Annotated in this window: 44 protein-coding genes, 1 tRNA gene and 1 rRNA gene; all 46 read right to left on the reverse strand. The window is 50.0% G+C overall.

Annotation, left to right across the window (positions count from 1 at the left end; all coding sequences use genetic code 11):
* Positions 1-82, reverse strand: a 16S ribosomal RNA gene (locus ACZYR9_RS22075); the annotation flags it as partial.
* Between the two features lie 346 nt (positions 83-428).
* Entirely contained in the window at positions 429-1,925 is a 1,497-nt protein-coding gene (gene lysS, locus ACZYR9_RS22080) for a lysine--tRNA ligase (protein WP_488980597.1), read from the reverse strand.
* Between the two features lie 88 nt (positions 1,926-2,013).
* On the reverse strand, positions 2,014-2,490 hold the full coding sequence (gene greA / locus ACZYR9_RS22085; protein ID WP_488980598.1) for a transcription elongation factor GreA: 477 nt from the start codon (positions 2,488-2,490) through the stop codon (positions 2,014-2,016).
* Positions 2,491-2,697: 207 nt separating this feature from the next.
* The gene (gene dusB, locus ACZYR9_RS22090; protein ID WP_488980599.1) at positions 2,698-3,690 is read right to left on the reverse strand and encodes a tRNA dihydrouridine synthase DusB; all 993 of its coding nucleotides are present in this window, start codon (positions 3,688-3,690) and stop codon (positions 2,698-2,700) included.
* Between the two features lie 24 nt (positions 3,691-3,714).
* Positions 3,715-3,942 (reverse strand): helix-turn-helix domain-containing protein, encoded by a 228-nt coding sequence (locus ACZYR9_RS22095; protein WP_488980600.1) that lies wholly within the window; start codon positions 3,940-3,942, stop codon positions 3,715-3,717.
* Positions 3,924-4,448 (reverse strand): 2-amino-4-hydroxy-6-hydroxymethyldihydropteridine diphosphokinase, encoded by a 525-nt coding sequence (folK, locus tag ACZYR9_RS22100; RefSeq protein ID WP_488980601.1) that lies wholly within the window; start codon positions 4,446-4,448, stop codon positions 3,924-3,926. The genes ACZYR9_RS22095 and folK overlap by 19 nt, the downstream gene beginning before the upstream one ends.
* On the reverse strand, positions 4,445-4,819 hold the full coding sequence (gene folB, locus ACZYR9_RS22105; protein ID WP_488980602.1) for a dihydroneopterin aldolase: 375 nt from the start codon (positions 4,817-4,819) through the stop codon (positions 4,445-4,447). Before folB ends, folK begins: the two co-directional genes overlap by 4 nt.
* Before the next feature lie 44 nt (positions 4,820-4,863).
* Complete coding sequence (gene folP, locus ACZYR9_RS22110; RefSeq protein ID WP_488980603.1) at positions 4,864-5,694, reverse strand: dihydropteroate synthase; 831 nt, start codon at positions 5,692-5,694, stop codon at positions 4,864-4,866.
* A complete protein-coding gene (gene pabC, locus ACZYR9_RS22115; RefSeq protein WP_488980604.1) occupies positions 5,687-6,574 on the reverse strand; it encodes an aminodeoxychorismate lyase in 888 nt (295 codons plus the stop codon). Before pabC ends, folP begins: the two co-directional genes overlap by 8 nt.
* On the reverse strand, positions 6,571-7,152 hold the full coding sequence (gene pabA, locus ACZYR9_RS22120) for an aminodeoxychorismate/anthranilate synthase component II (RefSeq protein ID WP_488980605.1): 582 nt from the start codon (positions 7,150-7,152) through the stop codon (positions 6,571-6,573). Before pabA ends, pabC begins: the two co-directional genes overlap by 4 nt.
* Positions 7,149-8,711, reverse strand: coding sequence for an anthranilate synthase component I family protein (locus ACZYR9_RS22125; protein ID WP_488980638.1), 1,563 nt, complete (start codon positions 8,709-8,711; stop codon positions 7,149-7,151). The genes pabA and ACZYR9_RS22125 overlap by 4 nt, the downstream gene beginning before the upstream one ends.
* Positions 8,712-8,848: 137 nt before the next feature.
* A complete protein-coding gene (locus ACZYR9_RS22130) occupies positions 8,849-9,973 on the reverse strand; it encodes a type I phosphomannose isomerase catalytic subunit (RefSeq protein ID WP_488980606.1) in 1,125 nt (374 codons plus the stop codon).
* Positions 9,974-9,981: 8 nt separating this feature from the next.
* Positions 9,982-11,331, reverse strand: coding sequence for a glycosyl hydrolase (locus tag ACZYR9_RS22135; RefSeq protein ID WP_488980607.1), 1,350 nt, complete (start codon positions 11,329-11,331; stop codon positions 9,982-9,984).
* A 41-nt stretch (positions 11,332-11,372) separates the two neighbouring features.
* Positions 11,373-12,149 (reverse strand): enoyl-CoA hydratase/isomerase family protein, encoded by a 777-nt coding sequence (locus ACZYR9_RS22140; protein ID WP_488980608.1) that lies wholly within the window; start codon positions 12,147-12,149, stop codon positions 11,373-11,375.
* Entirely contained in the window at positions 12,146-13,711 is a 1,566-nt protein-coding gene (locus ACZYR9_RS22145; RefSeq protein WP_488980609.1) for an acyl CoA:acetate/3-ketoacid CoA transferase, read from the reverse strand. Before ACZYR9_RS22145 ends, ACZYR9_RS22140 begins: the two co-directional genes overlap by 4 nt.
* Positions 13,712-13,821: 110 nt before the next feature.
* On the reverse strand, positions 13,822-15,126 hold the full coding sequence (locus ACZYR9_RS22150; protein ID WP_488980610.1) for an ABC transporter substrate-binding protein: 1,305 nt from the start codon (positions 15,124-15,126) through the stop codon (positions 13,822-13,824).
* A 37-nt stretch (positions 15,127-15,163) separates the two neighbouring features.
* Positions 15,164-15,982, reverse strand: coding sequence for a carbohydrate ABC transporter permease (locus ACZYR9_RS22155; RefSeq protein WP_488980611.1), 819 nt, complete (start codon positions 15,980-15,982; stop codon positions 15,164-15,166).
* An 11-nt stretch (positions 15,983-15,993) separates the two neighbouring features.
* The gene (locus tag ACZYR9_RS22160) at positions 15,994-16,911 is read right to left on the reverse strand and encodes a carbohydrate ABC transporter permease (protein ID WP_488980612.1); all 918 of its coding nucleotides are present in this window, start codon (positions 16,909-16,911) and stop codon (positions 15,994-15,996) included.
* Positions 16,912-16,946: 35 nt separating this feature from the next.
* Positions 16,947-17,495 (reverse strand): 6-phospho-3-hexuloisomerase, encoded by a 549-nt coding sequence (hxlB, locus tag ACZYR9_RS22165; protein ID WP_488980613.1) that lies wholly within the window; start codon positions 17,493-17,495, stop codon positions 16,947-16,949.
* A 37-nt stretch (positions 17,496-17,532) separates the two neighbouring features.
* Entirely contained in the window at positions 17,533-17,730 is a 198-nt protein-coding gene (locus tag ACZYR9_RS22170) for an orotidine 5'-phosphate decarboxylase / HUMPS family protein (RefSeq protein ID WP_488980614.1), read from the reverse strand.
* Positions 17,731-17,736: 6 nt separating this feature from the next.
* Entirely contained in the window at positions 17,737-18,690 is a 954-nt protein-coding gene (locus tag ACZYR9_RS22175) for a sugar kinase (protein WP_488980615.1), read from the reverse strand.
* A gap of 35 nt (positions 18,691-18,725) precedes the next feature.
* Positions 18,726-19,496, reverse strand: a complete 771-nt coding sequence (locus ACZYR9_RS22180; protein ID WP_488980616.1) for a sugar phosphate isomerase/epimerase family protein — start codon at positions 19,494-19,496, stop codon at positions 18,726-18,728.
* 157 nt (positions 19,497-19,653) lie between these two features.
* Positions 19,654-20,703 carry a LacI family DNA-binding transcriptional regulator gene (locus tag ACZYR9_RS22185; RefSeq protein WP_488980617.1) on the reverse strand — a complete coding sequence of 350 codons (1,050 nt, stop codon included), beginning with the start codon at positions 20,701-20,703 and terminating at the stop codon, positions 19,654-19,656.
* 118 nt (positions 20,704-20,821) lie between these two features.
* Positions 20,822-22,876, reverse strand: a complete 2,055-nt coding sequence (locus ACZYR9_RS22190; protein ID WP_488980618.1) for a (Fe-S)-binding protein — start codon at positions 22,874-22,876, stop codon at positions 20,822-20,824.
* 41 nt (positions 22,877-22,917) lie between these two features.
* Positions 22,918-23,895, reverse strand: a complete 978-nt coding sequence (locus tag ACZYR9_RS22195) for an electron transfer flavoprotein subunit alpha/FixB family protein (protein ID WP_488980619.1) — start codon at positions 23,893-23,895, stop codon at positions 22,918-22,920.
* An 18-nt stretch (positions 23,896-23,913) separates the two neighbouring features.
* Positions 23,914-24,681 (reverse strand): electron transfer flavoprotein subunit beta/FixA family protein, encoded by a 768-nt coding sequence (locus ACZYR9_RS22200; RefSeq protein ID WP_488980620.1) that lies wholly within the window; start codon positions 24,679-24,681, stop codon positions 23,914-23,916.
* A gap of 53 nt (positions 24,682-24,734) precedes the next feature.
* A complete protein-coding gene (locus tag ACZYR9_RS22205) occupies positions 24,735-25,889 on the reverse strand; it encodes an acyl-CoA dehydrogenase family protein (protein WP_488980621.1) in 1,155 nt (384 codons plus the stop codon).
* A 192-nt stretch (positions 25,890-26,081) separates the two neighbouring features.
* Complete coding sequence (locus tag ACZYR9_RS22210; RefSeq protein WP_488980622.1) at positions 26,082-27,098, reverse strand: LacI family DNA-binding transcriptional regulator; 1,017 nt, start codon at positions 27,096-27,098, stop codon at positions 26,082-26,084.
* 165 nt (positions 27,099-27,263) lie between these two features.
* Positions 27,264-28,202 (reverse strand): cysteine synthase A, encoded by a 939-nt coding sequence (gene cysK / locus ACZYR9_RS22215; protein WP_488980623.1) that lies wholly within the window; start codon positions 28,200-28,202, stop codon positions 27,264-27,266.
* 116 nt (positions 28,203-28,318) lie between these two features.
* Positions 28,319-29,257 carry a peptidyl-prolyl cis-trans isomerase gene (locus ACZYR9_RS22220; RefSeq protein ID WP_488980624.1) on the reverse strand — a complete coding sequence of 313 codons (939 nt, stop codon included), beginning with the start codon at positions 29,255-29,257 and terminating at the stop codon, positions 28,319-28,321.
* Positions 29,258-29,326: 69 nt separating this feature from the next.
* Positions 29,327-30,199, reverse strand: coding sequence for an Hsp33 family molecular chaperone HslO (hslO, locus tag ACZYR9_RS22225; RefSeq protein ID WP_488980625.1), 873 nt, complete (start codon positions 30,197-30,199; stop codon positions 29,327-29,329).
* A gap of 48 nt (positions 30,200-30,247) precedes the next feature.
* A complete protein-coding gene (locus ACZYR9_RS22230; protein ID WP_488980626.1) occupies positions 30,248-31,015 on the reverse strand; it encodes a type III pantothenate kinase in 768 nt (255 codons plus the stop codon).
* Positions 31,012-31,893 (reverse strand): carboxylating nicotinate-nucleotide diphosphorylase, encoded by an 882-nt coding sequence (gene nadC, locus ACZYR9_RS22235; protein ID WP_488980627.1) that lies wholly within the window; start codon positions 31,891-31,893, stop codon positions 31,012-31,014. The genes ACZYR9_RS22230 and nadC overlap by 4 nt, the downstream gene beginning before the upstream one ends.
* Positions 31,883-33,496 (reverse strand): L-aspartate oxidase, encoded by a 1,614-nt coding sequence (gene nadB, locus ACZYR9_RS22240; RefSeq protein WP_488980628.1) that lies wholly within the window; start codon positions 33,494-33,496, stop codon positions 31,883-31,885. Before nadB ends, nadC begins: the two co-directional genes overlap by 11 nt.
* Before the next feature lie 41 nt (positions 33,497-33,537).
* Positions 33,538-34,476: a quinolinate synthase NadA gene (gene nadA, locus ACZYR9_RS22245; RefSeq protein WP_488980629.1), complete on the reverse strand. Its 939-nt coding sequence runs from the start codon at positions 34,474-34,476 to the stop codon at positions 33,538-33,540.
* A gap of 292 nt (positions 34,477-34,768) precedes the next feature.
* A complete protein-coding gene (gene ftsH, locus ACZYR9_RS22250; protein ID WP_488980630.1) occupies positions 34,769-36,757 on the reverse strand; it encodes an ATP-dependent zinc metalloprotease FtsH in 1,989 nt (662 codons plus the stop codon).
* A gap of 72 nt (positions 36,758-36,829) precedes the next feature.
* On the reverse strand, positions 36,830-37,369 hold the full coding sequence (gene hpt, locus ACZYR9_RS22255; protein ID WP_488980631.1) for a hypoxanthine phosphoribosyltransferase: 540 nt from the start codon (positions 37,367-37,369) through the stop codon (positions 36,830-36,832).
* A gap of 18 nt (positions 37,370-37,387) precedes the next feature.
* The gene (gene tilS / locus ACZYR9_RS22260) at positions 37,388-38,818 is read right to left on the reverse strand and encodes a tRNA lysidine(34) synthetase TilS (RefSeq protein WP_488980639.1); all 1,431 of its coding nucleotides are present in this window, start codon (positions 38,816-38,818) and stop codon (positions 37,388-37,390) included.
* Positions 38,819-38,878: 60 nt separating this feature from the next.
* Positions 38,879-39,790, reverse strand: coding sequence for a serine/threonine protein kinase (locus tag ACZYR9_RS22265; protein ID WP_488980632.1), 912 nt, complete (start codon positions 39,788-39,790; stop codon positions 38,879-38,881).
* Positions 39,774-40,550, reverse strand: a complete 777-nt coding sequence (locus ACZYR9_RS22270) for a vWA domain-containing protein (RefSeq protein ID WP_488980633.1) — start codon at positions 40,548-40,550, stop codon at positions 39,774-39,776. Before ACZYR9_RS22270 ends, ACZYR9_RS22265 begins: the two co-directional genes overlap by 17 nt.
* Positions 40,551-40,698: 148 nt before the next feature.
* Positions 40,699-43,194 carry a stage II sporulation protein E gene (gene spoIIE / locus ACZYR9_RS22275; protein WP_488980634.1) on the reverse strand — a complete coding sequence of 832 codons (2,496 nt, stop codon included), beginning with the start codon at positions 43,192-43,194 and terminating at the stop codon, positions 40,699-40,701.
* A 350-nt stretch (positions 43,195-43,544) separates the two neighbouring features.
* A tRNA-Met gene (locus ACZYR9_RS22280) sits at positions 43,545-43,618 on the reverse strand.
* A 124-nt stretch (positions 43,619-43,742) separates the two neighbouring features.
* On the reverse strand, positions 43,743-44,219 hold the full coding sequence (locus ACZYR9_RS22285) for a S1 domain-containing RNA-binding protein (RefSeq protein WP_488980635.1): 477 nt from the start codon (positions 44,217-44,219) through the stop codon (positions 43,743-43,745).
* A 123-nt stretch (positions 44,220-44,342) separates the two neighbouring features.
* Positions 44,343-44,672: an FtsB family cell division protein gene (locus ACZYR9_RS22290; RefSeq protein WP_488980636.1), complete on the reverse strand. Its 330-nt coding sequence runs from the start codon at positions 44,670-44,672 to the stop codon at positions 44,343-44,345.
* A gap of 39 nt (positions 44,673-44,711) precedes the next feature.
* On the reverse strand, positions 44,712-45,293 hold the full coding sequence (gene yabQ / locus ACZYR9_RS22295; protein WP_488980637.1) for a spore cortex biosynthesis protein YabQ: 582 nt from the start codon (positions 45,291-45,293) through the stop codon (positions 44,712-44,714).
* Positions 45,290-45,565, reverse strand: coding sequence for a sporulation protein YabP (gene yabP / locus ACZYR9_RS22300; RefSeq protein WP_488980640.1), 276 nt, complete (start codon positions 45,563-45,565; stop codon positions 45,290-45,292). The genes yabQ and yabP overlap by 4 nt, the downstream gene beginning before the upstream one ends.
* Positions 45,566-45,791: the final 226 nt, after the last annotated feature.

A 45,791-nucleotide genomic window follows, 5' to 3' on the forward strand; every position in this document is an offset into this window, starting at 1 on the left:
CCGAAGGATAAGTCCGCTCGACTTGCATGTATTAGGCACGCCGCCAGCGTTCGTCCTGAGCCAGGATCAAACTCTCCATTAAAGTTGAGTCGATATAGCTCAAAATTTAAAACTGGCGAGAATCATATGATTCTCTATTTAAAGCACTCACTCGTTGTTCAGTTTTCAAAGGACAATTTCAGTTGCCGTTTCGACTTCGTCTTCTTAACACCGTCAAAAGCGACTTGATTAATATATCATATCTGTCTATCTGAATGCAAGCTTTTTTTATTACATTCCTTTGCCTGCCAATTCGATCAACTTCAACAGCCTAAGCCGTAAAAGCGACAGGGAATAATATATCAAATCGCCTGATAAGATGCAACTGGTATATTTGACCATAAAAGATATGCCTCTGCAGTGCACTGCAGAGGCATATCTTCAGTCTTTTATTCGCCTTGACGCTCCCGCATCAGAGGGAACAGCAGTACGTCGCGAATGGATGGCGCATCCGTCAGCAGCATGACCAGACGATCGATGCCGATACCGAGACCGCCTGTAGGCGGCATGCCATATTCCAGCGCGCGGACAAAATCCTCATCCATCTCATGCGCTTCGTCGTTGCCTTGCTCCCGCTCCAACAGCTGCGCTTCAAAGCGCTCCCGCTGATCGATCGGATCGTTGAGCTCGGTGAATGCATTAGCGTGCTCGCGAGCAACAATGAACAGCTCGAAGCGGTCAGTAAATCTCGGATCCTGATCATTCTTCTTAGCCAGCGGAGAAATCGCCACCGGATGGCCTGTGATAAACGTAGGCTGAATTAAGGTTTGCTCTACGAACGTTTCGAAAAACTGATTGACGATATGGCCAAAGGTCATCATCGGCTCTACCGGCACCTTATGCTCTTTTGCCAGTCTATGGGCTTCTTCATCGCTTATATCCGCGCTGAAATCAACGCCTACGACTTCTTTAATGGCATCCACCATGGAGATGCGTCTCCAAGGCGGCGACAAATCAATCTCCTGACCCTGGTACGTAATTTTGGTTGTGCCCAATACTTCCTGAGCGATATGCGCAATCATTTCTTCCGTCAGCTTCATGATGTCTTTATAGTCTGCGTAAGCCTCATACAGCTCGATCATTGTAAATTCGGGGTTATGTCTTGTAGAAATCCCCTCATTACGGTATACGCGTCCGATTTCGTACACCTTCTCCATACCGCCTACGATTAACCGCTTCAAATGAAGCTCAATCGCAATCCGCATGTAAAGCTGCATATCCAGCGCATTGTGGTGAGTAATGAAAGGCCGGGCAGCCGCGCCCCCTGCAATGGCATGCAATGTTGGCGTCTCCACTTCCAAATAACCGCGGGAATCCAAATAACGTCGCATTGATTGAATGATTTTGGACCGGGCTATGAACGTTTGCTGTACATCCTGATTCATAATCAGATCGACATAGCGTTGACGGTAACGAAGCTCAACATCCTTCAGTCCGTGATATTTTTCCGGAAGGGGCAGCAGCGACTTGGAAAGGACCTCCAACGATTTGGCTTTAACAGACAGCTCTCCGGTCTTGGTCTTGAATACCGTACCGCGTATACCGATCAAATCACCGATATCCAGCAAATCGTAAGCACGGTATTTGGTTTCGCCGACCGCATCGGCACGGACATAAATTTGGATTTTTCCCGTAATGTCCTGCAAATGCGCGAAGCCCGCTTTTCCCATTTCCCGCTTCTGCATAATCCGTCCGGCAATGCTCACTTCGGCAGACAGCGCTTCAAGCTCTTCCTTTGTCTTATCCTCATACGCTTTGAGAATGTCACCCGCATGATGCGTTCTTTCGTATTTTTGACCGAACGGGTCGATTCCCATGCCGCGCAGCTCGTCCAACTTATTGCGGCGGATTTGCAGCAGCTCATTCAATTCCAATTCCACAGTCATGTTTCCAACTCCTTGATTCATGAAATAAACGTATATTCCCACCCGATAGGAAAAAAAGCTTCCCAAGGAAGCTTTTTTCTATCCCACATTACTTCTTAATATCTACAATTTCATATTGGATGACGCCGGCTGGTACGTTAACGTCTACAATAGACCCTTTGCGCTTGCCAAGGATGGCTTTGCCCACAGGGCTTTCATTAGATATTTTGTTCTGAAAGGGATCGGATTCGGCCGTACCTACAATGGAATACTCCACAATATCGCCAAATTCGAGATCCTTCAAAATGACGATGGATCCGACGTTCACCGCATCGGTATCGACTTCATCATTGTTAATGATGCGCGCGTTGCGCAGCATTTTCTCCAACGTAATGATCCGGCCCTCTACAAAAGCCTGCTCATTCTTGGCATCCTCATATTCAGAGTTTTCGCTGATATCGCCGTAACCGATCGCAACTTTAATCCGTTCGGCCACCTCGCGGCGCTTAACGGATTTCAGATGCTCCAGCTCTTCCTCGAGCTTTTTCAAACCTTCCTGCGTGAGAATGACTTCCTTTTCGGCCATTGCTACTTATCTCCCGTCGTGTGAAAGATTTTCATAATTCGAGCTCCATCGAGTATGAATTCACTTCTATAATTAATATATGAACGCGCTGACACTTCATGTCCTTGATGCCTTGCCATCACAACTATTGACTGATTATATTTCAACCCTAATCAAATGTCAATGTAAGCCAAGCATCCCGTTATCGTCCATTTTCACTTTTCTTTTTTAGTGGGCCAATGCCGTCCGATCCTCCAGAGAAGCCACGTAATCCTCCAAAAGCAGCACCATGGCATCCCGCTTCGTTTGCTCCATAATGGCATCTTTAATGCGTGCCCCGCCATGAAGACCCTTAAGATACCATGCCAAATGCTTGCGCATTTCTTTGACCGCCACCGCTTCTCCCTTTAAGGCGGTCAAACGATCTAAATGCAGAATGGCAATACGGATTTTTTCCTGTGGACCGGGTTCATCGGGAAGCTCTCCGTTTGTGAGGTATTGGATCGTACGATACAGCATCCAGGGGTTACCCAAGGCCGCCCGGCCGATCATAACGCCGTCCACACCGGTGTGATCCAGCATGCGCTTGGCATCCTCCGGGGTAAAGACATCCCCGTTGCCGATGACAGGAATCGACACCGCCTCTTTCACCTCTTTAATGATATCCCAGTTCGCGTGACCCGTATACATCTGCACCCGGGTCCTGCCATGCACGGACACCGCAGCACCTCCGCCGTTCTCTACGGCCTTGGCATTCTGAACGGCATAGATATGATCGTCATCCCAACCAATGCGCATTTTTACCGTCAGAGGTTTGCTGACAGCCTTCGATACGGTGGATACCATTTGCTCGATTTTACCGGGATCCAGCAGCCATCGCGCCCCTGCGTCACACTTTGTGATTTTTGGAACGGGACAGCCCATGTTGATATCGATAATATCGGCGTTTGTGTTTTGATCGACAAACTTCGCGGCCTCCACCAAGGTTTCGGTATCTCCGCCAAAAATTTGCAAGCTGAGCGGTTTTTCCCGGTCATCGACATAAAGCATCTCCAGTGTACGGTGATTGCCGTGCAGGATTGCCTTGTCGCTCACCATTTCGGCACAAACCAATCCGGTGCCGAATTCCTTGGCAATCAAGCGAAAGGCCGGATTGCACACTCCTGCCATGGGCGCCAATACCACTTTGTTCGGTGCAGTAACATTACCTATGGTTAGCATTAGTCTAACTCCTTTCCCATTGGATTACGAATAATTTGTTTTCACGCCAGCGGATGAAGACAGCTCTTCCGGTTCTATACCAAGCGCATCGGATATTTTGCGTATCATCTTCAGATCGGCCTTGCGGGTACCCCGCTCGATCGAACCGAGTACCGCAATGGATACTTCAAGCTTCTGCGCCAATTCATTTTGCGTATATCCCTTTAATTTACGAAAAGCGCGAATGCGCTGAGCTAATGCGTTTTTTTCCACAATCTGACGCCTTCCTTTCCTTCCAGCCGATCAAGCCGCCTGCTCCATTGTTCCGCCCGCACCGGATCCCGAACCGACATCACCTCAACGAGCGGCACAAGCACAAAGGCACGTTCCATCATGCGCGGATGCGGCAGAATCAAATCCGGATGGTCTTGCGACCGCTCTCCGAACAGCAGCAGGTCCAAATCGATCGTTCGAGGCCCCCATCGGATATCCCGTTTGCGGTTTAGACGCTGTTCGATATCCAGCATGAAATGAAACAAACGTTCGGGCTCCTGCGTCGTGCTGACCTCGACCACCTGATTCAAAAAAAGGGCCTGATCTACATACCCAACAGGATCCGTTTCATATAATCCTGATTCCCCGGTTACTTGTACTTCCGGGCATTCCTGCAAAAGCCGTACGGCATCCCGCAAAAACCGCTCCCGGTCTCCCATATTGGAGCCAAGTCCGATATAGGCGAATACGGAAGGTCCAGATGTGCCGGTATTCTGTGCATTCATACAATAGAAGCCCGCTTTCTATGAATTTCAACGGTTACGCCGTCAAACACAATCGCAAAAGGCGGGTGAGGCTTCACCACGCGAACGGTAATTTCATTTATACTAGTATAAGTTTGCAGAAGTTCAGATGCAATATCTTCGGCCAAAGCCTCGATCAGCTTGAAGGTCTTCTGTTCGACAATCCCTTTGATGAATTCGTATATTTCGGCATAATTCACCGTATCTTCAAGCTGATCGGAACGCCCGGCCTTCTCAAGCGGAAAGATCAGCTCCGCATCTACATAAAAACGTTGACCCAGCTTGTTTTCTTCAGGAAAAACACCATGATGCCCATAAAAGGACATCCCTTTTAAAATCAACTTGTCTTTCATTCCCCGCGCCTCCTCCTATCCCGTCCGGCAAAGCCCATGATCCTTTAACGCTGACGCACAATCGCGTCGGTCATCTCCGTCACCCGTTTCATGGCCAGTACGTCATGGACCCGCACGATGCGGCATCCCTGAGCGATACCCAGCGCAACGGTTGCCGCCGTGCCTTCAACCACATCGTCCGGGGGAAGATTCAGCGTATGACGGATCATGCTCTTGCGGGATGTACCAAGCAGCACCGGATAGCCTAAAGCTGCGATTCGATCCAAATAATTCATCAATTGCAAATTTTGTTCAAGCGACTTGGCAAAACCGATGCCCGGATCAAGGATGATTTGCTCGTCACGGATTCCCGCCGCTTGCGCTTTTTGGACCGTTAGCCGCAAGTCATCGATGACATCTTGGATAAAGTTAGAATACACCGCTTCGGTACGATTATGCATCAGGATGATCGGGCAGCCGTATTGAACGGCCACTTCAGCCATCGCAGCATCCTTTTGCAGTCCCCAAATATCATTAATGATGCTGGCCCCCGCTTCCAGGGCCTGTCTGGCCGTTTCCGCTTTGTACGTATCGATGGAAATCGGTGCGGTAATACCCGCCTGCCTTATCGCCTTAATTACCGGAATGACCCGGCGCAGCTCCTCTTCCAGCGGCACGGGCGCAAACCCGGGCCGCGTGGATTCCCCTCCAATGTCAAGGATGTCCGCGCCTTCCTGAAGCATAAGCGCTGCGCGGGCCACCGCCGCGGACGGGTCGATGTAGCGACCGCCGTCCGAGAATGAATCGGGAGTGACGTTCAATATCCCCATAATCAACGTACGGTCGTTTCGACCACCATAGAGGCCACCGCCATATGTTCCATCGTTGCTAAGCATTCTCATTCCTCCTTGCCGCCGCTTCCCTATAAGCTTGAAGCAGCCGTTGTGTTATCGGTCCGGCCGATCCCAAGCCCACACGATAAGCCGCTCCGGTTTCGTCGAACAATGTCGTCATGGGAACGAGCTCTTGTATGGAATTCGTCACGAACACCTCATCGGCTTCCAGCAGATCCGCCCAAGCGTACAGACCTTCCGATACGTCCATTCCTTCCCGCTTTGCGATACTCATGACCATTCGTCTCGTGACTCCAGACAGCAGGCCGGTATCCAGCGAAGGGGTGTGCAGTACACCGCGACGTACGAAAAATACATTGCTCACGATGCCTTCACACAAACGGCCATCCTCATCCAGAAATAACCCTTCCGCACCGGCCGCCCAAGGATAGCGTTTCATTTCTTTTTTAGCTAAAATGTTATTCATATAATGAAGCGACTTGAGCCTGACCGTTCCTTCGGGCGTACTGCGTCGCAGCCGGAGCAGCTGCAGCGCTTTCCCCTCATCATAAATGGATGGATTCACAGGAGGCAGAGGCTTCACATAAAGCACTTCCTGCGGCTTCTCATAGGAGCCCGCCGGCAATCCAAGTACATCCGTCCCGGCGGTAACCGTTAAACGAAAATAAGCATCGGTAAGCCGATTGACCTCCAAAAGCCTGAAAATTCTCCGTCTCCAAGCTTCCGGCTCCGGTTCATAGTCGATCTCAAGCTCTCTGCAGCCTGAGGCCAAACGCTCCAAGTGCCATTCCAATAAAAAGGGATGCCCTCCGTACGTTCGAAACGTCTCGAACAAGCCCATACCGTAAAGAAAGCCGTGATCGTATACGGAGACCACAGCCTGGCTTTCCTCTATGCAATTGCCGTTCACATCGATAATCACGCCTGACCCACTGCCGTTTCTTTCAAGAAATTGCGCAGCATTTGGTGCCCGTGATCCGTAATAATCGATTCCGGATGAAACTGTACTCCTTCAATCGGGTATTCTTTATGACGGAGGCCCATAATTTCACCTTCCGCCGTCTGGGCACTGATCTCCAGGCAATCCGGAAGTGTCTCCTTCTTGACGATCAACGAATGATAGCGCGTTGCGGTAAAAGGAGACGGAAGGCCCTGGAATACGCCTTTACCGTCATGGTAGATCGCTGACGTTTTGCCGTGCATCAGCCGTTCTGCACGAATGACATCGCCGCCGAACACTTGTCCGATCGACTGATGACCGAGGCAAACGCCCAGTATCGGAATTTTCCCTTTGAAATGCTCGATCAGACTGAGACTGATTCCCGCTTCATTCGGCGTGCAAGGTCCCGGAGAAATGAGAATATGATCCGGCTTCAGCGCCTCTATACCCGCAAGATCGATCTCGTCGTTGCGGCGCACTGTTACCTGCTCTCCCAGCTCGCCTAAGTATTGCACCAGATTGTACGTAAACGAATCATAATTATCGATAACCAATATCATGGTTTTACCCTCCCTTGGTATGATGGTTTCCGTTCGCTGTATTGAATCGCCTTCCACATGGCCTTCGCTTTATTGATCGATTCCGTATACTCTTTCTCCGGAACAGAGTCGATCACAATCCCGGCGCCGGCCTGTACGTAGCCGACGCCTCCTGCTGCCACCAACGTGCGTATAACGATATTGAATTCCATATCGCCGTTATAGCTAATCCAGCCGATCGAACCGGTATAGGGACCTCGGCGTACAGGTTCAAGCTCTTCTATAATTTCCATCGTTCGGATTTTCGGCGCGCCGGTAATCGTTCCTCCCGGGAAGGTTGCGGCAATGACATCGTAAGCGTCGCGCCCCTCCGCCAGCTGTCCCTCTACTTGAGATACGATGTGCATGACATGGGAGTAATATTCGATCACCATAAAATCTTTCACGCGCACGGTACCGAAAGTGGATATTCGCCCTACGTCGTTGCGCTCCAAATCAACCAGCATGATATGCTCCGCCCGTTCCTTCTCGTTGTGAATCAGTTCATCCGCGAGACGGCGGTCTTCCTCCGCGGTAGCCCCCCTTGGACGGGTTCCCGCTATGGGCCGGGTGCGAACCGTCCCCCGCTCCAGCTGTACCAGCAGCTCCGGCGAGCCGGAAACAAGATGAAAATCGCCAAAACGAAGCATTCCCATATAGGGAGAGGGATTCACAAGCCGAAGCCATTCGTAAATTTCCTCCGGCTCCGCTTCCAGCGCTTTGTGCTGGCGCACAGACAAATTGACCTGGAAGACATCTCCCGCTCCGATATAATCACGAATTCGGCGAACCGCACGGATATAATCTTCTTTGGGAAAGTCGGCTTTAAGCCCGTTAATGGCGTCTACATCCACCTGAAGATTGTCCTCTTCCATCGCACGGCGCCGCTCTTCAAGCCTTTCCAGCGCCTCCGGGCTGGAGCTTACGGAAATAATCCGGTCCCATATCCGTTTCATTCTATCCACTGCTTGCTCCGCCTCAAGATAGCGGCTGTGAAGCCAATCGATCTTACCCTTATGCTCAACTGGACAATGTGTATTAACGGAGCAGTACAGCCTATTCTCCTCATGATCGATAACCCACAGCTCGTCCACCCGCATAAAGGCGTAATCGGGAACCGGCAGATCCGCTTTAGCCTGCACCGGTAGCCGTTCAATCGTGCGCACAACGTCGTACCCCCAGAAGCCGAGACAGCCGCCTACCCATTTGGGGGCGCCTTCCACGACAGGCGAGTGAAATGGAGCCATCCATCGCTTCACAAGCTCAAGCGGAGCACCGGTCCATCGCGTTTCGCTCCCGTCTTCCCCAATCACCGTCGCAGCGCTCTCCGTTCCACGGATGGAAGAAGCCGGCTTCAGGCCGAAAAAGCTGTACCGGCCCCCTTTGCCGCTCTCCAGCACAAAGGATTCCGGCCCCGCCTGCTCCCAGGCCTGCATCCAGGATAAGGGCCTCGTTTCATTTAAAGAAAAGCTTCGGATATAAGGAAGCACGGTGTGGCCGCCAGCCCACTGCCGCCACTGCTCAAATGAAGTCAAAATCATCGCCATCCGCCCCCCTTTGCATTGCGTTCAATAAGATATTGGGATTAGTATACTTGAAAAAGCAAATGAAAAAAAGGGGGAGCTATTTCCCCCTCGAAAAGAGATATCCTGTTCTTAATCCGATTTCCTGCTGCCGGTCAGGCCGTCGGTTGCGGAGCGTAGCATAGGACAACCTGCAGCTTAACGTCTGCAGGACCGTCATTTACCCATCGGATCTCCTCTATGCCCGCAGGCAGGAACCATTCCTCGGATTTACGTACTTTCCATTCATTCCTGCCGTATACCATTCTTCCGACGCCTCCCGTGATAATGGCAATACAGAAACGGTCGGGCTTTGACACAACGGAATCACCGGAAACCGTTAGCCGGGACATGCTGAAGCGCTCCGTATCCTTCACGCCGATCAAACACTGCTCGGTACCTCCTGTCGATCCCTGAACGCCGGAAGGACTCTTCTTCCAACGTTTCAGCGTTTCCTCATAGCTGAAGCCGTCGTAATGAAAGCAATCCAGCATTCGTTCAAAGCCAAGCCCTTGATGGCAAGCCTGATCAGGCACTTGAACTCCGCTAGGCGTCGTTCTCTCCGTCCGGAGCGTCAAATCGGTCGGCTCCTGCACCTCAATCAAAAAACAACCGCTGCCGATCGCATGGGGAACGCCGCCCTCAACTAAGAAGACATCACCTTCCCGAACGGGAATTTTGTGCAGCGCTTCGATCATTCCTTGAATATCCTGGTTATCGAAGTATTTTCGCCATAATTCTTTGGTGACATGGGGTTTAAATCCCAATAATACGTATGGCTCTTCACCATTGATTGTTCTTCCTCCGACGACATACCAGGATTCCGTTTTGCCGAACCGTGATCGAAAATGCTTCATCGCAAACTCCGGGTCAGGGTGGACCTGAATCGTCAAGCGTTCACCGGCATCAAGCAGCTTCACAAGTACAGCCGGATTCGCCCCAAAAGTCTTGGCATGTGCAAAGCCGAGAAAAGCGGACGGGTCGGATTCGATCACCTCTTTTAAGGTAACTGCTCGCCCATTCTGATCCTCAATGACGCTCAATCCTTCAACGATATGCTCCCGACCGACGTTTTTGGCCTGTACGGTGGAGGCCACCCATTGTTCCGGGCTATCTCCATCCTGAGGGGACGGCTTCCCTTTCCATTTTTCCAAATACCGGCCCCCGGTATAAGTACGCCAGACCCGATTGTCCGCCAGTTTGATCGGTGCTCGGCTTAAGCCCGCGTAAGGGTTGCTCATGCGCGCCGTTACTCCCCTTCATGCAGTCTTTTCAAATATAACGCCAGCTCTATCGCATGATAATCTCCCCACATAGCGGATTCCCCGCACGGTACCTTTGCGCCTTCCGGAACGTAGTCCCAACCGTTGGGACGATGGTACACCGTATGGAGCAAAAGCCCCTGATGATCATCGGATTCGGAAAGATAAGGAGCTTGAAACAGCGTCCGTGCTGCCGTTAAGCCGGCTTGAACATACGAGCTTCCGTTCCGGTTTCCCTCTTGCTCCAAGTAGCGTCCGATGCGGATCAGTCCCTGAGCGGCGATGGCTGCGGCGGAACTATCGACAGGTTCATAGTTGTTGTAAGGATCAGACGGTCTTTCTTTCCACTCTCCGAGAGAGGCAATGCCAGGCGCACCGGTATCCCAATAAGGAATACCATCGGAGGAGGTATTTTCGATAAAGAAGTCCGCCGTCGCCAAAGCCGCTTTCTTGACATACGACAAAACCTGCTCCGAACCGCCAAAAGGTGCCAGCTCCTGCTCGGAAAGGCTTAAGAAAAATTCCAGCAGCTCGGCATAACCGAGAACCCCCCAAGCCAGCCCGCGCGTCCATGTGGAGAACGGCGAATACCCTTGCTGCGAATTCGGACAGCGGTACACTCCGCTGTTTAAATTGAATATCGCTTCATGCGCAACTCTTCCACGCACATCGTACGAATCACGGCCTTCACCGTAATAAACATTATACTTAGCCGTTACCATGGCATGGTGTACGATTCTTTGCAGCAGCGAAATCGGCGCATCCCCTTCTCCCATAAATACATGTCCAAGACGGTAAGAAGCCATAAGCGACCGTAAAGAACGAATCGTATCGATGAACAGCGAATGGGGACCGTTAAATGAATAGATATAACCGGTACCGTCGGCCAGCGTAGTCCATCTTGCCGCTTGTACCGCGCCGGATAGCTTCAGAGCCAGTTCATAGAACTGAAGTTCCCATTCGTTATGTGAAATTTTGGCCTCAAGCATAAGACGCCTCAAATTTCCGTACGTGGAAATGTTATTGAATCCATGATCGTGTACGCCGATATGACTGACATGAGGGGCCATGTATTTCAGCACACCTTCACGCCCTTGGGTCAGAAAGCTTTCGTCCCCGGTCGCATCAAACTGCAAAATAGACCATCCGAATAAAAAACCTTGCGTCCATTCTGTCCAGCCTTGTGCCGTATACTTTCCCGCAGCGGTAAACACGGGAGTCCCGTTCTCCGGTTTCCACGTATGGAAGATGGAATTCAATTTTTTTCCCGATAAATCAAACACATTCGAAACCGGTTTCTGCAGATCGCTTAATGTTACGTTGGTATCAATTTTCAATTTCATTACCTCCCTGTTGGACTATATGCAGCCGTATACTCTTAATTCCCCGAAAATCGCGCTTTGCGTTTTTCCAAAAACGCCGACACGCCTTCAGACTTATCTTTAGTGGAAAACAACAATGCCTGCGATATATTTTCAAGCAGTTGTCCAACCTCCAGCGGCACTTCCGAGCTGCGTTGAACGGCCATTTTGGACATTTGCAGCGCAAGCGGCGCTTTATCCAATATTTTCCCGGCCATTTCCGCCGCTTCGGCCTCCAAATGCTCGATCGGCACCACTTTGCTTACAAACCCAAGCTTGCGCGCTTCATCCGCATCCATAAAATCGCCAAGGTAAATCAGCTCTTTCACCTTCGCTTCCCCCAAAAGGCGGACAAGGCGATGGGTGCCTCCGGCACCGGGCATGATCCCCAATTTACATTCGGGAAGCCCGAATACAGCGTTCTCTCCGGAGATCCGCAAATCGCAAGCGGCAGCCAGCTCCATACCGCCTCCAAGCGTATAACCATGAATGGCGGCAATCGTAGGCTTTGAAAAGTGATAGATACGGTCGTACAACCCTTGCATGCTGGGGAACAAGGCCTCGAGCGGGGTCATTTTTTGCAAATCGGCAATATCCGCTCCGGCAGCAAAGTTTTTCCCGTTGCCTTTAAAAATGACAACTCTCGTTTCGGTATCATATTGATAGTATTGAAGAGCGTCTTGGATCTCTGCCATCACCGTCTCGTCAAACGAATTGTATTTATCAGGCCGGTTCAAATAAATCCAGCCAATGCCTTCCGACGTACGGCACTCGATGGTTTCATACGCACTCATTGGAGCGCCCCCTGCTCCATCGGCTTGCCCATCATCTCTTGAAACAGCTGTACATCCATAAGCCTCAGGTTATCGGAAATTTGCGGCGGAACGGGCATATGGGCCAAAATATCGTTCTGCATATCCATGCCTGGGGCTATTTCTTCGAGAACCAGTCCCTCTTTCCCAAGAGAAAACACCGCTCTTTCGGTCACATAAAGAACATTCTGGCCTCTTTCTCTTGCATAGTCGCCGGAAAATGTAATCTGGTCGACCTTGTTTACGAATTTATTATGCCTGCCCTCCTGTAAGATCTTCAGTTGTCCGTCGGCCACCTGCACCTGTAGGCCGCCTGCAGAGAAGGTGCCGCAAAACACGAGCTGTTTGGCGTTTTGAGCGATGTTAATAAAGCCTCCGCAGCCGAAAATACGATTTCCCAGTTTGCTGACATTCACATTCCCGCTCATATCGACCTCAGCCATCCCCAAGCAGGCCAGCTCTAAACCTCCTCCGTCAAAAAAATCGAACTGCGCGGAGCTGTCGATAATGGCAATCGGATTGGATGATGCGCCAAACTCGATGCCGCTGGCAGGTACTCCTCCGATAACCCCCTGTTCGACAACAAAAACGAAATCCGGCGAAAGACCCATTTCTTTGGCTGCAAGCCCAACGGAAGCGGAAATGCCTACTCCCAAATTTACTACCTTCTTGCCGGGTATTTCTTTAGCGGCACGCATGGCGATAATTTTTCGTTCGTTAAACGGCAAGGGCGGAATCTCTGCAAGCGGAATGCGAACCTCTCCGGAAAATGCAGGGTTATAAAAGCTGCTAACCGTTTGCTTTTGACCCGGGCTGAGAATGATGCCGTCGACCAGAATGCCTGGAATCCGGACCATTTTCGGATGAATGCTGCCCCGCTGGACAAGCCGCTTTACTTGAACGAATACTTTACCCCCGTTGTTATGAACCGCTTGCGCGATCGCCAGGTTATCCAGCAGCGCCGCTTCTTCTTCCATAGAGACATTGCCGTCTTCGTCGGCAGTCGTTCCCCTAAGAAAGGCCGCATTGCATGGTATAGAAGGGTAAAACAGCTTCTCCTGACCTTCAAAGTGAACAACCTTCACGAGTTCTTCTTTGGTGATTTCATTCAGCTTGCCGCCCTCGATCCGCGGATCGACAAACGTTCTTAGGCCTACATGGGTCAATAAACCCGGACGGCCCGCAGCGCTTTCTCTAAATAGTTGGGACAATACGCCTTGCGGCAGATTATACGCCTCGATCTTATTGTCACCGGCAAGCTTCGCTATTTTCGGAATGTAATCATAATGTCCGCCGATATTTCGTTTCAGCAGACCTTCGTAAGCCAGATGGCACAAGCCGCCGTCTTCACGATCGCCCAATCCGGTAACGTGGACAAACGTCAACCCGCGAGGACTTGACGTCTCCAGAAACCGTTCTTCCAATCCGATCATCAAATCGGTCGGTTCCGCAATGCCCCCTCCCGAACCTCCGATCGCCAACGTGTCCCCATCCTTCAAGTGAAACGCTGCTTCTTTTGCCGTCATGACTTTGGATGTCCTCATGGTTGCACTCTCCCTATCCTTAAAAACTGGGAGAGGAAATGGAAGACCTGCTGTCCTCCGCTTCCACTCCTCACATTTTGGTTTCTAAATGATGCTGGTCCGCATAACGTTTATTTTTTGTAATAGCCTCTGGACTCAAGCAGCTCGGCAATGCCTTTATTGGCGTCGTTCAGCGCATCCTGAGGCGATTTTTCGCCGGCCAGCGCTTTGGTGATCGCTTCCGTAATAAACTCGTGAATACGCGGCCATTCCGGAAGGTTCGGCTCTGATTTCGCTTTTAGAAGCGTTTTTTGAATTTCCGGGAATTCGGGACGGACTTTTACGATTTCCGGATCTTCGAGAATGGACGGCAGCGGAGGAATTCCACCGGCAAGTGTATAATATTTAGCGCCTTCCTTCGGATCAGTGATCCAATTCATAAACTTGAATGCCGCTTCTTTATTCTTCGAGTTGGCGTTCATAGCAAGCGTCCAATTGTGCGTATACGGCATGCCGCCCGGCACTTCGGCAATCGCAAATTTATCGAAGATTTTCGGTGATTTGGTTTGATCCATCATCGTTGGATAAGCTGTGTTCCACTCGATAGCCATCGCCGTTTTTTCGTTTTGGAACGCGGACAACACTTCCGGGAACTCATAGGTTGTAATATCCGGGGGAACCATTTTTTCCTTACGGAAGTTATCTACTACATAAGCCAGCGCTTTCACACCGGCTTCGCTGTTTAACTGCGGCTTCATCTGTCCATCCAGTAATTCTCCGCCCATCGCCCAGAAATATTGGTACCATTCTTTGGGCTGAGTTTCACCGCGTTTGCCCTGGAATGTCGTGCCGAATTCGGTCGGTGAACCCGGGTTAATGCTTTTTGTAAATTGCCTCGCCATTTCTCTATACTCGTCCCATGTCTTTGGAGGGGTCGGAATCAGATCCTTGCGGTATACGAGAAACATGGTGCTGACATCAAGCGGCAGGGCATAGACTTTATTTTGGTATTTAACGGCCTCCTGAGAAACCGGCAGGAAGCGATCCATGGAGGCATTGCTTTTTTCAATATAGGAGTCGAGTTGTTCAAACTGACCGCCTGCACCGAATTGACCGATATAGTTGTTGAGCATCAGTACAATATCTACACTGTCCGTTTGCCCAAGGAGCTGGGTCGATACCTTTTGCAAGTAGCCGTCGCGTCCGACCTCTTGAACGTTAACTTTAATGCCGGTTGCTTTTTCAAATTCAGGTGCCGCTTTGGCGATATTATTGTAATAAGTGCCGGCGCGCGCTACGACAGTAATTGCCCCGCCCTGTCCTCCGGATGGCGCCGCAGCATTCCCCGCAGCGCTTGGCTGCTGCTGTCCGTCGGGTGCGCAAGCGGTTAGGGTCAGCGATAAAGCGACAGCGCTTACAAAAGCTTTTTTCTTCATTGGTGTACGACCTCCTAATACATTGTTTTTTTATGGTTTACTTCACGGCGCCGACCGCAAGACCTGTGACGATATGCTTTTGGATAAGCAGCGTGAAGATAAACATCGGAATCATTAACATCGTACCTGTTGCCGTAACCGGCCCCCACAGGATTGCTTCTTGCGTTACAAAGTTACCTGCCATAACAGGCAGCGTTTTCGCTTTTACGCTTGTTAAGCTCATAGCAAACAAAAACTCATTCCAGGAATTCATAGCGGCAAAAATGGAAGATACGGCCAACCCCGGCTTTGCCAGAGGCAATATGATTCTCCACATCGCTCCAAAACGGGATGACCCGTCAATGAGCGCCGCTTCTTCCAAGCTATCGGGCAGCTCCTTTAAAAAGCCCCACATCAGCCAGGTGACAAAAGGCAGGTTGAACGACGTGTAGGAGATAATGAGAGAGAATAACGTATCTGTACCTCCAAATTGCCGAAATAAAACGAAAAACGGAACGACAAGGACGATGGGCGGAAACATTTTGGTGAAAAAGACCGAAAAACTGATCCATTTTTGGCCTTTAATGTTGAATCGGGCCAAACTGTATCCGGCCAGTGTGCCCACCGCTACGGATAATGCGGTGGAAACCACCGTAACGATAAACGAGTTCAAGAAGTAATAGATGAACGGCTGCGTCTTGAATACCTCTTGATAATTCTCCAGCGTCGGTTGAAAAATCCAGACCGGCGGAATCTGAAACGCTTGGACGGGCGTTTTGACGGACGTAAACATAACCCAAAAGATGGGGAACAAAAATCCAAATAATGCGACGAGAACGTAACCGTATAGAAACGGGCTGTTTTTTTTACGGACCATGGTACTGCCCCCTATTTATCCGAATACAATGCGCGAATGGCAAACCAGCAAAGGATGCCGACGATGATCGTCAGCACAATTGCCAAGGCTGCCGAATAGCCAAAATCAAATTCGACAAAAGCTTTCTGATGAAGCAAGAGAGAGATCGTTTCCGTCGCCGTTCCGGGGCCGCCGCCGGTTAATACGTAAATTTGGTCAAACACTTTGACAGAGCCTGCAATACGCATTACCAGGGATACGATGATGACCGATTTGAGCAGCGGCAGGGTCACATTCCAAAGGGTTTGCCACGCGTTGGCTCCATCCATTTCAGCGGCCTCGTACGGCTCGCTGGGAAGAGACTTGATTCCCGCCAACAGCACAATAAACATAAACGGCGTCCACTGCCAGGTATCTACGGCAATCGTGGCAGCAAGCGCGAATGCGCTTGAATTCAAAACCGCAATTTTCTCAAGACCGATCAAGGTGAGCGCGTAATTGAAAATCCCAAAGTTATAATCAAAAATAAACTTCCAAATCAACCCTACAACCACCGGAGTAACCATCATAGGAAAAACGAACAAGGTTGTCAGTATGCCATGCCCCCGCTTTATCCGATTAACGGCAAGAGCCAATGTAAATCCGAGAACGAATTGTATGGCGACTCCGGAGCCGACATAGATGCCGGACCGGACTAACGAGCTGTAAAACTCAGCATCTTTTAAAACATGGGAAATATGCTTCAGCCCGATAAAGGGAGGATCCTGCATGGTAAAAAAGGTCCAATCATGGATACTCAAATAAAGCGTGTACAAGACCGGGTAAATAAAGACCGCACACATGAGTAAGAGAGCGGGCATCAGCAGGAGAAATTGAATTTTTGAATCCATCCACTGTATAAAGCTTTTTTTCCCTGGCACCCCAACTGGGTTTGTCGGTTGAGTAAGCATAACGACACTCCTTTTCTGTTAACATTAGCCGGTAGCTATTCCAAATTGCTATGGTTGGCAAATGCGGCATCGTTTTTCACTTCCTTAAGCTGAGCCACTTTCATGCATACCGCATCGAACCATACGTGAGTACATTGGTCAAACAAAGAACCAAGCGGTTGACTGGTAGGCGTCTCGCCGCCGAGCCGGTGCTTCGTTGCAGCAGGGATCCGCACGATATGATCGGCGACCTGGGCCAAATCTGAAGTCTCGTCGCACGTAACCGCAATGACCCGGCTTCCCAGCTCCCGTGCTTTACGGGCAATGGAAACCACGCTACGGGTCGTTCCCGATCCGGAGACCGCCACAATCAGATCACCTTTTTGCAAGGAAGGGGTTATGGTTTCGCCTACGACATACACCACCGTACCTAAATGCATGAGGCGCATCGCAAAGGATTTGCCCATCAAACCGGAACGGCCTTCACCGTAAACAAAAATGCGCGGACTTTGTTGAATGTCCAGAGCTGCATTCTGCACGGCATCGGGATCGACTTTGTCCAATACCAGCGACATCTCTTGTAAAATCAATCGCGTTTCATTCATATGGCGACCCCATTTCTATACGAATTTGTTGGCCGTTTCATAGATGCGTCGAGCGGCTTTTTCGGGATGTTCCGCTTTCCGGAAACGCCTTTCTTAAGGCTCTGACGCTTTCCATTCCGAACTCTTTAATCAATGAAGTGCCTACCTCCATCCAATGAACATACGCTTCGGTTCGCTTGCCCACTTCAATAGCCTGTTCAATGGACATCCGGTCAAGCGCAAGCTGAATATTCATGACTGATCACGCCCTGTTTAAATTCATATAAGCATCCAGTTGATCCCTTGTAGGCAATCCGTCAGAATCTCCCGGCATCATGACGACAAGCGAACCGATCGCATTGCCGCGTTTAACCGCATCTTTTAGCTCCAATCCTTCCACTAATCCGCTGATCACGCCGACGGCAAAGCCATCTCCGGCGCCGACGGTATCGACCACTTTGAATACCGGATATCCAGGCACCTCATACTCTTCCTCCCCCATTCGGCAGTATGCTCCCTCCGGTCCCAGCTTGACAACGACGAGCTTAGCGCCCAGCTCGAGATAAAAAGCGGCGATATCGCGGGGCTTGCTGTAGCCGGTCAATATTTCGCCTTCGGCGATACCGGGAAAAATCCAATCCGCTTTGCCGGCAAAGCTATTGACCACCTGGATCATACGCTCTTCGCTGCTCCACAACGCGGGACGTAAATTCGGATCAAACGAAACGGTTCGTCCGGCCTCTTTCATGCGCTCGGCAGCCAAAGCTGCAAAATGTCGCGCAGAATCCGATATCGCTGGCGGAATCCCTGTCATATGAAGATGCCTTGCGGTTTGAAAATAATCGGCATCTAAATCTTCCGGAGAAATCGTGCTTGCAGCAGACCCCTTTCGAAAATAATGAACCGCAGGGTCTCCGGAATCGACCTTCGATTTTAATTGAAATCCTGTAGGATAGCGTCCATCCACTTGAACGCAGCCGACATCCAGACCTTCTCGCTTAAGCGCTTCGGTTATGTATTTGCCAAAAGGATCATCGCCTACTTTGCTTACCCAGCCAACTTTAAGGCCGAGGCGGGCTAAGCCGATGGCAACGTTCGTCTCCGCGCCGGCCAACCCCCGGCTGAAACGTTCGACCCGTTCCAGCTCCCCAACGTCATCGGCTATAAAAAGTGTCATCGCTTCCCCAAAAGTGACAACATCCAAAGAAGATTTCATGCCATACCTGCCTTTCTTAAGATTTAGCTTGCCATTCAAGCGCTGCCTAATAGCTGAACATAATGGCTTGTAACCTGTCTCACATCGGCTCCCTGTAGTGGAAACTCAATACAACGCGGAAGCTCATGAGAGAACATGGACAATACATCCCTCCACTCCGCTTTTGATTCTTGAGTAAGCGATACGGTTCTCGGATGTCCGCCTTCTTTCCGGTCAACCTGCTTGCAGTGAATATAACGTGTGTATTTCGCAAGCTTGACTGCGGCTTCTAACGGGCTTTGACCGACCCAATGCCAATTCCCTATATCAAACGTCATGCCGATGGGAACTGCTGCTGCTGAACACTCTTCAAAAAATCGCTTAATGGGGCAGACATGACCGGAGTATGGGTTCTGGTCATTTTCCACCGTGAATTCACATGGTGGTCCGTCCCATTGCATTTGCAGCAGTAGAGATTTGAGCTCTGCCAATGGAGATACTCCCGGAAGGTAGGCACCCAACGTCACCTTTATGATCCGCGCTCCCAGTTCCTTAGCCTCTTGAAGAGCTTCAACCAGCTTAGGCTTGTTGAGCGACCCGTCTTCCCTCCATAGTTCAACCGGAGTCGAATAAGTCGAATCGATACCGTACCGTTCTATCTCCGACCGTATCATATGTAACTGCAGATTCCCTTCCGGCAGCAGCTCTCGGCGAATTTCCACTCCGTTGGCATTGGATAGTGCGATCCATTGAATAAGAGCTTCATACCCTTGGGCAGAAACCAAATCACGTTCATAAGCGGAAACTGCGATAAACACCGCCGTCATCTTCTTCACTCCTCTGAGATCCTGCAATGGAACCGGTTCCATTGCATTTCAAAAAAATAACCAGCCAATTTTCCACTTCCTGTTCATTCAATGAAACCGGTTCCATTACGTTTTAAAAAAAATTTGATCATGGGAATGGTTTGGATGGATATCCCGATTATTTTCTTCTGGGAGTAGATCCACGCACCATTAATTTTGTCGGAAGCTGAATTTTTTGCGGGTCTTCTTTTATCCCATTGATGCGCTTCAATACTTGTTCCATAGCCAACATTCCGATTTGATGCGTTTGTTGGGCGATGGTGGTAATTCCGGTGCCGATTAGGGACGCCCATTCCGGATCATCGAATCCGATCATCGAAACATGCTCGGGTATTTGTACTCCTTTGTTCTGCAGAGTAGTGATTATCTTCAATAACATGACCGCGTTTCCGGCAAAAATCGCTCTGGAGCAATGTCCGGTCTCCGATAAAAATTGATTTACCTTTTGTTCCAGCTGGCCCTCCACGTTCAAATCGATGGAATAGACGTCATGGACGCTAGGGTGATTCACCGTATGAAGGGTATCGCGAAATGCCTGTACACGCTCTAAGCGTGTCATTACATGGTCAAACGGCTCACTGAAGTACGCAATTCTGTCATATCCATAATCAAGTAAAAACTGTACAGCCTCCTGCGTTGATCTATAGTTGTCTGAGCCAATCACGTCAAACTGGAACTCCGGCATTTTCCGGTCCACCAGTACAACCGATGTGTAGTCGTTTGAAAGTTCATTAAGCGTATCGTTATTGAAGCCTGTTGGAGTAATCAGTAACCCGTCAATCCGGTGTGCCTGGAGAAGATAAATATAATTCCTTTCAATTTCAGGATCGTTATTCGTATTGCACACCATTAAGTTATATCCGTTCTTTCTGCAAACGTCTTCCGCTCCCCGTAACGCACCGACCGAATAGGGGTTCGTTATATCGGCCATGACGAATCCGACCAAATAGCTTCTGTCTTTTTTTAATCCGCGCGCCATCTGGTTAGGTCTATAATTGAGCTCCATGATTACTTCTTGAATCCGCTTTCGGGTGGCTTCGGCAATGGAGTCGAATTTTCCGCTTAAGAATCGAGAAATGGTTGTCTTTGAAACCCCGGCTGTTCGAGCGACATCATCGATGGTCGGACGTGAAACACTGTGCTTCTGACTGAACTTTTCCTGTAACACTTCATCCCATCCTTTTGTCATTAAATCAATAGTATCGACTGGTGAAATATCCGATAATGAAACCGGTTGCTGAAACCGGTTTCACTGCATCTAATCTTATCACCCGCTTGATACCCTGTCAATGGGATTTTAGGATATTCATGGAAAGGATCAAACAGCTTTGAGCAAGTTCAGCGATATCCATCGATTGTACCGTACCTTCCATTTCTTTCGCTTTGGCCCCGTCACTGATCATCGTCAGGCAATAGGGACATGCGCTGGCTATCATGGTCGGATGAACGCTTAACGCTTGTTCCATTCGTTGCACATTCACGCGTTTACCTTCCTTCTCTTCCATCCACATCATTCCCCCTCCGGCCCCGCAGCACATGCTGTTCTCACGGCTTCGCTCCATTTCGACAAGTTCAATCCCGGGAATCGCCCTCAATACTTCGCGCGGCATGTCGTATACATTGTTATAGCGCCCCATATAACAAGAATCATGATAAGTAATGCGTTCATTGACCTCATTTTTGGGCTTCAGACGGCCTTCCCTCAACAGATTGAACAGCAATTCGGTATGATGGTATACTTCCGCCCGCAAACCAAATTCCGGATACTCGTTTTTAAACGTGTTGAACGTATGCGGACAGGCGGTCACAATTTTTTTTACATTGTATTTTTGGAAAGTCTCGATATTTTCCCTAGCCAATTGCTGGAACATAAATTCATTACCTGAGCGTCTCGCCGTATCGCCCGAGTTTTTTTCCTCGTTTCCAAGGATAGCGATTTTTACCCCTGCCGTATGCAGCAGCTTGACAACAGCTTCCGAGACCTTGATTGTTCTTCTGTCATATGAACCCATCGAACCGACAAAAAATAAATATTCGAAATCGTCTACTTCTTTTACAGTAGGGGCGATATCTTTTTCCAAGTTGTCCCGCCAGTTCACCCTTTGGTTTCGGTTCATCCCCCACGGATTCCCCTGCCGTTCAATATTTTGAAACGTCCGGCTAAGCTCCGCAGGCATCTTTCCTTCCGTCAGCACCAGTGAACGCCGCATGTCTACAATCATTTCAACGTGCTCATTGGCTACCGGACAAGCATCCTCACAATTACGGCATGTCGTGCAAGCCCACAATTCCTGTTCCGAGATCACATCTCCGATGAGATTGACTTCGGCGGCATTACACGAAGCGCTTTCGGTATTTTGACCAAATGCAACGGCCGGGACCCAAGGAGAGCGGGAAGTGATGGCGGCGCCTTTATCCGTCAAATGATCCCGCATCTTCACAATGACATCCATCGGCGAAAGCATCTTCCCCGTACCGGCTGCCGGGCACACGCTTGTGCAGCGGCCGCACTCGACGCAGGAGTAGAAATCAAGAAGCTGATCCTGACGAAACTGTTCGACCTTGCTCACACCGTATTCCTGAAGGGTTTCATCTTCAAAATTGATGCTGGACAGCTTCCCCGGAGGGTCCGCTTTTTTAAGAAAGATATTGATCGGAGCGAAAATCAAGTGTGCATGCTTGGACTGCGGTACATACACGGCGAACGCCAATAAAGTGATCAAATGCAGCCACCAAAACAGATAAAACAAACCTCCGGCTGCCTTGGAACCCATACCGGAAAACCCCATCGCCATCAAGGAGGAAAATGGGGCGTATACGCTCATATCCCGCTCCAGCCAAATGGCCTCAAACGCTAGAGACAGCAGCACGGTAAGCATCAGAGAGCCGATAAAAATAAGTACGATACCCGCTTTAAGTCCCCTCTTCAATCGCTCCAGCTTTTCAATGAACCTTCGATAGCAGGCATAGCAAACCGCGAAAAGCACCAATACCACCGTTATTTCCTGTGATAAGCTGAAATACTTGTGGAAGGGATCAATCGGCACTTCCCAACCCTTCACAAAACCTTTAACAATCAATTCCAAAGCGCCGAATTGCAATATGATAAACCCGTAAAACATAATTACATGCATGATTCCGCTTTTTCGGTCCTTCAGAAGCTTCTTATGGCCAAATACGTTGACCCAAATCTCATTCATCCGGTCTTTCATGCTCATCGGAGCTGCCATCTCCCGGCCCAAACGAATAAATTGAAAGCGGCTTTTCAGCACATAGACCATAAGATAGGTTGCGTACCCCACAGCCAGCAAAAAACCGAGGGAATGCAAAAACATAAGCATAAGATGAACCTCCTTGTTTTCGCTCGGGAATCCCGGAAAGATCAGCCCCTCGAAAGCATCGCTTTAAATTCTTGCGTCAGCAAAGGAACGACATCAAACAAATCTCCGACGATGCCATAGTCGGCAACTTGAAAAATAGGCGCTTCCGGATCTTTGTTAATCGCGACAATGACGCGGGAATTGGACATGCCTGCCAAATGTTGAATGGCACCGGAAATACCGCAAGCGATATACAAATCGGGCGTAACCACTTTACCTGTTTGGCCGATCTGCAAAGAATAATCGCAATACCCCGCATCGCATGCTCCCCTGGAAGCACCGACAGCACCTCCAAGCGTGTCCGCCAATTCCTTAAGCGGCTCAAAACCGTCCGCGCTTTTGAGCCCCCGGCCCCCGGATATCACAATTTTAGCTTCACTCAAATCCATTCCGGAAGACGTTTTTCGGACGACCTCCCGTACAACAGACCGCAAGTCTTTGATTTCAACAGACCATTCGTCAATCTTAGCGTTTCCTGTTTCCTGTAACCCGTCTGTAGCGATATTATTAGGACGTAGGGTGGCAAATAAGATGCCTTCTTGAACCTTTTTCTTCTGAAAAGCTTTACCTGAATAAACGGGTCGATCAAAAACGATATCTCCATCCGCCACCTCTAGGCCAGTGCAATCCGATAGTAATCCCACATTCAACCGGGCGGCCACTCGCGCTGCCATATCTTTGCCGATAGCCGTATGACCGAGTAATATAGCGTCAGGATTAGCCCTGCGGATGACCTCCGTAAAGGCTTGGGCATAACCGTCTGATGTATACGTATTTAATTTTGGGTTGGGTACGATGACGATTTGATCAGGCCCGAATTTCGCTAGCTTCACGGCATGCTCTTTTACTTCGCTTCCGAACATAACAGCGGTAACTTGTCCTCCCCCGGCAATCCTTCTTGCCGCAGCCAATGATTCAAGGGCAACGTTGCGCAGGCCGGTTTCGCGTGTTTCCGCAAAAATCAATACATGTCTGTTCATTTTGACATTCCTCCTACTCTAGATCACTTTTTCATCCGAACGAAGCAGCCGGACCAACTCTTTAACCTGATCTGTCACTTCACCCTTAAGCCGTTTGCCGGGTTGTTTTTGTGGAGGAAGGTAGGTCTCTATCACTTCCGTCATTGCTGCCAAGCGCTGCGGATCTAATGCTAAATCGGCTAGGGTTAACCGTTCCAATGGTTTGCTTTTGGCTTTCATGATACCCGGAAGCGACGGATAACGGGGCTCATTGAGACCTTGCTGGGCGGTAAAGAGCGCGGGGAGCGAGCATTCCACGATTTCCAAGTCTCCCTCGGCGTCCCGTTCAACCACCGCTTTACCATCTGCTATTTCTAATCCGGTTACAACCGAAACATGGGGAATATCCAATTCCTCCGCTATACGCGGGCCCACCTGAGAGGAGCCGTTATCGATCGACATGCACCCAGAAAGAATAAGATCATAGCTGTTCCTTCGAGCCACAGCGGACAATACCTTAGCTGTAACCAATTCATCGCTTATGAGCACATCATCGCTGACCAGAACGGCTTTGTCGGCACCCATGGCCAGCGCGGTCCGCAAAGCGGCTTCCGTGCGGTCCGGGCCTACACTCACAACTGTGATTTCTCCGCCTTTATTTTCCTTTAGCCGGATCGCTTCTTCCAGTGCATATTCGTCATAGGGGTTCACAATGTATTCCGCACCATCCGCTGCAACTTGGCCGTCCAAAACCGCAATCTTCTCCTCGGTATCGAAGGTTTGCTTGATACACACCAAAATATTCATATGGGTTGATCTCCTTTGGAAGGTTTAGCCTTATCTGCTAAGCTACCCGACTCTTATTGTTTAAAATGGTTATACAGCAAGCGGGAAATAACAATCTTCTGGATTTCGTTTGTTCCTTCGACGATTTCCAGTACTTTGGCGTCACCGAAAAACCGTGATACGTCGTATTCCTTCATCACCCCATAGCCTCCGTGCATTTGTACAGCGGCATGAGCGACTTCCATAGCCGATTGCGTAGCATACATTTTGGCCATGGAAGCTTCCATCGCAAACGGTTGTCCCATGTCCCTTAAAGCAGCGGCCTTATAGGTAATCAGGCGGGAAAGCTCAATTTTCGTAGCCATTTCGGCCAATTGAAACTGGGTATTTTGGAAATCTTTCAATAAAGAGCCGAAAGCTTCTCTTTCATGGACATATTGAAGCGTCATATCCAAACAGCCTTGTGCCAAACCCAGTCCCATAGCGGCGATCAAAAATCTGCCCGAAGAGATGGTTTCCAAGGCTTGTTTATAGCCTTTCGTTTCATCACCCAATAAATAATCTTTCGGAATTCGGCAGTCTTCGAAGGTTAACTCCCGCGTATCGTTTCCGCAGAACCCGATTTTTTTCAACTGAGGGCTAACGATGAGACCTGGGGTACCGCTTGGCACGACGAAAGTACTGATCTGCTTTTTATTGTCCGTTTGGTTGGTTACGGCGGCGACGATGACCGGACCTGTGATATCGGTACCTGAATTGGAGATGAACGTTTTGCTGCCGTTAATCACCCAGTGGTTACCCTCAAGCCGGGCCGTTGTTTTCAAGTTTCTCGCATCGGAGCCGGCATTCGGTTCCGTTAAAGCAATCGCACCAATTTTTTCCCCTTTGACAATCGGAAGGAGCCATTCCCGCTTCTGTTCCTCCGTACCAAAGGCATTTAATAACGAGCATACCGAGGAATTGCCCATAATCGAGTTCGTTACGGACGGGTCGATGCGGGACAGTTCTTCATGAACCAGAACGAAAGCCAGCCAGCTCCCCCCTACTCCGCCGTACTCCTCCGGATATGGAACCCCGACAAGTCCGAGATCGCCCATCTTGTGAAAAATTTCCTTCGGCAATCCTCCTTCTTCATTCCATTGTTTAGCAAGCGGTTGAATTTCCTTTTCCGCAAAATCCCTGGCGAGTTTTTTAATCATCACTTCTTCTTCGCTAAGTCTGAAATCCATTGAAACATCCTCCTCATAAACCGGTTTAGTATTTAAAAAAATGCTTTATTGCATTTTTCTCCTTACATAGGGGGGGTCTTTACCCTTGCACAATGAAATCGCTTTCCCTTTTCTCAAAATTTTTGGTTGATTCATAGATTTCCTCTTCCTCCTTCAACTTCATACAAATCAACCATTTGAATGCGAAATGCTTTATTGAAAACCGCAAGACTTTCGCACCTGCAGCTTGCAATCAAAAATGTGGGACTGAAATCGCTTGGATTTCGGATTTTTGATTTGGTCGAGAAGAAACTCTGCACTCTTATATCCAATTTCATAAGTTCGCTGGGCCACTACTGTCAACGGAGGATCCATTAGGATCGTCCAAGGAGAATCATCAAAGCCGATTAACGCCAAATCTTGAGGTATTCTGATGCCTTCTTCCTTTAATATCTTCAGTGCCTCCATCGTGACCAAATCGTTTGTGCAGAGAATAGCCGTAGGCGGTTTTGGAAGACGTAAAAATGTCATCAGACTCTCTTTTGTATAGGACACCTGATCAATAAACTGAATATAATCGGTTTGCACTTCAATTTGATGTGCTTTTAAGGCTTGGACATAGCCTTCGTAACGTTCCTGTCTAGGTGATATTCCTTGGATAGTAGGAGATAAGTAAGCGATTTTTCTGTGCCCAAGTTCAACCAAATGATCGACTGCCGCTCGGGCTCCCCCAACGTTATCTGAAAAGACGCCGCTTACCTTGACATCCGGCAGCTTTCTATCGATCAGTACGACGGGAAAATTTTTTTCAATCATGTCATGCAGGAATTCATTGTTTTCTATATTGGAAGAAGCAGTAATGATTCCATCCACTTGTTTAGTCAATAACATTTCCCAATATTTCTTTTCCTTTTCCGGATTATTGTCTGTATTGCATAGAATCACATTGTAATTATGCTGGTTGCAGTAATCCTCAATCCCGCGGCTGACCGCCGTCGAAAAATAATACATAATATTAGAAACAATGACCCCTATGGTGTTTGTTTTTTTTACTTTTAAGCTCCTTGCAAGAACATTAGGCTGGTAACCGGTTTCTTTTATGACCCTTTCGATTTTCTCTCTCGTTTCTTGGCTCATAAACTCAAAACGCTTATTCAAAAATTGGGAAACGGTGCTCTTGGAAACACCGGCCGCTTTAGCTATATCTTCCATTTTAACGGTTTTCATCATGTGATCTCCTTTTGCTGACTCCGTTACTAAACCGGTTTTGATAAATCGGTTTAGTAAGTGATTTCATATTATCTTATCTCAAGATTTTTGTAAAGCGTTTTATTTCTCGTGTTTGGGCGCACTAAAAAAGCCTGCGAGGCACCAGGCCGCGCAGGCTTACTACTATTAGTCTTCGAATTGATACAGCGGAGTAGACAGATAACGCTCGCCGTTACTTGGAACAACCGCTACGACGCGCTTGCCTGCGCCAAGCTCCTTCGCCACTTTCAACGCAGCGAAAATCGCCGCCCCGGAGGAGATGCCTCCCAGGATGCCTTCTTCTTTGGCTACACGGCGGGAGGTTTCGAATGCTTCATCGTTCTCCACAGCGATAACGCCGTCGTAGATATTAGTATTCAGGATATCCGGTACGAATCCAGCGCCAATCCCTTGAATTTTATGCGGACCCGGCTTGCCTCCGGACAATACGGGAGATGCCGACGGCTCAACGGCATAGACCTTGATGTTCGGGAAGCTTTCCTTCAGAACGCTGCCGGCGCCGGTGATCGTTCCGCCTGTGCCGATTCCCGCGATAAAGGCATCCAGCTTACCATCGTGGGATTTGATGGCTTCCACGATTTCAGGTCCTGTTGTCTCGCGGTGGATTTTGACGTTCGCTTGGTTCTTAAATTGCTGAGGCATAAAGTAGCTAGGGTTCTCGGCTACAATCTCTTCCGCGCGCTTAATCGCGCCCTTCATTCCTTCTGCTCCAGGCGTCAGCACCAGCTGCGCACCGTAAGCGCGAAGGAGGTTACGTCTTTCCATAGACATGGTCTCCGGCATAACCAGAATCGCTTTGTACCCTTTAGCGGCAGCGACCATAGCCAGACCGATACCTGTATTACCGCTTGTCGGCTCCACAATGGTATCGCCCGGTTTAATGCGTCCCTCTTGTTCAGCCACATTGATCATGCTGATGGCGATGCGGTCTTTTACACTTGCACCCGGGTTTTGGAACTCGAGCTTAACATAGACCTCCGCACTGCCTTCCGGTACGACACGGTTCAATTTCACAAGCGGAGTATCCCCAATTAATTCCGTTACATTTTGTACTAGTCTGGCCATTCCGTTCTCCTCCTCAAGTTCACATCAAAATATCCGAGTATTTTGCTAGGTATTATAATTTTATCTTATCAACCCTTAAGGAGGTTGTCAATACACATTTTCGGGCACTGCTCTAGTTAGAAAGACTCGCGAATGGTCACATTCCACTTTTGTCTGAGATTCTTCAGCGTTTCATTTAGGGGCGGAGCTTCACGTAAAGCAAGCTCCTTACGGACTTGTTCGCGCAGTTCCTCCGGGCTGCCCTTGGACTGCTCCTTCCGATCCGCAAGGCGAACAATCACATAATGTCCGTCAGCCTCAACGGGCTTGCTGATTTCTCCCGGTTTTAGTGATCCGGCCGCTTTCATTACAGCCGGATGGATGAATGGATCATCATCATCAAGCCAGCCTAAATCTCCACCACTGTCCCGCGTGGCGTCGTCAAGCGAACGCTCCCTGGCTACTTGAGCAAAGCTTTCGCCCTTGGCCAAGTCATCGAGCGCTCTTTGCGCCTGATCCCGGTTGGCAGCCACAATATGCTGCAGCTTAAGCTGTATGCGGGGCTTAAACTCTTCTTGATGGGCACGGATGTAAGCTTCTACTTCCTGATCCGTAATGACAATGCCTTGAATCGTAATTTTGTCGCCAAGCAATTTGTTGTATACATCCTTCTTCAAAGCCTCGGGAGTAAAGCCAAGCTGCTCTTTCATCAATTCGTAAAACTGGCTTTCGCTGTCATAGCCCTGCTGCATCCGTTTCAGCTCCTGCTGAACTTCGCTTTCACTCACTTGAATCCCTTGCGTTTCAGCCTCTGCACGAATAACTTCCTGATCTATCATTTGGTCCAGCTGCTGACTTCCATGCTTTTGGAGCAGCTGCTCCTCTACGTCTCCGATGGTAATGTTCTTGGTTCCAACGGTGGCGACAATGCGTGCCTCTCTTCCATTCTGAGGCTGGTCCTGAATGTTGTCTGAATCGGGTGGTTGTAAGTTCTGGGCCGTCAGTACGGAGGAGAGGATGACAACGGCGATCAGCAAAACAACGATCATTCCCCATAGCACCTTTACGTTTCGCATATCCTATCCCCTCGATTGTCGCTCTCTATACATTCGGACAGAGCGCCTCCGCCCGAACGTTCTCCTGGCTTACAAGGCCTGAATAAGGATTTTCAAATCCTCCCCGCTGAAATGGTACTTTTCATTGCAAAAATGGCACACCACTTCCGCATGCCCATCCTCTTCCAGCATCTGCTCTATCTCAGAGCGCCCCAGACTAATCAGGGTCTGCTCCACACGCTCACGCGAGCATTTGCACTGGAAACGGACGTCGTCTCTGCGCTCAAGCACCTTGGCCCCGGGCAGCAGAGTTTCCAGAATGGATTCCAGCGATTCGCCACGGTCCAGCAGCGTGGTGATGGGAGGAAGAGCGCTCAGCTCCTTCTCGATTTGTCCGATTTCCTCGTCTCCAAGCCCCGGAAGCAGCTGAATAATGAAGCCTCCGGCCGTTTTGACGGTATAGTCAACGTCCACAAGCACACCCAAAGCGACAGCCGATGGGGTCTGCTCCGATTTGACAAAATAATACGTGAAATCTTCACCCAGCTCTCCGGAGACGATCGGTACGCTTCCGCGATAAGGCTCCTTTAAGCCAAGGTCTTTGGTTATATATAAAAATCCGTCTGTACCGACGGCGCCGGCCACATCAAGCTTGCCGATGGAATTGAGGGGCAAGTCGACACTCGGGTTGTCTACATAGCCGCGCACTTCCCCTTTGGCGTTCGCATCCGCTACGATCTGACCGATAGGGCCTCCGCCTTTCACTTGTACCGTCAGCTTTTCTTCACCCTTCAGCATGATACCCATCATGAGAGCCGCGGTTACCGTACGCCCCAATGCCGCTGTAGCGGTTGGCGTAGTGAGATGCCGCCGCCGGAGCTCTTCTACGATCCCGGTCGTTTTTACTGCAAAAGCCCGCACTTTCCCTTCATACGCCGTCGCTCTTATCAAATAATCCTGCATGATGCCGCTCCTTCTCTAGTACCCGAATATGGCTTTGCAGCACAAAAGTTATCCGACATTTCGTTCGTAAATGATTTGTAGTCCTTGCAATGTAAGCAGAGGATTTACCAGCTCAATGGTACGGGATTCGCTCGAAATTAATTCCGCCAGGCCGCCGGTCGCAACCACTTTAGGCTCTGAGCCGAATTCCTGTTTGATCCGGTCTACAATACCATCAACCTGGCCCGCAAAGCCGTAAATAATGCCCGCCTGCATAGATGCAACCGTATTTCGTCCAACCACGCTTTTGGGTTTGGTCAGTTCAATCCGCGGCAGCTTGGCTGCCCGCTGATAAAGGGCTTCCGTCGAAATCCCAATCCCGGGCGCAACGGCGCCGCCAACGTACTGACCGCCTTCATCAATATAATCGAATGTAGTGGCCGTTCCAAAATCGACCACGATACAGGGTGAACCATACAATTCGATCGCTGCCACGGCATTGACAATCCGGTCCGCTCCCACTTCTTTTGGATTCTCATAGCGGATATTAAGACCGGTTTTGATTCCAGGCCCGACGATCAATGGTGTTTTCTTTAAATATTTTAAACATAAATGCTCCAGCACAAACATAAGCGGCGGTACGACCGAAGAGATGATAATTCCTTCGACCTGCTCCAATTCAATATCCGCATGTCGGAACAGATTCACCATCATCATGCCGTATTCGTCCGTGGTGGCCGACCGGTTCGTGCTAAGCCGCCAATGATGCAGCAGCTGCTTACCCTCGTAAATGCCGAGTACGATATTCGTGTTGCCCACGTCAACCACCAAGATCATGCAGGATCCTCCTTCTTACCCTTCTGCTCATTCAAGTCCAGGCTGATATCCAATGACTGGACAGAGTAAGTCAACCGGCCCACGGCAATGACATCGACGCCGGTTTCAGCGACTTCACGTATATTGTCCAACGATACATTGCCCGACGCTTCTACAATGATATGCGGAGCCCGCTGTTTAATGCGCAGCACCGCTTCCTTCATTTGCTCCAGCACCATATTGTCCAGCATAATGATATCGGGGCCCGCACTTAACGCTTCATCGAGCTGTACGAAATTTTCCACTTCGATTTCAATCTTCATCGTATGAGGGATGTGAGCTCGTGCAGATTGAATCGCCTTCGCAATGCCCCCGGCTCCCTTGATGTGATTGTCCTTGATCATGACAGCATCGTATAATCCGAATCGATGGTTATGCCCTCCGCCGACGCGTACCGCGTATTTCTCCAGCATGCGGTGGCCCGGAGTCGTTTTGCGCGTATCGACCAGGCGCGAGGAACCCCCCTCCAGCCGATCGATAAACTGGCTTGTCCGGGTGGCGATACCTGACATGCGCTGCAGCAAATTGAGCGCCAGCCGTTCCCCCAGCAGAATGCTGCGGGTGCTTCCGCTAACCTCAGCAATGACGGTACCCTTGGAGACGTTATCTCCATCGTTCACTTTAGCCTCAAATTGAAGCTGAGGATCCACCTGGGCAAAAACCGCCTTCGCGACAGGAAGGCCGGCCACAACGCCGTGATCCTTTACATGAATTATCCCCTTGGACATTGAATCGGAAGGGATGGTGGTCATCGTCGTGACATCGCCCATGCCGATGTCTTCTTCCAGCCACCGTTTTAGGCTCTCATTCAGAACGGTTGGATTCAACTCAAACATCATCGCTTCTCCCTTCCTTAATTCCGTTCACCCGGTTGAACACGGTATGCTTACGCCATACCAGATCGTCCCGTTCCGGGAAATCTTCTCTGTAGTGTCCCCCGCGGCTTTCCTCCCTAATCAATGCAGCCTGGGTGGTCAAGATCCCGCATATGAGCAGATTGGCAAACTCGTACTCCTCCCGCTTGGACAAGCAGTTGTCCAAATAAGACAGGTGACGCCTAAGTTCTTCATAACCCTTGGCCAATCCCTTTGCATGCCGCTTTAGCCCTGCATAGCGAAGCATCAGCTTCTGAAGCTTCAGCTTCTTCTCAACAACCGGTTGAATCGCGTTGTCCTTTGAGCGCCGTTCCTCCCGCACATGCGGTACCGTTTCGATCGGCGAAAGCTTTTCAATCCGCTCAACAATCCGCCGTCCGAACACAATCGCTTCGGACAAAGAGTTGCTGGCCAACCGGTTACCGCCGTGAACGCCGGTAGAGGATACCTCACCGCATGCGAATAAACGCTTCACGGTGGTTTCTCCGTATAAATCCGTCTCCACTCCACCCATCATATAATGGGCTGCCGGGGCGACCGGAATCCAGTCGGACGACAAATCCAAACCGTAATTCAAGCAGAATTCATAGATGGTCGGAAACCGGCGCTTCACCGACTCATGTGATTCGTGGGTAAAATCGATATAAACAAACGTCGACTTCGTCTGCTCCATCTCGCTGACAATGGCCCGCGCGACAATATCCCGCGGCGCCAGCTCCAGTTGGGGATGGTATCGCTCCATAAAACGCTCGCCCTTGATGTTGCGGAGCACTGCACCTTCTCCCCTTACGGCCTCCGAGATCAGAAACCTCGGAGCCCCCGGGTAGCATAATGCCGTGGGATGAAACTGGACAAACTCTACATCGCGTATATCCGCTCCTGCGCGGTAGGCGATGGCGATTCCGTCACCTGTGGCTATCTCGGGGTTGGTTGTATACCGAAACAGCTGTCCTGCCCCTCCGGTGCAAAGAATCGTCGCATTGGCCCGCACGAACACCTTTTGTCCGTCCGGCTTTTGCACCAAAGCGCCATAGCATATTCCGTCATCGGTGATCAGGTCGATAACGATGTGGTCGTCCCAAATCTCAATGCTCTTCTCCTGCTTCATCTTCTCTGAAAGCGCACGTACGATCTCCGCACCGGTCGCATCGCCTTGGGCATGAAGAATACGCCGCTGGCTGTGCGCCCCTTCCTTCGTTAAGGCGTAACGGCCGTCCTCCATATCGAACTCCGTACCCATACCGATCAGATCCTTAACGCCCTCCGGACCTTCATGGACCAGAACGTCAACGGCAGCGGAAGAACACAGCCCGGCTCCGGCAATGAGTGTATCCTGCCGGTGATACGCAGGAGAATCCTCGTCCGATATCACCGCCGCGATGCCCCCTTGGGCATACCGGGTATTGCTGTCCAGCAGCGATTTTTTCGTCACCATCAGCACCCTATGCTTTTCAGCCGCTTTCAAAGCGGTAAAAAGACCGGCAATTCCCGCGCCGATCACAATGACATCCGTATAAACATGAGGAAGCTGTTCTAAATCAAAATTAACCAAGTAACGCGGAATCATTGGCTTCCAACCCACCCGTTCGAGAAGTGAAGTAGCGCATGCTACTTGACCTGCAGCATGCGCTCCAAGGATGCTTTAGCCTGATCGGCCACGTGCTGAGGCACATAAATTTGGGGACTGTTCGTCTCCAGACATTTGACCACTTTTTTCAAATTGTTCACTTTCATATTAGGACAAACCAGGTACTTTGTGGCAAAATGAAACTTCTTGTCCGGGCTGTCCAGCCGCAGCTGGTAACCGGTTCCATCTTCCGTGCCTACAATAAATTCCTGGCAGTCGGATTCCTTGCAGTACTTAATGATCGCCGTAGTGCTGCCGACAAAATCCCCAAGCTTGACAACCTCCGGACGACATTCCGGATGAACCACGAATTGCGCATTCGGATATTGGGCTTTCATTTCCTCTACATCTTTGACGGTCAGCATGTCATGGGTGTTGCAGTAGCCTTCCCAGATAATCATCTTTTTGTCTGTAAATTTGGAAACGTAGTCCCCTAAATTTTTATCGGGAACCCAGATGATTTCTTCGGAATCAACCGAGTTGATGACCTTAATGGCATTGGCTGATGTACAGCAAATATCCGTTTCTGCTTTAACATCGGCCGACGTATTAATGTACGCAACGACCTTGGCATTGGGATGCTTTTTCTTCAACTCCCGAAGACCATTAACATTGACCATGTCCGCCATCGGACAGCCGGCCCGTTCATCAGGAATAAGTACGGTCTTGTTCGGAGCCAAAATTTTTGCACTTTCCCCCATAAAATGGACGCCGCAAAAGACAATGACTTCAGCGTCGGTGGTTGCCGCCTTCTGCGCCAACAAGAAAGAATCCCCCCGAAAATCAGCGACTTCCTGAATTTCGTCCCGTTGATAATAATGAGCAAGAATTATGGCATTACGTTCTTTTTTCAACTGAGCGATACGTTCCTTCAGTTCACGCTGCTGCTCCGCTTTTCGCTCCAATGCTAATGCTTCCACTTAGGCACCATCCTTTTCTTAGCCCCCTCAGCCGCGACGAAAATGCCCTTCCTCGACTGGAGCAGCCTGGTGAAAATGTTCACAAAGCTTATAAAGATTTAAACATAATTTACACAACTGGCAGGGCTATGTCAATGCTTATATCGCCATAAAAAGACCGGAAATTGTACAAACCCGAAAAGCCTCTTCCTCCATACCGGACCATATGTCCACTTATGCCTAATGCTGCCAGCTTCAGTCCTTAAAAGAAAGAAAACCGATGCCTTTACCAAGCACCGGTTTAACCGAATCCTTATTTATCTTTATTTTTATCTTCCTCTTCGTCATTGGAATACATTTTGTCCAATTCCGATTTATTATCTTTACTTTCCTGCGGAGGCTGGCTTTGGATGTTCACTTTCACTTCCTCCGATTTGGTTTCAGAGGAATTGTCCTTCTCCAATGGCGGCAGCGAACCTTTCTCGATCAGCTCTTTGATTTGTTCCTTCTCGAGCGTTTCTCTCTCGATCAAGGTTTCCGCAACCAGACGAACCTGGTCTTGGTATTGGGTCAAAATTTCTTTGGCCCGTTCATAGCAAGCCCGGATCATCGATTGCATTTCTTGGTCAATTTCATAAGCAATCGCATCACTATAGTTCTGCTCATGCCCGAAATCACGGCCCAAGAACACCTGGCCCTGCGATGTACCGAACTGCATCGGACCAAGCTTATCGCTCATCCCGAATTCCGTAATCATACGGCGAATAATGCCGGTGGCCCGTTGGAAATCGCTATAGGCACCCGTTCCGATTTCTCCGATAAACAGCTCCTCGGATACTCGGCCTGCCAGAAGTCCGGTGACTTTATCGAGCAGCTCGGACTTCGTCTGCATCATTTTGTCTTCGCCTTCCTTCGGCAGCATCATGACGTAACCGCCTGCGCGGCCGCGAGGAATGATCGTAACCTTATGAACTACATCGGCATTTTCCACATGAAGACCAACAATCGTATGGCCCGCTTCGTGGTAAGCGACCATTTTCTTCTCCCGCTCGCTGATAATCCGGCTCTTCTTTTGAGTTCCGACGATTACGCGGTCGAAGGCTTCTTCGATCTCGGACATCGAGATGTCCTTGCGGTTGCGGCGGGCTGCAATCAGCGCTGCCTCATTAAGCAAATTCTCGAGATCCGCACCGGTGAATCCAGTCGTATAGCGGGACAATTGATCCAGCTTCACGTCTTTATTCAGCGGTTTATTGCGGGCGTGTACCTTAAGAACGGCTTCACGGCCTTTCACATCCGGACGGTCCACTGTAATTTGGCGGTCAAAACGGCCCGGACGAAGAAGTGCCGGATCAAGAATATCCGGACGGTTCGTAGCAGCGACGATAATAATCCCTTCGTTCGCGCCAAACCCATCCATCTCAACCAAAAGCTGATTGAGCGTCTGCTCGCGTTCGTCATGGCCGCCGCCCAATCCGGCTCCGCGCTGACGACCTACGGCATCGATCTCATCTATAAAAATAATACAAGGGGCGTTCTTTTTAGCATTCTCGAACAAATCGCGTACGCGGGATGCACCGACACCGACGAACATTTCGACGAAATCGGAACCGCTGATGCTAAAGAACGGCACACCGGCTTCACCGGCTACAGCTCTGGCAAGCAGCGTCTTACCTGTACCTGGAGGTCCGTTTAAAAGAACCCCTTTCGGAATACGGGCACCCACTGCCGCAAATTTGCGGGGGTCCTTCAGAAATTCCACGACTTCAACCAGTTCTTGCTTCTCTTCGTCGGCTCCGGCGACGTCCTCGAAGGTGACACGTTTCTTCTCTTCATTATAGAGCCTCGCTTTGCTCTTACCGAAGTTCATCACCTTGCCACCGCCACCTTGGGCCTGATTCAGCAAGAAGAAGAACAGAATGAAGATGATCACGAACGGAATGATGGAGGTGAGGAAACTAATCCAAACATTGTCCCCTTCCATTCTCTCGATGTAAACGTTCCCCGGGGGAATGTCGCTGGTCTCAATCAAACGAAAGATTTGCGGGTCATACGGCGCACGGGATTCGAAATTTTTATTATTCGACGATGGCGCATTTTTATATGTCCCCCGAACTAAATACGTTTGAGCATCGTACTTGACGATGATCGATTCGACATTCTTTTCCGTTAAGGTTTGTCGGAGCTGATCGTAGCTGATAATGTCTTGTTGCTCATTCTGCGTGCTGATAAAATGAACGATTCCGACGGTAACCAAAAAAATGAGCAGATAAAAGCCTGTATTGCGTATAATGCGATTCATTCCCTACCTCCTCTCAGGCAAACGGCAACTTTGTATATTGTACCACAGCAAGTCTTGGCATCTCAAGAAATGCTAATGGGAGTACACTTCCGGCTTCAATATGCCTACATACGGCAAATTGCGGTACTTTTCGTCATAGTCCAGACCATAGCCCACTACGAAGGCATCCGGGATGACGAAGCCTTTATAGTCTGCATCCAAATCGACTGTTCTACGCGCAGGCTTATCAAATAAAGCGGCGACGGTGATTGATTTCGCATTGCGTCTTTCGAGCACATCGATCAGATAGCTTAACGTCAGCCCGCTGTCGATAATATCCTCAACGATTAATACGTGACGACCTTCTACAGAGATGTCGAGATCCTTGATGATTTTGACTACACCCGACGATTTGGTTGAGGCTCCATAGCTGGAAACGGCCATAAAATCGATTTCCAGCGGTATCGAAATCTTTTTTACCAAATCGGCCATAAAAATGAACGCACCCTTGAGCACGCAGATGACCAAAGGATCGCGACCCTCGAAATCGCGGCTGATCAGCTCGCCCATTTCCTTCACTTTGTCTTGAATTTGCTGCTCGGAGTATAGTACTTCTTGAACGTCATTTTGCAAAAGAGATCCTCCTACTTCTTAAATGAAATCAATGTCCAGCTTCATATGTACCACACTCTTCGTCCCTTCGCCGGCCAACGCATGACCCGACCGCCGAACTCCGGGAAGCCAAATCATGCGTCCTTTGGCATCCGTTACAATCGGGAGCTTCTCCCTCAAACTCAACGGCAGTTTGCCGTCAATGAACATATCCTTTACCTTTTTCGAGCCTTTTAGTCCCAAGGGGCGCATCCGGTCCCCGGGATGGCGGCTTCGAAAAATGACAGGGAAGGCCAGTTCATCCGCATCGAAGCAAGCCGAGTACGGATTTCCCGTCTCCGGCTTTTCCGTTGTCCCTTTAAGCCACCGGAACTCCGCTCGAACCCCCGTCTCAGGAATCAGCAGCTCCGGCTGGTTCTTCTTGACCTCGTAGACATAAGGTGAAGGTGATAACATCATCGTATGTACGGCAATTCGATCATATTCCCTGCTGAACGTAATGTTCTGTCCGATGACCCGCCTGAAATTGGCTGGCTGCTTACGAAGCGCGGCTATCCGAATCTGCTCGATTTTTAGGAAATCGATGGATTCCGAATCGGAAGCAAGATAACTTAATATTAGTTTAATCAATCGCCTTTGTAAAGCAACATGTACCCCTTCAAACCACTTCGCACTCCAAACCCAGGAATCGTTTTCCCGGGAGACATGGGACGTACAAAGCCTCCGGGCTTCCGCTTCCAAATAGTCGTCCTCTCCGGTCATCATTTCAGCCAACCGGTTTAAAGCGGAAGGAAGCTGATCATTATACCGGGAAAGAAAAGGAAGCACATCCAACCGGACTTGATTGCGGAAATATTTGGTCTGCAAATTGCTGCTGTCAGTGCAGTAGGATAAGCCTTGCTCGGAACAATAGTGCAGAAGCTCTGATTTGTATATACGCAGGAAAGGGCGAATAAGTTCCACATCATTTTTTTCTTTACGCTTCATGGGAATGCCCGCCAATCCGGAGGGGCCTGTCCCGCGCAGTATACGCATTAAGACCGTTTCCGCCTGATCGTCCGCATGGTGTGCCAGGGCGATACGACGGGCCTGATGGCGGACAGCCGTCTCCAGCAAGAAAGCGTAGCGTTTCTCTCTAGCAGCCGCTTGCGGGTTCATCCCCGTTTCTTCAATATAGCGAGGCATGTCGATGAAGGCGGAGGCCAAAGGAATGCCCAGCCGCTGTGCCAGTTCACTTACGAGCTCCGCCTCCCTTTCGGATTCAGAGCCCCGAAAACCATGGTTCACATGGGCTGCGACAAGCTTCCAGCCATAACGATGGGACAACGCAAACAGGAGATGAAGCAGTGCCACGGAATCAGGTCCTCCCGATACCGCTACGACTACCCCGTCCCCCGGTTTGATCAGCATTTCGTCTTGTATGCACCGCTCTACTCTGGCGGATAATGATTGTGCCGTATCCATCCCCATGTCCCTCTCGCTTCCCCAAAGCCCGTTTCTTTTCATTACCCGCTTTCCAGCGTTCTGCCCCTACGGCCAAACCAAATAAACGGTCGTACCGAAAATAATTAATGAGGCGGCGAAGCAAAGCTTAATCCAATCGTCCTTTATCGGCTTTTTACGGACGGTCATGCTCCCCAGACTGCGGGCCCGCCAGTCGGCCAGCATCTGTTTTGAGCTGCCATACCGTCCCGTAAGCGCCTTGCGAAGCATAGGAGCTGCCGATGCCAGCTGCCCGCGCTCCTTCAAAAGCTCAAGCAGCCATTCGATACTCCGGTTTTGCGGCAAGATGGATGCCGCACGTTGAAACTTTTTCTCCCGGTCGGTCACTTGAAGCAGCAGCACCGCAAACGAGAACAAATCATAGCCATCATCGGCCGATCGCGTTCCCCCGTTCCAAAACCCGCGGTCATACACCTCCGTAAACTGTTTAACCGACCGGCCTTTGGCCGTTACCCCTCCGAAATCGATCAGCTCGACTTCTCCGTATCCGGTAATGATCATGTTCTCCGCCTTCAAATCTCCGAAGACAAAGCCGCTGGCATGGAGCTCCGATAGCTTACGGAGCAAATGCAGTCCGATCAGAGGAATCCAATCGGTTCCGTATTGTTTAATAAAGTCGGATAGAGACTTTCCTTTTATATATCGCATCACACAGAAGGGATAATCGACGCCCCCCTGTGAAAAATCGTCCGCTTCAACAAGCATATCCTGAAAGGAAGTCGAAGACTTCGATAACGCCTTGAGCGCATTTACTTCCGATTGATGGTCTGCCGGGTCAAAACCAACTTTAAGCGCATAAAACCGCTTGCGCCGGCTCACGAGAAACACCTTGCCGTTGGCCCCTTCGCCAAGCAATCGCTCCACCCGGTATCTGTTTTTGTTCCACTTGCCCTGAATCCAGGCTCCCACAGGGATTGCGGGATCAAACGACGTAGTCACGGAATATCCCTTCCTTGCTTGGTATAACAGTGCCGCTTGTAATCGAGAGGCTGCCGGCTGTATAAGCTGCGTCCTCTTTGTTATCATCGGCTTCTTGAGTCATAAATTGAACTACCTTCAGCAAAGCCGGACCTGTGGGTGTCGTCCCCTTCATGTTTAATTTATAAAACAATCGATTCAGATTTGCAAGCTCGCTGGTCCAATCAAGGTCCATCTCAATCTCTTGATCTCCCGATATGTTTCCCGGAAAATGAAAGACGGCTAGACGGCTTACGCCCATCCGGGACTGCAAGCTGAGCTGAAGATCTGCGATCGCATCTTTGACCGCCTGCAGCTTGGGCTTCATACTGGCGCTTGTATCGATCAACAGCGCCACCTTCAAGCTAACCGTTTCCGACAAATCGTCGATGACCCGGACGACCTCCGAACGCTGATCCGGGGGAAGCAAATCAAGCCTCGCATGTCCCAATATGCTGCGAAGCTCCCGACCGACAACCTGCTGGATCGTTTGTGCAACCGTCTTGCGCGTCATCATTTGAACCGTCGGGGACAGCTGTGAAGGCTGGACTATGCGGCTCATTCCGCCGCCTGCCCTGGCGATTTCCGCGATTTCCGCCTCGGCCGAATCGTCTGCATCACCGGCATGCAGCACACCAACCACATGAACCACAATGCCCTCGGCCTTGGCACGGGCCGCTGCTGCGGCCGGACTGATCCCAACGTTCGAGCAGCCATCCGTGATAAGAATAATCTGCTTCATCTTCCTATCCTCCCTTCTACTCTATTACATATCATTTCCAGAAGGGAGGATTCTAAACTCGGATCTCGGACAAAAAGGGGCATCCGTTCAGGGGCATACTCATCTGCCCTATCGAATGAACGGATGTCCCTTAAACAAAATGAATGGATTAGCTCACGGTCTTCGGACGCTCGATGCGCTGAATCCCGGGCCAGCGGAAGGTGGCCCATTCCGGCCGGAACTTGTCGACTCGCGCCACGACTACCGTCATATCATCATAGATTTCTCCATGATGATATCTTACCACGCGCTCGAGCAAAATGTCCGCGAAATCTTGGGGGCTGTCGGCTTCGATTTCCGAGAGCATGCGCTTCATCCACAATTCTTTATTGACGGCGTGGCCCGGCGCATCGTAGATGCCGTCGGTTACCATAATCAAAATATCCCCATGCTTCAAAGGCACGCTCACAAGATCAATGTCCATATCCTGTACAATGCCTACAGGCAAATTATTCGCCGTCACGGTAATGACCTCATTCCCCCTTTTGATAAAGCTTGGCGTCGAGCCGATTTTCATAAAGGTCGTATTCGCGCTGTACTGATCGATCAGAGCCACATCCACTGTCGCGAAGACCTCATCTGACGAGCGCAGCATCAGAATCGAATTGAGCGATTTGACCGCCAGCTTCTCGTCCATGCCGGATTGCAGCAGCTGCTGCAAAATCGAGAGCGCCGTACTGCTCTCCGCCCGCGCCCTTTCGCCATTACCCATGCCGTCACTAAGCGCTACCGCAAATTTGCCGTTGCCTAACTCCACCGTGCTAAAGCTGTCTCCGGACAGCAAATCTCCTCCTTTCGCCGCTCCGGCGATTCCTGTCTCCACCTCATATTCCTTCGCTGACCCGAATAAAACGGTACTGTAACCCTCCTTTCGCTCAAGCGATTGCTCATTTTTCACCGCAATGTTTTCCCCAAGAATATCCGAAAGCAGAGGCGCAATAATTTTACGGCATTCATCAAATCCTTTCGTATACTGATGGATGATTTCAATTTCTACATTCCCTTCATCCAGACTGATGACATCGATGCTGTGAATGGACAAGCCCAGCTCCTCCAATGCGCTGCGAATTTGCTCCTCCTGCATGAAGAGCTCTTGTCCTTCCCGCTTGATCTCCTTCGCCAAATCTTCCATGACCTGAGAAACACCCGATAGCTGCTCGGCAACTAGCTGGCGGCTGTCGATGATTTGCTTTTTCCAATGCTGGTCATTCTTGTATTTGCCATACTGCTGCTTCATCACCTCGAGTACCTGATCCGGCTTGATGCACTGCTTTTTCCATTCGGGTAAAAGATCTTTACGCGTCATGCTTTCGCGCAGCTCCACTTCCGTCATCATATCGGTCATATATTTATAAGTCTGATAAAATTTGTCATCCCAGCACTGCTGCCGCTTCCAGCAAGCTGCACACGTTTTTTCGGCCACCGAATTCATGAAGTGCCCAACCTCTTCTTCTCTGCGCATCGGCTGTACATCCACCGTAATTTGCTTGAAGCTGCGCGAAAGCTGACGGAACACTTCCGAGAACTGTTCAACACGGTTTGCCGTTACATCGCGAACCCTGCGGGCATAATCATGCTGGGATTTCAAATTCTCCTGGGTGCCGGGCACATATTTGGCAAGGGTCTGAAGGATTCCCTTGGGGGTGAGCAGGAACAGCACCAACGCAGCCACGGATTCCCAGGTAGAGCTTAGCACCTGGGATTGAGTTCCGAGGTAAACGGACAAGATGGAGGACCCAAGCAGCATGCCCAGCGCCACAGCCATCCTTCCGCCTTCCCGGAGCAAGCCCGCCAGCATTCCGGCAAAAGCGAGCAAGCTCATCTGGTAGATCGCGCTGGAGCTGGCCAAGCTAAGAATGAGTCCGGCGATCACTCCCACAGATGCCCCTAATGGGGCTCCACCGACAAGGGCGAACAGGAGGATCAAATACCGCGACATCACATGCTCCAGTGTTACCTCGCCAATGAACCACCCCACCGTCCCCGTCATGACGGAGGCAAGCAGGATAATAAGACAAATCACCTCTTCATTTTTCAGACTGTAATTTTTTCTGGTTAGGGTAAACACGGGTATGGCCTGCAGGAAAATATGAGTCAAAATCAAGCTGAGCGTCGATTCAATACAGATCATCATTAAGGCATACCACGAGAGACCGGCGGAAGCGAGGTGTGAAAACAGCTGTACAAAGAAGGTGGCGGCAAACACGATGACGGGTGCGTACGATATGTCCGAACGCTCGAACCGTTCCACTCCTCTTTGAATGAGAAAAAACACCAGCATGGAAGCTGCAATATAGCCGGCGTTCATAGGCTCCAGAGAAAACAGGCTGCCTCCGATCAGGAACAGTCCGGTCCAAAAGAGCAGCTCCCCCCTCAAGAAATACATCACGGCAAAGAAGGCGACGGCAAAGGGCGCCAGCTGCTCCAAGATCATGGCCCGGCCCAGCAGGAACGCCATCACAAGCAGCAGAATGGACCATCTCTTGGCGACTAGCGACTGGACCAGTCTGTTTTCTACGAAGAAGCTTGAAGCGGACCTTCTCTTACGTTGTACCCAACCCGACCATACCGTTCCCATCTTGGAATACATTTGACTTTTGTGCATATTATAATTACACCACCCATAAACTATTAGTGGTTCCTAGTATACGTGGTGCACTGTGGAAAGTTTGTCAGAATGAGTTGGCCGAACCAAAGTTTTTTCCGACAAAAAGAAGTTCGTCCGCGAATCCGGTGAAAGCGCTGTCCCCACTGCATTCTTCAACGTTTTTAATATCCAGTGAAAATAGAAACCGATACCTGTTCCCCTTCTTGTTCGTCGCGGACAAGCACTCTTTGCGTGACAACCTGTCGATTCGGGGAGATCATCATGGAAGATGCGACAAATATTGGAAAAAGCGAACCAAAAAAAGATCCGGCCCCACAACTTCCGTGGAGCCGGATCTGATGCTCTTATAGCGGCGGAGGGGATCGAACCCCCGACCTTACGGGTATGAACCGTACGCTCTAGCCAGCTGAGCTACGCCGCCGCAACAAGCATGAGTATATAATACCGGAGAAGGGCTTGTCAAGTCCGCTCGGCGAAATCTCTCAGAAATGCAAAAAGCCGTCCGAACTAGGTCAGCCGAACAGCTTCGTCATATCGTTTCCCGCTTAGTCCCGACGCGCGCCGCGGCCGCCTCGCTTACCCTCGGTGTTCTTCTTGAGAGAAGAAATGCGGTCCTCGCTGTCTTTCAGGAAGCGGGCCATTTTATCTTCAAAGGAAAGTCTGTTTGCGGGAGGTTTACCACCACGGCCTCCACGATCCCCACGGTCTCCCCGGTTGAAGCCTCCGCGGTCGCCTCCCTGTCTATCGAAACGAGCGGGTCTCGTCGGCGGAGCAGCATCTACCGGACGATCCACCGCTTGCTTGATGGATAAACCGATTTTGCCGTCTTTGTCGACATTAATCACTTTCACGGTCACGATATCGTTCAGCTTGAGATGATCGTTGACATCCTTGACATAGTTGTCCGCAATCTCCGAGATGTGAACAAGGCCGGTAACCCCCTCGGAAAGCTCGACGAACGCCCCAAAGTGAGTAATGCCTGTTACTTTTCCTTGCAGCTTGCTGCCCACTTCAATTGCCATAAAGTAAACTGATCCTCCCTTAAATAGTTAGCAGTGCAAAACAATACAATAATGAAGCTATGCAGATTATAACTTATGGAGAAAATACGGTCAACACAAGGCTTAGACCATCATTTGCTTGGGTTATTTCTGTGGCGGCTTCGGGGTATAAAATAATGTTTCTCCTTGCTTTACATAATGCAGTTCTTTACGAATTTTTTGCTCTACGTACTCCGGGTCGTTGAGCCTTGCGATTTCACGCTGTAGGCTGTCATTGATCTGCTGCGTTTCCGCTTGCTTCTGCTCAAGAGCGCTTAATTTTTCTTTACGGTCGCCGATTTTGCCGACCTGGTCCCACAGGGTAATGCCGGCCCAACACAAAAAGCAAGCTAGCACCAGCATCACGAAGCGGCGTCGGCGGTACGAGCCCTTGTTTTGCGGCTCACTATGGTTTGCTTTAGAAGTTGCCTGCATGAACCTTGAATCCTCCCAGGTTGCGATAAGAGCCGAATCTTATCTGAATTTTTTCAGCCAAGCTGCGACAGTTGTCATGATTTGCTTCATCCATGCGGGAAGGAGAATCCTTGCGCGAATCCACTGACCAAGCGGCCTTACCAGCCACAGCAGCAATTTCCACACAGGATAACATAATTGTATCACAGTTTTATAAAGGAAAATAGTCACCGCGAGCAAAAATCCTAAAAAGATCATCAAAAGACGATACAATCCGATCACAGGTTTAATCATAAACAGCTGGATCAGCTGCTTGCCGATGCGCATAGCAGCCAGCACCATCCGGATGATAACCCGAATTACCCAAATCACCGAACGGCTAAACACCAAAAAATAAAAAATGACGCCGATGCCAAGGCCAATAAAAATAAACGGGCGAACCTCGCCCCAATTGCTTTCATAAAGAAGCCGGAACACAACCAGCGTGCCGATGAACCAATACAGGAGATCCAGAACGGCTTTCAGCCAAGAGGGTACTTTCAGCTGGCCAGCAAGTACCCGGTACAGGTCGAACAGCGCGCCCAAGGCGAGCCCTCCTGCAGACATCATGCCCAGCGTTACAAATTGAATCTGCAGCGTCACTTAAACAGCTTACCGAAAAATCCCTTGGTTTTGCCCTGGGAGTTTGTATCCACATACGCCAGCTCGTTTACATACCCTTCAATCGCGACCAGGCCCTGCTCGAGACTTAAATTTTTGATATGTAAATTTTGCCCCTTGATCATCAGATACCCGCACTCGGTCTCCAGCAAAAATTCCTCGCTATCGAAGCTCTCTACATTGAGCACTCCGGATACCTCCAGCAGCTTGCGATTGAGCATTCTGATCTCCTGGCGCTTCACCTTCCCCGGCATTTCTACCACGGCACGTCCCCCTCCTCGTCGCTTTGACCAACCAAAATCTGTTACTATAAACCTATGGGGGTCGTCCGAGGTTTAGAACCGCCGATCGGGAATCGAGTAGGAGGGGGCGCCTAGCCCCCGACCTCTCACACCACCGTACATGCGGGTCCGCATACGGCGGTTCCAAAAGGTTAACAAAGCTCTAAATAACGAGAAAGCAAACTTCTCAGCCCTTTCG

This window comes from Paenibacillus sp. F024 (genome assembly GCF_057814255.1).

Excerpts from the sequence above, each read along its gene's own strand:
- lysS (WP_488980597.1), bottom strand. The coding sequence starts at position 1,925 with ATGACTGTGGAATTGGAATTGAATGAGCTGCTGCAAATCCGCCGCAAT.
- greA (WP_488980598.1), bottom strand. The coding sequence starts at position 2,490 with ATGGCCGAAAAGGAAGTCATTCTCACGCAGGAAGGTTTGAAAAAGCTC.
- ACZYR9_RS22140 (WP_488980608.1), bottom strand. The coding sequence starts at position 12,149 with ATGAGTGCGTATGAAACCATCGAGTGCCGTACGTCGGAAGGCATTGGC.
- nadB (WP_488980628.1), bottom strand. The coding sequence starts at position 33,496 with ATGATTCCGCGTTACTTGGTTAATTTTGATTTAGAACAGCTTCCTCAT.
- spoIIE (WP_488980634.1), bottom strand. The coding sequence starts at position 43,194 with ATGCACAAAAGTCAAATGTATTCCAAGATGGGAACGGTATGGTCGGGT.
- ACZYR9_RS22150 (WP_488980610.1), bottom strand. The coding sequence starts at position 15,126 with ATGAAGAAAAAAGCTTTTGTAAGCGCTGTCGCTTTATCGCTGACCCTA.
- ACZYR9_RS22290 (WP_488980636.1), bottom strand. The coding sequence starts at position 44,672 with ATGCAGGCAACTTCTAAAGCAAACCATAGTGAGCCGCAAAACAAGGGC.
- ACZYR9_RS22145 (WP_488980609.1), bottom strand. The coding sequence starts at position 13,711 with ATGAGGACATCCAAAGTCATGACGGCAAAAGAAGCAGCGTTTCACTTG.
- ACZYR9_RS22160 (WP_488980612.1), bottom strand. The coding sequence starts at position 16,911 with ATGCTTACTCAACCGACAAACCCAGTTGGGGTGCCAGGGAAAAAAAGC.
- folP (WP_488980603.1), bottom strand. The coding sequence starts at position 5,694 with ATGCTTAGCAACGATGGAACATATGGCGGTGGCCTCTATGGTGGTCGA.
- ACZYR9_RS22155 (WP_488980611.1), bottom strand. The coding sequence starts at position 15,982 with ATGGTCCGTAAAAAAAACAGCCCGTTTCTATACGGTTACGTTCTCGTC.
- cysK (WP_488980623.1), bottom strand. The coding sequence starts at position 28,202 with ATGGCCAGACTAGTACAAAATGTAACGGAATTAATTGGGGATACTCCG.
- ACZYR9_RS22130 (WP_488980606.1), bottom strand. The coding sequence starts at position 9,973 with ATGAGCAACCCTTACGCGGGCTTAAGCCGAGCACCGATCAAACTGGCG.
- pabA (WP_488980605.1), bottom strand. The coding sequence starts at position 7,152 with ATGATATTGGTTATCGATAATTATGATTCGTTTACGTACAATCTGGTG.
- ACZYR9_RS22180 (WP_488980616.1), bottom strand. The coding sequence starts at position 19,496 with ATGACGGCGGTGTTTATCGCAGTTTCCGCTTATGAACGTGATTTGGTT.
- ACZYR9_RS22170 (WP_488980614.1), bottom strand. The coding sequence starts at position 17,730 with ATGAATATTCAGCTTGCGCTTGACCGGATGTCCATTGAACAGGCTATT.
- dusB (WP_488980599.1), bottom strand. The coding sequence starts at position 3,690 with ATGCTAACCATAGGTAATGTTACTGCACCGAACAAAGTGGTATTGGCG.
- nadC (WP_488980627.1), bottom strand. The coding sequence starts at position 31,893 with ATGATGTTTGAGTTGAATCCAACCGTTCTGAATGAGAGCCTAAAACGG.
- ACZYR9_RS22285 (WP_488980635.1), bottom strand. The coding sequence starts at position 44,219 with ATGGCAATTGAAGTGGGCAGCAAGCTGCAAGGAAAAGTAACAGGCATT.
- yabP (WP_488980640.1), bottom strand. The coding sequence starts at position 45,565 with ATGCCGGGGAAGGTGAAGCGCCAGGAGATCAGAATGCTCAATCGCAAG.
- hslO (WP_488980625.1), bottom strand. The coding sequence starts at position 30,199 with ATGCAGGATTATTTGATAAGAGCGACGGCGTATGAAGGGAAAGTGCGG.
- folB (WP_488980602.1), bottom strand. The coding sequence starts at position 4,819 with ATGAAAGACAAGTTGATTTTAAAAGGGATGTCCTTTTATGGGCATCAT.
- ACZYR9_RS22195 (WP_488980619.1), bottom strand. The coding sequence starts at position 23,895 with ATGAACAGACATGTATTGATTTTTGCGGAAACACGCGAAACCGGCCTG.
- ACZYR9_RS22210 (WP_488980622.1), bottom strand. The coding sequence starts at position 27,098 with ATGATGAAAACCGTTAAAATGGAAGATATAGCTAAAGCGGCCGGTGTT.
- ftsH (WP_488980630.1), bottom strand. The coding sequence starts at position 36,757 with ATGAATCGCATTATACGCAATACAGGCTTTTATCTGCTCATTTTTTTG.
- ACZYR9_RS22125 (WP_488980638.1), bottom strand. The coding sequence starts at position 8,711 with ATGATTTTGACTTCATTTGAGCAGTGGCGGCAGTGGGCTGGCGGCCAC.
- ACZYR9_RS22190 (WP_488980618.1), bottom strand. The coding sequence starts at position 22,876 with ATGCTTATGTTTTTGCATTCCCTCGGTTTTTTGCTGGCTGTGGGGTAC.
- ACZYR9_RS22200 (WP_488980620.1), bottom strand. The coding sequence starts at position 24,681 with ATGAATATTTTGGTGTGTATCAAGCAAACCTTCGATACCGAGGAGAAG.
- ACZYR9_RS22230 (WP_488980626.1), bottom strand. The coding sequence starts at position 31,015 with ATGATCTTGGTGGTTGACGTGGGCAACACGAATATCGTACTCGGCATT.
- ACZYR9_RS22270 (WP_488980633.1), bottom strand. The coding sequence starts at position 40,550 with ATGAAGCAGATTATTCTTATCACGGATGGCTGCTCGAACGTTGGGATC.
- hxlB (WP_488980613.1), bottom strand. The coding sequence starts at position 17,495 with ATGAATGAAACGCGATTGATTTTACAAGAGATGTCGCTGGTATTGGAC.
- ACZYR9_RS22205 (WP_488980621.1), bottom strand. The coding sequence starts at position 25,889 with ATGGATTTCAGACTTAGCGAAGAAGAAGTGATGATTAAAAAACTCGCC.
- ACZYR9_RS22220 (WP_488980624.1), bottom strand. The coding sequence starts at position 29,257 with ATGCGAAACGTAAAGGTGCTATGGGGAATGATCGTTGTTTTGCTGATC.
- ACZYR9_RS22175 (WP_488980615.1), bottom strand. The coding sequence starts at position 18,690 with ATGAAATCTTCTTTGGATGTTGTCACTTTTGGGGAAGCGATGACACTT.
- folK (WP_488980601.1), bottom strand. The coding sequence starts at position 4,448 with ATGAATGCACAGAATACCGGCACATCTGGACCTTCCGTATTCGCCTAT.
- tilS (WP_488980639.1), bottom strand. The coding sequence starts at position 38,818 with ATGGGGATGGATACGGCACAATCATTATCCGCCAGAGTAGAGCGGTGC.